This is a genomic window from Parabacteroides sp. 52, from assembly GCF_010500925.1.
Taxonomy (GTDB): Bacteria; Bacteroidota; Bacteroidia; order Bacteroidales; family Tannerellaceae; genus QVMG01.
In genome coordinates, this window is sequence record NZ_QVMG01000004.1 from 1 (window position 1) to 57,671 (window position 57,671).

At 44.7% G+C, this 57,671-nt stretch carries 36 protein-coding genes and 1 pseudogene (1 of these 37 running past the window's edge); 16 read left to right on the top strand and 21 right to left on the bottom strand.

Features of this window, described 5'->3' with window-relative positions:
• Positions 1-383 precede the first annotated feature (383 nt).
• Positions 384-824, bottom strand: coding sequence for a hypothetical protein (locus D0T51_RS04105; RefSeq protein ID WP_163725573.1), 441 nt, complete (start codon positions 822-824; stop codon positions 384-386).
• A 243-nt stretch (positions 825-1,067) separates the two neighbouring features.
• On the opposite strand from D0T51_RS04105, the gene miaB reads away from it, so the two are divergent.
• The 7 genes from miaB (at position 1,068) to folK (ending at position 6,844) form a co-directional block, all read left to right on the top strand.
• On the top strand, positions 1,068-2,441 hold the full coding sequence (gene miaB, locus D0T51_RS04110) for a tRNA (N6-isopentenyl adenosine(37)-C2)-methylthiotransferase MiaB (protein WP_163725576.1): 1,374 nt from the start codon (positions 1,068-1,070) through the stop codon (positions 2,439-2,441).
• A 124-nt stretch (positions 2,442-2,565) separates the two neighbouring features.
• A complete protein-coding gene (locus tag D0T51_RS04115; RefSeq protein ID WP_163725578.1) occupies positions 2,566-3,444 on the top strand; it encodes an ABC transporter permease in 879 nt (292 codons plus the stop codon).
• A gap of 85 nt (positions 3,445-3,529) precedes the next feature.
• Positions 3,530-3,772: a DUF3098 domain-containing protein gene (locus tag D0T51_RS04120; RefSeq protein WP_163725581.1), complete on the top strand. Its 243-nt coding sequence runs from the start codon at positions 3,530-3,532 to the stop codon at positions 3,770-3,772.
• On the top strand, positions 3,769-4,605 hold the full coding sequence (locus D0T51_RS04125) for an undecaprenyl-diphosphate phosphatase (protein WP_163725584.1): 837 nt from the start codon (positions 3,769-3,771) through the stop codon (positions 4,603-4,605). Before D0T51_RS04120 ends, D0T51_RS04125 begins: the two co-directional genes overlap by 4 nt.
• Entirely contained in the window at positions 4,605-5,309 is a 705-nt protein-coding gene (gene truB / locus D0T51_RS04130) for a tRNA pseudouridine(55) synthase TruB (protein ID WP_163725587.1), read from the top strand. Before D0T51_RS04125 ends, truB begins: the two co-directional genes overlap by 1 nt.
• 14 nt (positions 5,310-5,323) lie before the next feature.
• Positions 5,324-6,376, top strand: coding sequence for a tRNA preQ1(34) S-adenosylmethionine ribosyltransferase-isomerase QueA (gene queA, locus D0T51_RS04135; RefSeq protein ID WP_163725590.1), 1,053 nt, complete (start codon positions 5,324-5,326; stop codon positions 6,374-6,376).
• A 3-nt stretch (positions 6,377-6,379) separates the two neighbouring features.
• Positions 6,380-6,844, top strand: a complete 465-nt coding sequence (folK, locus tag D0T51_RS04140; protein ID WP_163725593.1) for a 2-amino-4-hydroxy-6-hydroxymethyldihydropteridine diphosphokinase — start codon at positions 6,380-6,382, stop codon at positions 6,842-6,844.
• Positions 6,845-6,901: 57 nt separating this feature from the next.
• On the opposite strand, the gene D0T51_RS04145 is transcribed toward folK, so the two are convergent.
• The 16 genes and pseudogenes from D0T51_RS04145 to D0T51_RS04215 form a co-directional block, all read right to left on the bottom strand.
• Positions 6,902-7,168, bottom strand: coding sequence for a GNAT family N-acetyltransferase (locus D0T51_RS04145; RefSeq protein WP_163725596.1), 267 nt, complete (start codon positions 7,166-7,168; stop codon positions 6,902-6,904).
• A 141-nt stretch (positions 7,169-7,309) separates the two neighbouring features.
• Positions 7,310-10,213, bottom strand: coding sequence for a glycosyl hydrolase family 28-related protein (locus tag D0T51_RS04150; protein WP_163725599.1), 2,904 nt, complete (start codon positions 10,211-10,213; stop codon positions 7,310-7,312).
• On the bottom strand, positions 10,210-11,262 hold the full coding sequence (locus tag D0T51_RS04155) for a DUF4466 family protein (RefSeq protein WP_163725602.1): 1,053 nt from the start codon (positions 11,260-11,262) through the stop codon (positions 10,210-10,212). The genes D0T51_RS04150 and D0T51_RS04155 overlap by 4 nt, the downstream gene beginning before the upstream one ends.
• 18 nt (positions 11,263-11,280) lie before the next feature.
• On the bottom strand, positions 11,281-11,673 hold the full coding sequence (locus tag D0T51_RS04160; RefSeq protein WP_163725605.1) for a hypothetical protein: 393 nt from the start codon (positions 11,671-11,673) through the stop codon (positions 11,281-11,283).
• Positions 11,674-11,705: 32 nt separating this feature from the next.
• Positions 11,706-13,448 (bottom strand): RagB/SusD family nutrient uptake outer membrane protein, encoded by a 1,743-nt coding sequence (locus D0T51_RS04165; protein WP_163725607.1) that lies wholly within the window; start codon positions 13,446-13,448, stop codon positions 11,706-11,708.
• 21 nt (positions 13,449-13,469) lie between these two features.
• A complete protein-coding gene (locus D0T51_RS04170; protein WP_239056670.1) occupies positions 13,470-16,652 on the bottom strand; it encodes a TonB-dependent receptor in 3,183 nt (1,060 codons plus the stop codon).
• Positions 16,653-17,125: 473 nt separating this feature from the next.
• Positions 17,126-21,244, bottom strand: coding sequence for a hybrid sensor histidine kinase/response regulator transcription factor (locus D0T51_RS04175; RefSeq protein WP_163725610.1), 4,119 nt, complete (start codon positions 21,242-21,244; stop codon positions 17,126-17,128).
• Between the two features lie 239 nt (positions 21,245-21,483).
• Positions 21,484-22,383 (bottom strand): hypothetical protein, encoded by a 900-nt coding sequence (locus D0T51_RS04180; protein WP_163725612.1) that lies wholly within the window; start codon positions 22,381-22,383, stop codon positions 21,484-21,486.
• A gap of 387 nt (positions 22,384-22,770) precedes the next feature.
• Positions 22,771-23,289, bottom strand: a complete 519-nt coding sequence (locus D0T51_RS04185) for a hypothetical protein (RefSeq protein WP_163725614.1) — start codon at positions 23,287-23,289, stop codon at positions 22,771-22,773.
• 324 nt (positions 23,290-23,613) lie between these two features.
• Complete coding sequence (locus D0T51_RS12280; RefSeq protein WP_373457005.1) at positions 23,614-24,777, bottom strand: glycoside hydrolase family 105 protein; 1,164 nt, start codon at positions 24,775-24,777, stop codon at positions 23,614-23,616.
• Positions 24,754-26,391: pseudogene (locus tag D0T51_RS12215) on the bottom strand (glycoside hydrolase 43 family protein); the annotation flags it as partial. The gene D0T51_RS12280 and the pseudogene D0T51_RS12215, both read right to left, overlap by 24 nt.
• Before the next feature lie 15 nt (positions 26,392-26,406).
• Positions 26,407-27,615 (bottom strand): DUF4861 domain-containing protein, encoded by a 1,209-nt coding sequence (locus tag D0T51_RS04195; RefSeq protein ID WP_163725815.1) that lies wholly within the window; start codon positions 27,613-27,615, stop codon positions 26,407-26,409.
• A gap of 57 nt (positions 27,616-27,672) precedes the next feature.
• A complete protein-coding gene (locus D0T51_RS04200) occupies positions 27,673-32,136 on the bottom strand; it encodes a two-component regulator propeller domain-containing protein (RefSeq protein ID WP_373457006.1) in 4,464 nt (1,487 codons plus the stop codon).
• A gap of 72 nt (positions 32,137-32,208) precedes the next feature.
• Positions 32,209-33,867 (bottom strand): pectinesterase family protein, encoded by a 1,659-nt coding sequence (locus D0T51_RS04205; RefSeq protein ID WP_163725623.1) that lies wholly within the window; start codon positions 33,865-33,867, stop codon positions 32,209-32,211.
• A 158-nt stretch (positions 33,868-34,025) separates the two neighbouring features.
• Entirely contained in the window at positions 34,026-35,666 is a 1,641-nt protein-coding gene (locus D0T51_RS04210; protein ID WP_163725625.1) for a RagB/SusD family nutrient uptake outer membrane protein, read from the bottom strand.
• Between the two features lie 19 nt (positions 35,667-35,685).
• Positions 35,686-38,952 (bottom strand): TonB-dependent receptor, encoded by a 3,267-nt coding sequence (locus tag D0T51_RS04215; RefSeq protein ID WP_163725628.1) that lies wholly within the window; start codon positions 38,950-38,952, stop codon positions 35,686-35,688.
• Between the two features lie 187 nt (positions 38,953-39,139).
• Between D0T51_RS04215 and D0T51_RS04220 the strand changes: the two genes are divergently transcribed.
• The 7 genes from D0T51_RS04220 to D0T51_RS04250 all read left to right on the top strand — a co-directional run bounded on the left by D0T51_RS04220 (position 39,140) and on the right by D0T51_RS04250 (position 49,234).
• Positions 39,140-40,465: an acetylxylan esterase gene (locus D0T51_RS04220; RefSeq protein WP_163725631.1), complete on the top strand. Its 1,326-nt coding sequence runs from the start codon at positions 39,140-39,142 to the stop codon at positions 40,463-40,465.
• Positions 40,466-40,572: 107 nt separating this feature from the next.
• Entirely contained in the window at positions 40,573-42,180 is a 1,608-nt protein-coding gene (locus D0T51_RS04225) for a glycoside hydrolase family 28 protein (RefSeq protein WP_163725634.1), read from the top strand.
• A 46-nt stretch (positions 42,181-42,226) separates the two neighbouring features.
• Positions 42,227-43,666 (top strand): tagaturonate reductase, encoded by a 1,440-nt coding sequence (locus D0T51_RS04230; RefSeq protein ID WP_163725817.1) that lies wholly within the window; start codon positions 42,227-42,229, stop codon positions 43,664-43,666.
• Positions 43,663-45,156: a UxaA family hydrolase gene (locus D0T51_RS04235; RefSeq protein ID WP_163725820.1), complete on the top strand. Its 1,494-nt coding sequence runs from the start codon at positions 43,663-43,665 to the stop codon at positions 45,154-45,156. Before D0T51_RS04230 ends, D0T51_RS04235 begins: the two co-directional genes overlap by 4 nt.
• Positions 45,157-45,187: 31 nt before the next feature.
• A complete protein-coding gene (gene uxaC / locus D0T51_RS04240; RefSeq protein WP_163725638.1) occupies positions 45,188-46,594 on the top strand; it encodes a glucuronate isomerase in 1,407 nt (468 codons plus the stop codon).
• A gap of 26 nt (positions 46,595-46,620) precedes the next feature.
• Positions 46,621-47,664, top strand: a complete 1,044-nt coding sequence (locus D0T51_RS04245) for a sugar kinase (protein ID WP_163725641.1) — start codon at positions 46,621-46,623, stop codon at positions 47,662-47,664.
• 130 nt (positions 47,665-47,794) lie between these two features.
• Positions 47,795-49,234 (top strand): MFS transporter, encoded by a 1,440-nt coding sequence (locus D0T51_RS04250; protein WP_163725644.1) that lies wholly within the window; start codon positions 47,795-47,797, stop codon positions 49,232-49,234.
• A 153-nt stretch (positions 49,235-49,387) separates the two neighbouring features.
• Here the strand turns inward: D0T51_RS04250 and D0T51_RS04255 are convergent, their stop codons facing one another.
• The 4 genes from D0T51_RS04255 to D0T51_RS04270 all read right to left on the bottom strand — a co-directional run bounded on the left by D0T51_RS04255 (position 49,388) and on the right by D0T51_RS04270 (position 54,004).
• Positions 49,388-51,046: a Gfo/Idh/MocA family protein gene (locus D0T51_RS04255; RefSeq protein ID WP_163725646.1), complete on the bottom strand. Its 1,659-nt coding sequence runs from the start codon at positions 51,044-51,046 to the stop codon at positions 49,388-49,390.
• A gap of 7 nt (positions 51,047-51,053) precedes the next feature.
• On the bottom strand, positions 51,054-51,560 hold the full coding sequence (locus D0T51_RS04260) for a DoxX family membrane protein (RefSeq protein ID WP_163725648.1): 507 nt from the start codon (positions 51,558-51,560) through the stop codon (positions 51,054-51,056).
• A 136-nt stretch (positions 51,561-51,696) separates the two neighbouring features.
• Positions 51,697-52,488 (bottom strand): DUF1080 domain-containing protein, encoded by a 792-nt coding sequence (locus D0T51_RS04265; protein WP_163725651.1) that lies wholly within the window; start codon positions 52,486-52,488, stop codon positions 51,697-51,699.
• 34 nt (positions 52,489-52,522) lie between these two features.
• Complete coding sequence (locus D0T51_RS04270; RefSeq protein ID WP_163725655.1) at positions 52,523-54,004, bottom strand: Gfo/Idh/MocA family protein; 1,482 nt, start codon at positions 54,002-54,004, stop codon at positions 52,523-52,525.
• A 514-nt stretch (positions 54,005-54,518) separates the two neighbouring features.
• Here D0T51_RS04270 and D0T51_RS04275 point away from each other — a divergent pair.
• Together D0T51_RS04275 and D0T51_RS04280 are read left to right on the top strand one after the other, a co-directional pair.
• Positions 54,519-55,505, top strand: coding sequence for a GSCFA domain-containing protein (locus D0T51_RS04275; RefSeq protein ID WP_163725658.1), 987 nt, complete (start codon positions 54,519-54,521; stop codon positions 55,503-55,505).
• A gap of 9 nt (positions 55,506-55,514) precedes the next feature.
• A protein-coding gene (locus D0T51_RS04280) for a bifunctional UDP-N-acetylmuramoyl-tripeptide:D-alanyl-D-alanine ligase/alanine racemase (protein ID WP_163725661.1) crosses the window boundary here: on the top strand, positions 55,515-57,671 show its 5' portion. 309 nt of this gene lie beyond the right edge of the window; 2,157 of the gene's 2,466 nt are visible here — the first part of the coding sequence; the start codon lies at positions 55,515-55,517; the stop codon falls past the right edge of the window.

Sequence of the window (57,671 nt, forward strand, 5' to 3'; positions counted from 1 at the left end):
CACTGCAAGCAGTGGTCCCCCTCTTCTTATCCAAGAAGAGGAGCCAGGATAGTGCTGGTTGGTGTAAGGGGATGTATTGCGGATCACCCCGAAAAGTTGTGGATCGCTTCATATGAGGTGATGTTTGAAAGTAGTCAAAGTAGTCAGAGTAGTTATCTGTCGCTTTGCTCCATAGTAGTTAAGTAGTATAATATAAACACATTACCCATTCTACTTGACTACTTTAACTACTTGCTACTTTGACTACTTATATTAAATCCCCCTTCAAGTCCACAACTTTCCGGGATGATCCTGTATTGCGGCCGTGGGATGTATCCCACGGTTATTCACATGAAACCCCTCCGGGGTTCATTGGTGACATCTTTTTTCGGGGTGATTTGTGCTTATTCGTATTTGCGATGCAGGATTTCGGAATAGATGAGGGCTTTCTTTAATGCATCCGGATCATGAAAGTCATCGGCGGATACCAGGGGAGGTACTGGTTGGTCGGTTTCTTTTTTATTGAAAATGCCCGAAGAACCTTGCAGGCGGATAGCCCGTTCGATTTCACTTTCGCTCGTAAGGAAAGGAGTAGGGGTTTTCTGTTGTTTGGTGGGTTTTTGTTTTTTTGCCGGTTTGACAAATGCTTTTTCCTCCGGTTCGTAAGGGATTATATCCCAAAAATCCCTGTCGGAAGCGGTTTCTCTACTGACTATGGGTGGGGTAATCGGTGGTTGATTCTTTTGCTCTTGCTCTTGTGTTTTTTTCTTGATAGAGTTATATATACCACTGATTCCGGCAATCACCAGAAAAACAATATAGAGCCAATCCCCTGCGTTATCCATAACTTTGATTATTTTTGTAGTCCAAAAGTACGTATTTTCTTGAGAAAAGCAAGATTAAGAGTCCTATATAAAGTAAATAAGGGTAACTTCACAGCCACCCTTATTTGATTTAACCAAAACCTTAACTATGAAAAAATTTACGTTTTTCACTGCAAATATAAAATGCAGTTTCAAATAATGCAAGTATTTACTTGCTTTTTTTTGATAAAAGTGTTAAATTATGCTTTATTAATAAATGAATAAATGAGAGAAGAAGAAAAAGGCGCTGACTTAAAATCAGTAGCCCATGATCGGGAGAAATTATTGTACATTGAAACGTACGGCTGCCAGATGAATGTGGCAGATAGTGAGGTAGTTGCCTCCATTATGCAGATGGATGGGTATACAGTAACCGAAAAAATAGAAGAGGCGGATGCCATACTCGTGAATACCTGTTCGGTGCGCGACAATGCGGAGCAGAAGGTGTTGGGTCGACTTCAGTATTTCCATTCGTTGAAACGCAAAAGAAAATCGTTGATCGTCGGCGTATTAGGTTGCATGGCAGAGCGGGTGAAAGAGGAACTGATACGTGACCATCAGGTAGACTTGGTCGTTGGCCCGGATGCTTACCTGGACCTGCCGAATCTGATCGGTGCGGTGGAGCATGGGGAGAAAGCCATCAATGTGGAGTTGTCGACGCAGGAAACGTATAAGGATGTGATTCCTTTGAAATTGAGCGGGGTCAATCTTTCCGGATTTATTTCTATTATGCGTGGATGTAATAATTTTTGCACGTATTGTATTGTGCCTTATACCCGGGGGCGGGAGCGTAGCCGTGATCTGGAGAGTATCCTGAATGAGGTGCGGGATATGCGTGATAAAGGCTTTAAAGAAGTGACACTTCTGGGGCAGAATGTGAATTCATACATCTTTCATGCGGGGGATGAGGAGATTACCTTCCCTAAACTCTTGGAAAGAGTGGCTCTGGAGGCTCCGGCTATGCGTATTCGTTTCACGACTTCCCATCCGAAAGATATGAGCGATGATACCTTACATGTGATTGCTTCTTATGCAAATATCTGCAAGCATATTCATCTGCCGGCGCAATCGGGCAGTAGTCGTGTCCTGGAGGTAATGAACCGGAAGTATACCCGGGAATGGTATTTGGATAGGATCGCAGCTATCCGCCGGATAGTACCGGAATGTGCGGTTTCAACGGATCTTTTCTGTGGTTTCCATTCGGAGACGGAAGAGGATTATCAGGAGACTTTATCCCTGATGCGGGAAGTCGGTTATGACAGTGCTTTTATGTTTAAATATTCGGAACGTCCGGGGACTTATGCGTCCAAACATATGGCGGACGACGTGCCCGAAGAAGAAAAGATACGCCGCCTGCAGGGGATGATCGACCTGCAAAACCAGTTGTCTAATGAAAGCAATCAGCGGGATATCGGCAAGACGTTTGATGTATTGATTGAAGGTTTCTCCAAACGTTCACGCGAGCAATTGTTCGGACGTACAGGACAAAATAAAGTGGTTATTTTTGATAAAAAGAATTACCGTGTGGGAGACACTCTTTCGGTAAAGATCACGCATGCCTCTTCTGCAACATTGTTCGGAGAACCTGTAAACGACTAATGGTTAAAGAATTTTAAAAACATAGAGCGTTCCACAAATTATTCGTTCTTTTGCATGGAAATTGGGAGAGTTATGTGTTGTGCATAACTCTCTGATTTTTCTAACTTTAAATGAATAGTGTTTAATGGCTGAAAGTAAAAAGGTTAGCTCTGTCTCTTTTTTTAATTCGCGTCTTACCTCCATCATTAGTATTGCCCTGGTGCTTTTTCTGCTGGGAATGATTCTCCTGATAGGTTTATTAGGGAATAAATTATCCGTATATGTGAAAGAGAACATCTCCTTTTCTATCGTATTGAAAGACAACCCCAAAGAGGGAGATATCAAACAGATGCAGAAACGCTTGAATGCCATGCCTTTTATCAAATCCACAGAATATATTTCAAAAGATCAGGCAGCCCGGGAATTGGAGGAGGAGTTGGGAGAGAATCCGGAGACCTTCCTTGGTTTCAATCCGCTGCAGGCATCCATAGAGGTCAAGCTTCATTCGCACTATGCGAATCCGGATAGTTTGCCTATGATAGAAAAGCAGATCAAGTCTTATGCGACAGTTTCCGACGTATTGTATCGCAAAGATATGATGGAGATGGTGCATACCAATATAACCCGTGTCGGTCTTTTTCTATTGGCTCTGGCTGCCGTATTGATGGTCATCTCTTTTGTTTTAATCGGTAATACGATTCGTTTACTGATTTACTCCAAACGATTTCTTATTCATACGATGAAGCTGGTTGGGGCTACTCCCGGTTTTATCCGGCGTCCTTTTATCCGGTACAATATGATCAGTGGCTTTTTTGCGGCGGTGTTAGCAATATTGTTGTTGACCGCATCGTTATATTATTTACAGACAGAGCTTCAGGGTTTTATTCAGATCCTGGATTTGCATACACTCGTTTTCGTTTATGTAGCCCTCTTGGCTTTGGGAATTCTCCTGTCTGTGTTTGCGACATTATTTGCCGTAAACCGTTACCTGCGTATGGACGGAGATGAAATGTATTATGTTTGATAGGTGATTGTCAGGGGCAAACCGGAGCATAGGTTTGTGTGGCAATATGTTTAGGAATTACAATTACTAATTTAGAATGAAATAAATGGCTAAAAAGGACTTTGCATTTGGGAAAGAAAACTTTATTCTGATCGCGATAGCAATTGCGGTTATTGTGATTGGATTTGTATTGATGAGTGGAGGAGGTTCTGAAGACGGGGTGACTTTCAATCCGGAGATCTTTGGGGCACGCCGTATCATTGTAGCACCTGTAGTAACGATTGTCGGTTTTATCCTGATGGTTGTCGGTATCCTGAAGAATAGCAAAAACGAAGAAGTGGAAGAATGAGTATACTGGAAGTTATCATCATTGCCATTGTAGAAGGACTGACCGAATTTTTACCCGTTTCATCCACCGGACATATGATTATTACCCAACACTTATTGGGGGTGGAGAGTACGGATTTTGTCAAGGCTTTTACTGTAGCCATACAATTGGGGGCTATCCTTTCGGTCGTTTGTCTTTATTGGAAGCGTTTTTTTCGTTTGAATCCGGGCAAGGTAACCGACCTACGAAGTTTTTTGCATGCATATGATTTTTACTGGAAATTGCTTGTCGCTTTTATGCCGGCAGCGGTAATCGGTTTTTTATTGAACGATTTCATTGACACTTTGTTGGAGAATGTCTGGGTGGTAGCCTCTATGTTGATTCTTGGAGGCATCTTCATGCTTTTTGTCGATAAGATATTTAATACCCCCCAGGAAGATCAGAAAATAACGGAGAAGAAAGCTTTTCGTATCGGTCTCTTTCAGTGTATTGCTATGATACCGGGGGTATCCCGTTCGATGGCAACGATTGTAGGCGGTATGACACAGGGGCTTACCCGGAAGGAAGCTGCAGAGTTCTCTTTTTTCCTAGCCGTACCGACCATGTTGGGTGCGACAGGGTATAAGCTGTTAAAGCTTTTCCTGGAACCCGGAGGAAGTGATGTGCTGCAGGCTAATATGACAGCCTTGGTATTAGGCAATGTTGTCGCGTTTATTGTGGCTCTGATGGCCATAAAGTTCTTCATCGGATATATTACTAAATATGGTTTTAAAGCATTCGGTTATTACCGCATCATCATCGGTGGCGGTATATTGGCATTGATGTTAACCGGACATAATTTGCAGATTATTTAATGGATTTTATACAAGGAGAGATACTTTATTTCAATAAACCTTACCAATGGACCTCGTTTGATTTGGTGAATAAGTTCCGTTATAAGTTGTCACGGAAGCTAAAGGTGAAAAAGATAAAAGTAGGTCATGCCGGAACATTGGATCCGCTGGCTACGGGAGTGATGATCGTATGTACCGGGAAAGCGACCAAACGGATCGATGAATTTCAATACCAGGTAAAAGAATATATAGCCACTGTTAAATTGGGAGAAACGACTCCCTCTTTTGATCTGGAGAAAGAAGTGGATGGAGTATATCCGACCGAACATATCACCCGTGAACGCGTCGAAGAGGTACTGCGTACCTTTGTGGGAACGATCCAACAGGTGCCCCCTGTCTTTTCTGCTTGCAAAGTAGATGGAAAGAGGGCCTATGAGATGGCACGCAAAGGGGAAGCGGTAGAACTTAAATCCAAAACATTGGTTATTGATGAAATAGAGTTGTTGACCTGCGATTTGCCTGTGATAAAAATACGGGTGGTCTGTAGTAAAGGCACTTATATCCGTGCATTGGCCCGGGATATAGGGGTCGCACTGGAATCCGGTGCCCATCTGATCGCCTTGGAGCGTACCCGGATAGGAGATGTAACCTTGGATATGTGTATGTCTGCGGAAGATATTGATCTTTTTCTGGAAGAGAACGTAAGTGAAAAAATAGAAGAATAAAAATAAATAGAAGTATGAAGCTTTCAAAATTCAAATTTGACCTGCCGTCGGAACTTATTGCTACGCATCCGGCGAAGAACCGGGATGAGTCTCGTATGATGATTATCCATCGTAAGACGGGGGAAATCGAGCACCGGGTATTTAAGGATATACTGGAGTATTTCGGAGAAGAAGATGTTTTCATTTTTAATAACACGAAAGTTTTTCCTGCCCGTCTTTATGGAAATAAAGAAAAAACAGGGGCACGTATTGAAGTCTTTTTGTTGCGTGAATTAAATGAAGACTTGCGTCTGTGGGATGTATTGGTTGATCCGGCCCGGAAGATTCGTATCGGTAACAAATTGTATTTTGGAGAGGATGATTCCATGGTTGCTGAAGTAATCGATAATACCACTTCCCGGGGACGTACCCTTCGTTTTTTGTATGATGGCAACCATGATGAGTTTAAGCAATCGTTGTATGCCTTGGGAGAGACACCTCTTCCCAAATATATCGACCGCCCGGTAGAACCGGAAGATGAAGAGCGTTATCAGAATATCTTCGCTACGGAAGAAGGGGCTGTGGTGGCTCCGGCAGCCGGTTTGCATTTCAGCCGTGAGCTATTGAAACGGTTGGAGATAAAAGATTGTCATTTTGCTTTCCTGACGGTGCATTCCGGTTTGGGTAACTTCCGTGATATCGATGTGGAAGACCTGACCAAACATAAGATGGACTCGGAACAGATGAATATCAGTGCAGAGGTAGTGAAGACTGTGAATGCGGGCATTGATGGTGGGCGTCGTGTCTGTGCGGTGGGCACTTCTGTGATGCGTGCGGTGGAGACGGCTGTCAGTACAGACGGTCACTTGAAAGAGTTTGAAGGATGGACGAATAAGTTTATCTTTCCTCCTTATGATTTCAGTGTAGCCAATTCTTTGGTAACCAATTTTCATCTGCCTTTATCGACTTTATTGATGTTGACAGCCTCCTTTGGCGGATACGATATGATTATGGATGCTTACAAGGTAGCTGTAAAAGAGAAATATCGCTTTGGTGCTTATGGCGATGCGATGTTGATTATCGATTGATATATGGCTAAGGCTTATCTGAGTATAGGGACAAACTTAGGAGATAAACGCGGAAACCTGTTAACGGCTACCGCTTTGTTAAAAGAAAGGGTGGGGGATATGCTCGCCCTTTCTACTATCTATGAAACAGAACCCTGGGGGTTTGAATCTCAGCATACATTTTTCAATGCGGCTCTTATCCTGGAGACCGCTCTTTCGCCTATGGAATTGCTTGATGTCACCCGCCTGATCGAGACAGAGATGGGGCGTATCAACAAAAGTGATGGATCCTATCAGGATCGCATTATCGATATAGACATTTTACTTTATGACGACCTTATCCTGCAAACCGATCGTCTTACTCTTCCCCATCCCCTGATGCACAAACGGACATTTGTCATGGAGCCTCTTGCCGAAATAGCCCCGGATGTCGTTCATCCCCTGTTGCATAAGCCGATGATACAATTGCGGTCCATATTATCCGAATAAACAGTTGTCCTTTTTTCTTTATTCCTGTTTCTTTATAAGTGCATGAAGCGCATTTGTTTATTCTCGGTATGTGGGATGTCTGTGTAACCACGCATTGGCATAAGAACAGCTCGCCATACAACTCAAACCCTTTTCCCGGGCATAATCGAATGCATTCTTTACCAAAGCGGCAGCCACTCCCTGGCCTTCAATGGGGGAAGGAACAAGGGTATGTGTTATGACCAATATTCCGTTAATTACTTTGTAGGTGACAATTCCGGTAAAGCCATCTACTGTAGTCTCAAATCGTTCTTTCTCCGGATGGTGAATAATAGCATAGTTCATATGTCATTTATTTTATAGGATCGTTTTCTTTTGAATGAGAACATCTTTACTTACCTATTTGTTTTCTGTTTTTTTCTCTAACAACAAAAGGGCCATCCTATCTATATAGGACAGCCCTTTCACTCCATGTGAATAACTAAATTAATCTATTCTGACCCTATATAAAGATGTACGTGCACCTATATAGAGTGTCTTTTTATCTTTCCCTCCGAAAACTATGCTGGAAGGACGTTCAGGTACATTTATGTTTTCCAGGAAGTTCCCGTCAGTATCGTAAACAGCAATCTCTCCTGCAGGAATATACACATTTCCTTTGTTGTCGACAGCCACATCGTTTTCCCCTGTCTCAGCGAATAAACGCGGATTTATCCATTGACCGTTCTTGTCTATTTCGCAACGATAGGTTTGGTTTTCCCCATAGCTACTGATAAAGAAGGTTTCTCCGGCTTTGCCTGGCTTGAGATTAAATGTTTGTCCCAAGTCGGCTGCGTTTGGTAAGATTTCCTTTTTGTTGGCCGTCCTATATCCGGTTTTAACCGGATGACTAATGGCGGTAGGTATCCTGTGTTCGGAACGGTATTTAGCTGTCTGAAAGAGGAAACGCTCAACATCCTGAGATGTATAAGGAACCTCCTCCAGGGGTTGTAATGTGCCGGCAGGATCTTTCGGATCGAAAGTGAACACATGCACCTCTCCGCGTGAGAAGATACTGGGGTGTAACATATAACGTGTGACAACAATCAGATTATCTTTTTCATCGCAGGCCAACGACTGCGGATAGATAGGCAGGTCACTGATTAATTTCAGTTCATCTTCTACCGTCCAGCAATAGATACGTTGCCAATGTGCATCGACAAAATAGATGTTCCCTTTACTGTCTGTGGTCATACCATCGATATCAAAGAAATCTCCGGCCAATTTTTCTATTTGGGAACCCGCAAGCAGTACTTTCGAAGCCTGTGTATCAACCTTTGCAGGCGCATTGCCTGAGATATAAATCAAGGCCGCTTCGCGGGGGCGAATCTGTATATCGTGTGTTGCATCATAGACTGAATTGTCGAAAGGGAACTTTGTCCAACTGTGTGTATGTACCCCTTTAAAGGTGAGCCTTTGTGAGTCTTCTGTCCGTATAGCATACGGAACAGGAGTTGTGACCCGGCTGACCCGGTAAAGGAAGGTGTTGACAAACAGGATATCCTTCGAGTTTCTTATATCGACAGGTAGACAATAGGGCCCTTCCCCGCTTTCTGTTTCCAGCTGCAGACCGAACATTTTCCAATTGGAAACATTGTCGATAATCACTTCGTTGCGTACATGGTGCTCGATGGAGATGAAATAGATACGTCCGGATGCAGATGTGTTTGAAATGAACATACCTGCTGCAGCATAGGGACTGGGGGTCCATATATCTTTGAATGTACCGCCACCTCCGTCGGTGATCCACAAACTCCAATACTGTGTGTCCCATTTGCGGTAAGGAATGCCGTCGGCTGTCCGGTTATCATTGTATACACGCACATCGCGGCCGTTCAGGGCGTAGGTGCCGTGTCCTCCACTGAAACGTACATCATTCATCATGGATCTTTCCCCGGCCATCCATTTGGCTGCTACGGCACGTGGATTGATACCCGATGTATTCAAGCCTATGCCGGATACAATATTTGTCCCTCCCTGAGGGGCCTCCAGTAGAGGAAGTGGACTTCCTATGCCCTGATAAGCCGGTGTGCTGTCTCGCAGTAAAATGACGGTAGCCGAAGGATGTAAACCTACCAGGTTGGTATGCTTCTTCAATACAATCGGTCGTGTCACTCGGTAATGTCCGGAAGGCAGATAAAGGGTCTGATGGTCGGCGATCGCTTTCTCAATGACATCGGTATCATCGGTATATCCATCTCCTTTGGCTCCCAAGGATTTCAGGTTGACCCATGTTTTGTTTTCAGGAAGCAGAAACACATCACTTTCTACCAGAGGGGGGAGTTTGCTTAAGGAAACAATCTCCTGCGAAGTACCCATATGAGCATTTCCTTCTGTTTCTTTTATATGCAGCCCATGTGTGAACTCTTTTACCAGATAATGGCTGCCTTTGGCTTTAATCTGTTTTCCGGAACCATTGAAAAGAAGAAAGTCCGGTACTTTTGTGCAGACGATATTCTCCAGGTTGATCTGTGTCCGGCTGTTGTTTTCATTATTGACAACAATGGCTGGGCCACTGATCTGCTCAAAGCGGGAATCGGATATCCATAGTTCTTCGGAACGATCGTCTTTTGTCCGTACTGCGGTAGGAACCTGTTTGAAGTGATTGCGGATAATCATTAATCCGGCTTCTTCTGTCAGGATGGCCGCTTTCTGTTGTTTTTCAAAATACGAGTCGATCACTAACGATTGCCAGCCCGGGGCTGTTTTGATGGTTTTAATCGCATAATCCCCTCCGAAGAAGCGACAATATTCGATCTCGTTGCATATATCTTCCACCCCGATAGTGCCGGGGCTTAAATGGAAGTCCATATGAGAAAGGAAACAGTGCTGTGCCGCATGAAAACGAATACCGATAGCAGAAGGATTACCTTCTGCTATCTTGATATTTATATTGCGGATACCGGAATAAAAAGTACCGGCATTGGCATCTTGTATCGGACGTTCTCCCCGGGGACGGTCGGAAGTAAAATGAAACATATACTTCTTTTCGCCTTCCTGAAATCCGGGTGTGTTTTTCCCTAACAGTATGGTCGGTCTGTTTTGCCCATATCCGATCAAACGTATGCCTTTCCAGAGGTGAATGGTTTTACTTATCCGGTAGGTCCCTTCCGGAATAAATACCACTCCATACCGCATGTTTTCCTGTACTTTGTTGATTGCCTGTTGCAAAGCATCGGAAACATCGACACTCCCGTCAGCCTTGATGTCAAAGTGTTCCGGTGTAAAGTATACAGCCAGTTCATCTTCCATGCGATCTTTATAGATGGAAGCATGTTCCGGTAAAACACTTTTCCCGTACAAATTGCCCAATAGGCAGAAAAGGAAGCAAAGGATACTATATTTTCTCATAAGGGGTAACGTTTGATACTTACTGTCATTGTACCGGCAGCTATTTTATTTACATAGATATATGCTGCATATTTACCGTCAGCCGTTTTCATGAAAGCACCTCCGTCGGTGTTCAATCCCAGGGTGTAATCTACGGCTTCATTCAGGTTGAGTGTTTGAAAGTCGATGTCATCCAGGTATACAGCCGGCATACTTCCTTTCAACTGAGCATCTCTTACATTGTCTCGGCGGGCTTCCATCGGAGTTTTTGTTTTTGCCCAGTTGGAAGGAATCACCTCAGGAGTCGCAATGTATTTGGAGTCGGTTCCCAGAGAAACGAACGAATGCCCGTAGTTGAAATCGCCTAACTTATCCTTATGAATATAGACAAAATCGATTTTGTCAGACAGATTCAGACTTTCTACCTGCTCTTTGGTATAGGCTGCCATATTGGCGATGGAGAAATAACAAACATCTCCGGAAGTCATTACAATCAAACGTTTCATGTCCATTTTAGAGACAGGATATTCCGGTGTGGAATAAGAAGCCGTTTCTCCCGTTGTCGATTTAGAAGAAAAAGAGAAAGAGATGTTTTTTCCCCGTGCCTCTTCCGGAACTACATAGGCATAACGTACGGTTGCTGCGATCAGATCCACCTTGTTTTTCCCATGTGCTACTGTCGGATTGATATAGATTTCATCAATTTGATCTTCCATCGTTGCCGATGAGATGGCACCGCTTGTATTGGTCTCACGCACCGAACGTACGGGTACCTCATTGCCGGCGGTATAGTTTACACCATCAATCTGGATTGTCGTACGGGTGGTATAATAAGAAAACAATTCAAAGCCGGTACCTTGTGCTCCGGCGATAGAAGCTCTTGCCTCTGCCGTTTGCAATTTGCCGGTCTGTGCTCCCATAGCATAAGCAAATTCTATTTTCTCACCCACAATAGCCGGAGCTGTTGTTTTTTTGATCAAGTCGTTTTTTAAGGAGGAATCATCATCATCGCTACAAGATACGAAACCACAAAAAACGAATAAGATTATTAGATATTGAAATAATTTCATGATTCTACTTTTTTAAAGTTATTGACCCTGAACCGTTACTGTAATCGTATAGGTTTTCTTTACTTCTCTGTTTCCCGAGATAACCGTGTATTGACGAGGTTGTGAAAAGTCTACCCATTCACCCATATTCGGTGTTACGATAGCATCCAGATCCACACTGCAATACGGTTTCACGTGTTTGATATTGGTACCGAATTTTGCTACGGCGGTTACCGTTGCTTTCTCAGTATCTATTGAGTGACTGACTAATACGGTCTGGTTGTCGGGACCCAATAGTTCGAAGCGGGTGATATCGCAGAGTTCGCGGTCTGTGATCAATAAACCGTTGTCATCTATCGGAGAATCTCCACAAGAAAGGAGAGAGAGACCACATAGTAAGATCAATGTTATTGATATAATAATATTCTTCATCTTTAGTCTATTTTAATCGTTTGTAATTCAGATTATAACCACGGTCTGTTCTGTGTCAGATTCGGGTTGCGATCTCTTTCAGTCTGTGGTATTTTATAAATATAATAACGTTGATAATTAAGTTCATTCGCGTTTTTAAACTGGTCATGCACTCTCACATTATGTGTATTATATAATGTCCAGCCATCTCCATTGGGAGCTCCCCAGATATCTTCTACCTTTCTCCAACGACGGATATCAAACGGGCGTTGTCCTTCTGAGATTAACTCCACAATACGTTCTTGTTCGATCGCTTTGAAGAATGCTTCTTTGTTGGCATACATTTCTGCAGTCAACTCAGGCAGATTCCCTCTGTGGCGGATTTTATTGATCAGTCCGATTGTTTCTGCCGTAGGACCTTCCAACTCATTCACTGCTTCACTGTACATCAGATATACATCGGCTAAACGCATCAGATAGAAGTCCTGAGGACCGTCACTGCGTCCGGTGATGCCTGTATTGCGCACCCATTTGCGGTAGATGTAACCGGAACCGGTACCTACATCGTAGTTGATATAATTCACCCCGTCTTTCTGACCGTATTTGAAAGGCAATTTACCGGTTACTTCCAACCCACTTGTGCTTAATGTAACCATTTCTTCACCATCCCATAAAAGGGTTGCTTTCATTCGCCAATCTCGGTTCTCATATGTCTCCCGGTTGATAGAACCATTCTTTAAAGTAGGATCGGTGCTTAGTACCAAAGGATCGACAAAATCACCCGTTGTCAATGATTGGTATCTGTCAACCAGGCGGATGGTAGGCATCAACCAGCATTGTGCATTTCCGGTACTACGGGTGCCGAAGTCACGTTGCATTTCTTCTCCTTGCCCTAGACTCGGGCCGGCATGTTGTACAGAAAATATGATTTCCGAACTATACTCATTATAGTGTTGGAACAAATGCCAGTAAGAAGGATCTTCGTAAGTACCCGGATTTCCTTCACTGAATAGCTTCAATCCATAGTCGTTGATTACTTTGGCAAAATCGTCTGCCGCTTTGCGGAAAGAATTTTGTGCTTCGCTCTGATCCTGGGTGAATCCATCCAGTTCAGGCCATCCGTTCTTTTTCCAGGAAGCCCAGAATAATTCCACTTTGGCTCTGAAGCCATAAGCGGCCGCTTGGGTTGCCCGTCCTTTGTAAGCACCTGAAGGCAATACAGAGATGGCATAGGTAAGATCCTCAATGATGTCTTTTTTGATATCTGCAATAGGGGTACGTGACAAAGAAATGGCTTCGTCATGTCCTTTTAGTACATGTCGGTAATAAGGTACATCTCCCCATAATTGAATCAAGCGGAAATAAGCCAGCGAGCGCAGGAAATAGTTTTCTCCATTTTGCGCCTGCAACTCCTCTTTCTGTTTGCCACTGGTCGACTCGATCATTTTTTCGATGTTCTCGATGGTAAAGTTCGCTCTGTTGATTACCTGATAACAGTTTTTCCACATTTGATCAAAACCAGATGTAGATCCGCCGGATGCACTGAAAGAACCTCCTCCACCGCTTGTTCCGCGTGTCCAGTGAAATTCTCCATGTCCGTCAAAATAGTAATCACGTCTGAAAAGTGTACGTGTTGCATCGTATACGCCATAGGTTGCACTCAAAGCATCCTCGGGACTGTTCCAATAGACATCCGAAGAAACCTCAGTAGTCGGCTGTCTGTCCAATAAATCGGATACGCAAGAAGAAAGTATACTTACCATCCCGATCAACAAGATATATTTTAATTGTTTCATCTTTACAATCTTTATTAGTTATCAAAATTCAACGTTTAGACCCACAGAAACTGTTTTCACAACAGGATATACGTCAAAGTTCGTACCGTTTCTCCAGTCGTATTTGGGTTTTTCAGGATCCACCCCTTTCCAGTTCGTCACAGTGAACACATTTTCAGCAGAGACAAATATACGTGCCCGCTCCAATGTGATCTTTTTCAGTAGAGAAGTAGGGATTGCATATCCCAATTGGAGATTCTTGAGACGCAGATAACTGGTGTTCTGTAACCAATAAGTCGATTCAGTAGTGTTCCAACTGCCTCTGTTTCCCGTGGTAAGACGGGGCATGGATGCCTGTCTATTATCGAGGCTCCAGGTGTCTGTCCAGTGGAATTCCTGGAAGGCAAAACGGTCGGCAGGTAGGTTTACCGTATTGAAATCATCTGCCCAGAAGTCCCATTTACCGAAACTACCCTGAATAAGGGCAGAAAGGTCAAAGCCTTTATATTGCATAGCCAGTGTAAATCCGTATTGAATGGTAGGATCGTCCCGGTATCTGTTTTCAAATGCTTTCCGGTCGAGATCGGTAATCTGTCCGTCTCCGTTCAGGTCTTTCAACATCACATCACCCGGTGCTGCATACGCTCCTGTCTGGTAGGGCGCATTGTAAAAATCATTCCAGGATTGAGCCAAGCCGGGATACGCTTCATAGGAATAGACATAATGGTAAGGCATATCCAAGAAGACCCATCCTCTGGATAGATAATCGTTCCATTGTTCCAGTTTGTTGGTGTTGTATGACGCATTCAGGTTGATGCTGTAATTCAGATCACCTACCTTGGATCTCCAATTCAGGTTGGCTTCGATACCCCGGTTGCGGAGTTTACCGATATTTCGTTGCGGTGCGGAATAACCTTCCAATAACATGGAGTGGTCGGAAGGACGAATCATGTCGCTTGTCAACCGGTCATACCAGTCAATCTCAGCAGTTAACTGATTGTTCAAGAAGCCCAAATCCAATCCGATATTGGTGACAATAGAGGATTCCCAGGAAAGGTTTTCATTGATCATCTTATACGAGCTGAACCCTTTCACCAAACTGCCGTCTACTACATAGTTGGTTGTCTTTAATGTATTTTTCTGTTCGTACCGACCAACTCCGGAGTTATTCCCTAAGGAACCGTAAGAAGCTCTGAATTTGAGATTATTGAATACCTCTTTTAAGTTGGAGAAAAAGGCTTCTTCCGATATACGCCATCCCACGGCAACGGAAGGGAAGAATCCATATTGATGGCCTTTGGCGAATCGGGAAGATCCATCCACGCGGAAGTTGGCTTCTAATAAATAACGATCGAAAAGTGTATAATTCAAACGGCCAATATACGAACGAAGACCTTCCGTGTCGGAATTACCTATGTTCGTTTGAATAGCTGTGGAGGCGGCATCCAATTCCGTCAGTGAAGGATACAATCTGTCTTGCCGGGCTCCCTGCAGTCTTCTGTTCGACCAGTATTCCTGTGTGGCAGCCAACATGATAGCCAGGTTATGCCCTTCCAGAATCTCGCGTTGGAAGTTTATCTTACCTTGTAAAAGCGTTTTATGTCCTTGGCGGATGTCATTGCTTATGTTATCCGTATCGGGCATTTTACGTGCTACTTGTCCGGTCTGGAAGTTATAGGTATTTGTCGGATTGGTATAACTTCTTGTAAACTGATTGTGGTATTTCAATCCATAGCTGACGTCTACGCTTAATCCTTTGATTACCTCCCAGATACCGAAGAGTGTGCCGTTGTAATCCTGCCGTTCTCTTTCGCTTTTGTATAATTCATATTCGGCAAGTGTATTACCGGCAGAGCTATTTTCTCCATAGGCCATTGCTCCTCCGTATTGTCCGGTTTCCGGATGTTTGTTTAAGATACCGGATACGGCATATTTCAAACCGGCATTTTCCAATCCATTTCCCCGAGGATAGTCGGTAATAGCCCAGGCTCCGTCTGTTTTTACTCCTACGGTGATATTGTCACGGATCTTATAATCCAGGTTGATACGCATATTATAGCGTTTGTAGTCGTTGTGGATTTGCAATCCTTTTTCATCCATGATACCGGCTGAAACAAAGAAGTTTACTTTATCCGTACTCCCTGATGCAGAGATGGTATGATTCATGGCTCCTCCTGTCCGGAACATTTCGTCGAACTGGTTGGTGTTAGGGAATAAAATCGGATCGACCATGCTCAGTGCCATCCATTGTTCGGCAGAGGCCTGGCGGAAACCGGAGGAATTGTTGCCTGAACTTGCCGCACGCATTTGCATCGTCATGGCCCGGGCATAGTCATCCAGATACGGATAGAAGTCCGCCGCTTTGGACCAGGCGTAAGAGCCTGTATAATTGATCTTTGCTTTGCCCTGTCCTTTTCCTGACTTTGTCGTGATCAGTATGACACCGTTTGCCGCACGAGAACCGTATACAGCAGAAGAGGCTGCATCTTTCAATACGGAAATACTTTCGATGTCATTCATGTTCAGACTGTTGATATCTACATCCGGCATGCCGTCGACAACGACCAAGGGGTTGGTGTTGTTTACCGTTCCCAGTCCACGTACCTGAAGCGCTGCCCCACTGAACCCGGCAAATCCGGATCTTTGTTGTACGTTTAAGCCGGGGATTAATCCGGAAAGCCCGGAAGAAACATTACTTACTGAGCGGCTGGCAATTGTCTCGTCCATTTTGACGGCGGCAACAGCACCGGTCAGGTTTACTTTTTTCTGTGTACCGTATCCGACAACCACCACCTCGTCGAGTGCCAATGTGTCTTCTTTGAGTACAATGTTAATATGGGATTGATTACCTACATTTATCGACTGAGGGATATAACCGATATAAGAGACAACCAAAACAGCCCCTTCGGGAACGTTCAATGTGTAGTCTCCGTCAATGCCGGTAATGGTTCCGATGGTGGTACCTTTTACTGATATACTGGCGCCAATAACCGTTTCGCCGGTTTCGTCTGTTATTATACCTTTGATGGTCCGTGTGTTTTGTTGAGGCTGAGCTACCATTTTCCCTGTGACAGAGAAAAGCTGTGAAGTCGTTTTGTCCGACTCGGATTTAATAGGCGATACAGCTACCAGTAAGAACACGATCACAAGCCAACTGGCCAGAGGTATTTTACTTACTAAGTAAGTGATAGACAGAATGTCTTTGTGGTTTACTTTTTTGTTCATAATTTCACATTGTCTTACAATAATTTGATAATTAGATACTTTTTATTCACCAGGTCTTATGCCCGGTAGGGAAAGAATGCAGAGGTTTTTCTCTGGTTTACTGTCAGGTTTTCATCATAAATCATTTTTTAGTTATACTTGTTTTTAACTCATTCGTACATGCTACCAGGAAGAATATGTGCGTTTCCTGTAAATTGTGTTTTTTCTATTAGGGTATGGGAAATGTGATGCGCAAACAATCAAACACGGGTTTTCATTAGGGGTTTCATTCGGGTTTTTACTTGTACAGCGATACATGTGATTTAATTGTTTGCGCACACATTTCTTTCTCTCACATAAGATAGTATGTACTAAGACCCATATCACACCTTGCAAAGGTAGAGAAGGCAGGCAGAAGCAGGATTAAAAATCATCTCTAATCCTTTCAAAATTATCTCATTGGATATTTCTGTGTAATTGTAAGTTGGTGATGTTCAGGTGGTTTCGGTGTTATTCGTTGCCGGTTTGTGTTGTAGGCTGTATTCGGAAGCTGAAATTCCATACATATTTTTAAAGCAGGTGGAGAAGTAGGTCGTGGAGTTGAACCCGACCAAAAAAGATATTTCCGAAATGTTTTTAGTTGTTTCCACCAACATCTTTGCTGCTATTTCCAATCGTTTGTTGCGGATCAGGTCTACGGGCGATAAATCGGTGAGGGCTTTTAGTTTGCGGTAGAAAGTGGCACGTCCCATGCCGATCTCTTTACAAATCAGGTCTACGTTCAGATCCGGATTATCCAGGTATTGCTCGATCACTTCAAAGAAACGTTGCATAAAGCGGTCATCGGCCGAGCTGGTCTCAATGCCCAGAGATTCAAGGGAAAACTTCCTGCCATATAACTCTCTCAGTCGCTCCCGTGCCGCCAGGATATTGTGAATACGAAAGAGCAGTACTTCCATATTAAAAGGCTTGACAATATAATCGTCCGCACCGCTTTGGTATCCTTCTTTTATATGCATCACCATCGATTTGGCTGTCATGATAATAACCGGGATATGTCCGGTGCGCATATCTTCTTTGATCCGTGAACAGAGTTGCAATCCGTCCATTTCCGGCATCATGATGTCACTGACTACCAGATCGGGAATGGATTCGGTGATTCGGTCGAAAGCGATTTTGCCATTTTCCGCCTCTAATACATCGAAATAAGGCTCCAGCCGTTGTTTGACATAAGTGCGTACCTCCTCATTGTCTTCGGCAAGCAGGATCTGGTAACGTTGTTTCAGTACCGGCATATCCTGCAGCTGGGCAAGAGTCGTTTCCGTATAATCGGCAGGAATAGGTTCTGCTGCAATAATCTGCTCTTCGGTATATACCGCCCGATCCACCGGCAGAAGCAGGCAGAAAGCCGAACCTTTGGGTTGATTATCCTCGATCCATATTTTCCCCTGATGCAATTTGATAATAGACAAGACGAGGCTGAGTCCGATACCTGTACCTGCCATATTCCGGTTGATCTCATTCTGCCCCTGAAAAAACGGGGTGAAGACAAACTGTTTTTCCGCATCGGGTATACCCTTGCCGGTATCTTTCACCGAGAGATATACATACCGGTTCGACTGAAGGTTAACCTCCGTCAGGTCGTCCGGGCTAAAACGTTCGCACACTGCCTCCCGGGGCAGTTGTTCCAGGCAGATTGTTACTGTATCTCCTTGGGAGGTGTGCTTAAAGGCATTGGATAAAAGGTTGAAGATGACCTTTTCCAATAGGGAGCGATCGAACCAGGCATGCATTTGTACCGTATCCGACTCCAGCTTAAATCGAATCTGATTCTGGGCAGCGATCTGGTTGAATGCAACAAATATTTCTTGAGTAAACAGGTAGAGGTTGTTTTGTGATACGCGTATTTGCATATTGCCGGACTCGTTTTTCCGCAGATCCATCAATTGATTGACTAATAACAACAGCCGTTGTGTATTATTAAATACCATTTGCAACGTACTTTTTAAATGTCCTGCCAGATCCACCCGCTGCAGGATTTCTTCCAATGGGGGGATGACAAGCATCAAAGGGGTACGCAGCTCATGCGAGAAGTTTGTGAACATGCGGATCTTGGATTGATGAAACTCTTCCTGTCTTTGTTGTTCTTTTTGTTTTTCTATCAGGTCGTGCTCCAGCTTCCGTTTCATGTGAAAATAATAATAGAGGGTGAAAGTGATGCCACAAACGACCAGCGTATAGAAGAGATAGGCATACCAGGTGGCCCATACAGGGGGAATGATCTGTATAGAGATGCTTTCCCCTGTATTATTCCATAACCCGTCGTTGTTGGAACCCCTGACATGAAAGATATACCGGCCGGGCTTGAGATTGGTATAAAAGGCCTCTTTCCGATTTTCTACATAGTTCCATTCTTTATCGTATCCCTCCAATTTATAGGCATATTTGTTTTGGTTGGGGAAAATATAATTTAAAGCGGCATATTTTATTGAAAAATTATTCTGATTATGTTTCAGCCGGATTTCGTTATTGATAAAACCGGTCTGTAAAATATTAGAGGTGTCTTTGACTTGAATATCCTGATTATTCACTGTAAGAGCCGTTAGTACCACCGGTGGGAAGAAATCGTTTTTCCGTATATAATCGGGAAGAAAGGAGATTATACCTTCGTTTCCGCTGAAGTAAATCCGGTTGTTGGGTAAACGGATGCCTCCTTTCATGGTGAACTCATATACCTGTATTTCGTTCCGGTCGGTGTAATTGACAAACTCTTTCTTTTGTGGGTTAAAAGAAGAGATTCCTTTTCCCGTACTCAACCATAACTTTTGGTCCTCTCCACAGATGATGGAATAAATATTGTCATCCGGAAGTCCCTCGGCTGTTGTATACGATTCACGTATGCCCTGCTCTTTGTCAAAGAGATAAAAACCGCCCCCAATGGTAGCAATCCATATGTTCCCATTGGCATCTCGGACGATATCACTGATATAGTCACTAAGAAGTTTGAAAGGCTCTTCTTGTTGAATATTATACCGTATAACCGTTTGTGTGTGACTGTTGTAATGCGTGATGCCCCCGTTATGCGTGCCGGAAAGGTAAACACCGGGTTCTATTTCAAAAAAACAACGGTTGCTGCCAAAAGCCAGATGGGAGGAGTCGGAGAGGGGGAAGCTGTGTTGGATATGGCCATCGGGAGAAAAACGATACAGCCCGATAGCGCCGGCTGTTCCTACCCATAAGGCTCCGTCACTCGTGCGGGTGATGGTATAAATGCTGATGTCTTTGCCAAAAGAGTGAAAGAGAGAGAACTTTTTTGTGCGTGTATCGAAACGGTATACTGTCCCTTTATTGGTGCCGCACCAAACGATATCGTTTTCAATCAGAAGCGATTTCAGAATGTTTTGGTTATTTCGATTCTCCGGTTGTGCATCCAGGAGGTAATGATGGAATGTATTCTTTTCCGTATCCAGGGAAAGAAGACCACCCCCTTCGGTGGCAATCCATAGTTTTTTTTCTTTCTCCTGATAGGCCATGGCCCCGAATATACCGAAGGCGGTGTTCGAAGCCCTGCCCGGTTCATGAAAAAGGAACCGGCTGTTCAACGGATTACTGAAACTGACTCCCCCGGCATAGGTCCCCACCCAGAAAGTATTTGCATTATCCACGTAGGAGGAATATACCGAGAAATGTCCCAGCCCTCCCTGGTTGCTCTCAAAATGCGTGAAACGATCGACCGTATTCCCTGTATAATCCAGTATGCTCAGTCCGTCAAATGTGCCAATAATCAGTTGATTTTCATATTCGAGAATACTGCGGATATGGTTATTCCCGATCCCGCTGTTTTGCGTATGATAATGGCTTACGGTATGGCTGAAAGGATCGATTTTATTTAATCCGGATTGTTTGGTCCCTACCCATATCTGTTGCCGGGAGTCTTCATAGATTACGCTGATATGATTTTCAGTGACAGCATCAGAACCTTCTGAGTGGCTGTAGTGATGTATGAAGTGCAGGTCTCTGTCGTATAGATACAAACCATTCCCTTGTGTGCCTACCCATATATTGTCCCGGCTATCCTGATAGAGTGAGATCGTGTGATGATTTTCGTCTGCAAGGGGGAAAGCGTGGAAGGTTTCGGTTGTTGTATGGAAATAGAAAAGTCCGATATTGGTGGCAATCCACAAACGCGACTGCCGGTCCAGGTAAATACTGTTGATCCACTCCTTGATAGAGATGAGCTGGTTGGTTTTTTCGCGATCGAATACCGTAATCCGGTTGGTCGTTAGATCCAGCCGGTTTAATCCGCTTATGGTGCCGATCCACAGGTTGCCGGATCCATCTTCCAATAAGTCTGTGATATGGTTATGAGAAAGGCTGCCGGTCTCTTGTGTCTGATGTTTATAGAGGGTAAAAGAGTTGCCGTCGTATTTGTTTAACCCGTTGCGGGTAGCAAACCACATAAACCCTTTGGAATCCTGATATATTTTTACGACCGTCAATTGAGACAAACCATCCTTTAAGTTTAGGGTATAAAAATGATAAGGCAGTTGATTTGCGTTCAATGCCCCTATCAAACAAAAAAGGAAAATAATCAGCCAACGGTTTTTACTCATGACTTCATAGTGGATATTTTGCAAATATAGTGAAAGCCGAATGCAGAGCCAAACTTGTTTGAGCTATGTTGAGGCGCATCCTATATTCTGCAAAAATACAGAATAAAAAAGTTAAAAAGAACAGAATGTAGTAAGTTGATTGTAAATCAGGCTGTTTTGATGAAATTCGGTTTTTGTATAGGCCCAATTGTGCTTATTTTTCGAGTTGTGCAACAGCCACGCTTGTTGTGCGTTCGGCCTTATTTGTTTTCCACGTTTATTTCCATTTCAGACTTATGTTCTAAATAATACTCAAGTACTTTTTGTGCAAAATCATATTTGCTGGCAAGACGTGTTTCTCCGAAATGGTTTGACACGGTTAACTCTACAACATCTTTACCTCCGTTGGTATATGTTTTTGCTGAATTGAGTTTCTCTTCTACATAATATTCTATGTTTTCTGGAAAATATTGATTTCTCCTTTGTCCAAATAAAAATGTATGAGTAGAAATCGAATATTTAACTAATTCACCATTGATTAAAACATTTGAGATAGCCAAAAGCGTACAATCAATTTCAAACTGCCTTGTATTCGGCCACACTTTAGTTAAAGTTAGTTCTAACACATGTGCTTGGTTACTGGAATTCTCGTATACCGTAAAGAGCGGGTTCCATTGTGAAACATCAATATTTTTCGTATACACAGGTATTATTTCTTGATGTGAGAGATAGTGGTTCAGAATAGATTCACTCAATTTATCGTCGGTGTACCATTCTCCTGTAGGATCAGCATGTCCCATATCTACTCCATCCTCATAGAACGTCAAAGACTCCATGCGAAGTTGCATTCTGTAATTATCATCAATTTTATTTACTTGCATCATATAGCTACTGCCGGTCCCCGATGTTGTTGATTTGGAATGATTAAAGACATTGAACATAAGATAGAAGATTTCTCCAATTGACTCTGTAGCTGTTCCATATTTTAAGTAGTCATATTTACAAATATTACCTAAATATAGGATATTATCATTTGTTTCTGAAATTACAATACGTGATTCATTCATGGTACTACTATTTGGACGTTTCTGACCACTACAAACTGTTGTAATGGTCAATGTAAAAATAATCAATGTAAAATATTTCATTATTTTCTTCATTTACTTTTTGCAAATCACTATCGCCTGCTGACATTTTTATGTTTTTTTATATTTCACTATAACCCGACTTTGGATATGCTATGAATTATTGCACAAATCGAATAAATAACAAAAATAGCAACTAAATTCAATAGTAAAAATAGAATTCTTTTTGGTGCATGATTTATTGTTATCACATAATAGACAGAGTACAACAAATTTACCCCCATCCATACTGTAAAAAAGATATTTCCATATTTTTTACCTAACATTCCTCCTTCATGTCCTAATGGTGTGGAATGATAAATCAAAATCATTGACAAAATAAGGGTAATGGTGTTTATTAATAGTAATTTACAAATACTAATTTTCATAATTCATTTCTGTTGTTTTACTCTGTTTATGTCCTCATCGATTGAATCTTTTATCCAATTCTTTGATGGCGATTTCTACTTCCAACGGATCGCCCAGGCGTAAGGTGTCGACCAGGGCCAGAAATTCATAGAGGGCAGGGTCTTGTTCGATGAAATGGGGGATTTTATCATACAAAGGGACTACCGAACTGCCTCGCCTTGTGCCTTTGTAATGTGGCCATACATAGACCTCTTTTCCTTCCATGATATATAAACGCATGGGGTTGGCGGAATGTGCCGTGCCTATTCCCCGGGTGGGACAACCCAACTGGGGAGGGAATACATACCTTAATCCATGTATGAGGAAGTTGCGCAAGGCGGTTTTTTGTACGATGCGTTTGTGCTCATCTACCAGGCCGGCGATGCGATTTCTTTCCATGGCGCCTGTTACTTCACTTGCGCTGAGTGAAAGGGCAGAAGCAATGCCTGCGAATGTCCAGGGTGTATCGTGGTAGGTGATGATTTTCAAGAGGATCACGATGTCCTGTGGGCGCATTCCGTTGTGTTTATGCATAATTTGTGTGTATTTGCAATTTGTGAATTGCAAATATACGTATTTTATGTATTAATATACAAATAATTAACTATGCTTTTGTGAAATTGTTTATTCCCGGATATACGGCTTGGGGAAAGGCCGTTTATGAGATGAATACCTCGCTTATTGAAGCTTTTCTCTCTATTGTTTGGGGAATTGATAAGGGGGATTTGGGGGGAGAAATCTATTGCCGAAGGGCATCAACAGTATTGCCGATGCGCATCGGCAACATTGCTGAAGGGCATCGACAATATTGCCGATGCGCATCGGCAACAAAATACTCCTTCTTAAAAGGAGCGAAATTCAGGGTACGAGACCTAGTTTATCCATTTCCAATACGGCCATGATAAATGGGCCGATCACTTTAGGATCATTGGCTCGGATCATTTCGTTGATATAGTAGTTATAATCTCCCGAACGGTTATCTTTGCCCCCTAAGCCGGCTACTCCACAAGCGCGGGTGATGTGCATGAGACCATTCGTATCGAACTCTACAAATTCTTTGATAAAACCTTTGTAAGCTTTTTCGGCCACCTGGCGATAGGAGGCATCGATATATCCCATACGCACGGCTTTCAACAGGGAATAGATAAACATGGCCGAGCAGGAAGACTCGACATAATTGCCTTTGTCTCCGCTCCGGTCCAACACCTGATACCAGAGTCCTGTTTTTTTATCTTGTATTTCTTTCAACTTACCGGCTATATGGTTGAGGATCTCCAGAACCTCTGTCCGTCCTTCCTGGTCGACAGGCACAAAATCAAGGGCGTCGACAATGGCCATAGCGTACCACCCTAAGGCGCGGCCCCAGGTATGTTTGGATTGTCCGGTTACTTTGTCGGCCCAGAACATTTCCCGGCTGAGATCGCAGGCGTGCCGGTACAAACCGTTTGCCGGGTCATAGGTATGGCGGGCGGCCATGCGGATCTGGTTGATTACATCGGCAAAGTCTTGTGGGCGGTTGAAGCGGGCGGCATATTCAGCCATAAAAGGAGTACCCATATAAACCCCATCCAACCATACCTGATGGGGGTAAATCTTTTTATGCCAGAAGCCTCCATCTTCATTCCGGGGGTGTGTGTCCAATTGGCTGCGCAACAGATCGATGGCCTTTTTGATTTTGGGATCCTTTGTATAATCGTAGAGCCGGAATAATATCTTTCCTGAATTGACACGGTCGATATTGTAATCGGATAATTTATAAGCTGTGATACTTCCGTCCGCCTGGATCATGGTATCGGCATACGCCAGGGCGTAATCGAAATACTTCTCGTCTCCATTCTTTTCATATAGTTGGAGGAAGGCCTGCAGTTCCAGACCATGGCAATAATCCCATTTGAGAGTAGGCTGAAAATCGAGTTGCCAGGATTCGGGACAACGGATCATCTCCGCGTCGGCAATCTTCACGGCATAAGAGAGCGGCTCTTTCGTTTGTTTTTCCGGCTTACTGATGCGGAACCAGTCCACCTCGGCCCAGCCTCCATCGTTTGTCTGCATCGCCGGCCGGGTACAAAAGGTACCTATCTTAGCCCCGATCCATTTGCCTTCTTTTGCCTGGAAACGATGGCCCAGGGGATGAAATGTTTTGCCGTCCGTGCTATACGAGAAATGGCAGACAGCCTGTGCGTCGAAGGATGCTTGCAGATACACCCATGTCGTCTCTAAAGGAATGGATGCATTTACTGTTTCCGTCTTTCCTTCGTCTGCCTTTTCACAAACCACCTGGGAGAGAAGGAGACCTTTCTCTGTATTTTCCAATAAGAGTCCGCTATAATCCCGGCCCATGACTACGAGTCCGGTGCGTTCGCCTGTATACTTGGGTGAAGGGGAAAAGCGCAGTTTCATTGTCGCTGTAAAAACATCGGCGGGTGTTTTCTGTAATAAGAGGTTGGGGACATCCCAAAGGCTCCGGTAGGAGTCCGTTACCGGATAGGAATATAAACGGATACATCCTTTGGCGGCATCGTTGAATATCCACTTCGGGTTATAGTTGGCATGCCATTGCCATTGCAGGCCCAGTTCGTTTGTTGTAAACTCATCACTTTCGTGCGGGCTGCATATGGGATAGGTTTTACCCACGTTGGGCTTTTTATATTGTAGTACGGGTTCGCCGCAACCGTCCTGGTCTTTATCCGCACCAATCACCGGCCAGTCATTCACCCATTGCATGGGTTGCAGGTGTACAATACGTCCGTAGGCACCCACGTCCTGGAAGTGTAAGAACCAGTCTTCGCCTGTTGTCGTATCTACCCAGGCTCCTTGATGCGGTCCGTTTATCCGGCTCTTTCCTTGAGCGAGTACAATCTTTTCTTCGTAAGGTCCATAGGGATGGGTGGCACGCAAGGCAAGCTGCCATCCGGTAGCTACCCCGCCGGCAGGGGCGAACAGGTAATAAAAACCGTTTCGTTTATAGAACTTAGGCCCTTCGATAGTCTCCTGTTTGTCATGCCCGTCAAAGATGATACGGCTTTCTGTGATTGCTTCTGTGGCTTCTGCATTCAACTCACACAGGGCCAATACACTCTTCAGTCCTGCACGGCTTCCGGCATAGGCATGGACCAGGTAGACTCTTCCGTCGTCATCCCATAAGGGGGAGGTGTCGATAATGCCTTTGCCTGTTTTTACCAGAACCGGTTCGCTCCAGGGACCTTGTATATCTTTTGTTTTTGTCATAAAGACTCCCTGATCCGGATCGCCCCAGAATATATAAAATACCCCTTTGTGGTGACGGATACACGGTGCCCACACCCGGTTGCCATGTTCCGGTATTTCCGGCTCGGATACCGGTGGCAGGGCATAAGGAATGGCAGCACTGATAATATTCCAGTTCACCAGGTCTTTCGAATGTAATATCTGCAATCCAGGTATGCACTGAAAGCTGGAGGAGGTCATATAATAATCCTCTCCCACCCGGATGGCGTCCGGATCTGAATAGTCGGCATACAGGATGGGGTTGCGATAACTGCCGTCTCCTTTGTCTGCCACCCATACGGGAGAGATATAATTTGTTTGTCCTATGACCGGATAAATTTTTAGGAATAAGGAGGATACGATACTAAAAAACAGGATGTAATTCTTCATGGTATGTTTTTTCTTTTATTTCTTAATCAGTAGACGGGCTGGCTGTTGCAGTTCGTTTTTCCATTGTTGCACATAGGCAAACCATTCCTTCTCATCGGCATAACCGAATGTCTCTTTCCGGGAGGTGAAGGTGATGTAATAGGTAAAGGAAGAACGCCCTTCGGCAGCGAGAGTATAGAGGTAATTCACCTTGTCGTGTACTTCTTCTTTTACAATCTGCGGAGGGATGCAGACGGCCAGTCCGACTGTTTCTTTCGCGTAGGTGAGGGTGTCGTTTACGGGCCAGTCCGTGCCCCAGCAGGCGATCAATCCCTTTTGGTCGGAGAAAGAAGTAGAGCCTTGGATATTCATCACCCCGCTGCTGAAAACCTCTTTTCCTAACGGACGGTCAAACTGAACCTGTACCTGGCAATCCCGGTGACCGGCATAGAGGATATAACGTATTTTCATAGACAAGAGAGACTCCTGGTATTGCCAACCGTTGACGTCCACGTCAACTACGGTGCGGACAGGACCTGTAGCCAATACCGATTCGGTTCGGCTCTCTACCGGTTCGATATGCAGTGCTTTTTCTCCATTCCACCCTTTCAGGGTGCCCAAGCCGCAACTGCCGCTGACCCGCAATACATCGTCGCCAAAACCACGTGCCAATTGCTCGTTTGTCGGATAAAATTGAGATTCTTCGATCTCCAGACCTTTGTTGAATTTACCGTATATATCGACTGTTTGTTTTTTATCGAAATAAATGCGATAGGCAACCAGCTCCGATTCGAATGCCGGTCCGTGGTGATGTAATAAGTTATAAACAGAACTATGACCTGGTATGCTCAGAGAATGGATTATCTGGTGTTCCCCCTTGTCTGCCCGCAACAACATTTCAGCAAATACCCGGGAGGGATATATACGTTTTTCCTCTTGCGAAGAGAAGGTGAGGTGTAATACACGGGAAGAGAGTGCAGGCAGATCGGCTACGAATACCAACTCATCCGCCTGGCCGTCCCGGTCCAGGTCATCCAACTGGCAAGGGATCTCGGTGGATCCGTCGAAGAGGATAGCCGATCGGATAGGGAAGGGAGCCGGAATGTCTTTGAGGGAAATGACAAAGGGTTCATCTGTTTTGTCGATATTCCACTCATTGGAGATCGTGACCTGCTGTTTGTACACTTCCGCATGAAGCCCGGGAACAGAAAGAAGAACAGCCGCCGTTAGGAAGACCGATCGCATCCTGGGGTATAAGGTTATTTTCATATCAGGGTATTTTTGAATGATACAAAAATAGGCTTATGTCTCGTCGGGGGTGTGTATATTCTGACTATTTAGGTGTATTTTTTGTTCTTTGTATTCGGTGGGAGTCATTCCGTACTTCTGTTTAAAACATTTGCTGAAGTAACGGGGATCATTGATTCCTACCATATACGATACCTGCGACATATTGTATTGGCCTGTCTCGATCAGTTCGGCCGCTCGTTTTACGCGCATCTCTTTGATGAACTCAATCGGTGCCAGTCCGGTCAGGGCTTTCAGTTTCTTGAAAAATACGGACCGGCTTACTGCCAGTTCTTTTACCAGATCGTCCACTACCAGGTCGCCGTTGTCCATATTGCTTTCCATCATCTCTACCAGTTTGTTGATAAACTTCTGGTCGTTGACAGACATCTCACCGTTGATAGAGAGTTGTTCCTTCTTTGTGCGGGAGGTAGTCATCAGGTTGGAGCGATACAATTCCTGTATTTTCTGATGTTGCATCAATAAATTCTCCACGCGTGCCTTGAGATAGGCTGAACTGAATGGCTTGGTGATATAATCATTGGCTCCGTATTCCATCCCTTCGAGTTTGCTTTCCAAGGTGGATTTAGCGGTTAGTAGGATAATCGGAATATGGCTTGTGGCGAGGTTTTCCCGCAATTCTTTTGTCAGTTCGATCCCGTCTTTATCCGGCATCATAATATCACTGATGATGATGTCGGGAATAAGTGAGACGGCTTTCTCGACTCCTTCTTGCCCATTTTTAGCTTCAGCAATGCGGAAGGAAGAAGCAAATATAGCCCGCAGGAAACAACGCAGTTCGTCATTGTCCTCTACCAATAACATCAGGTCACGGGTCGTATTCTCGTCTTCTTCCGGATTGTCGACAGCAAGCGGGAGGGCATATATTGTTTTTTCTTCTGCCTCCTGTCCGGCTTTTGCCGGGCTCATATAGTCGTTCAGGATAAATTCCACCGTGTCTTCGAAATGTTCTTTTCCTTTGACGAACGTGATGATGAAGGTACTGCCTTCTCCCAAAGCCGTATTCACGGCAATAGAGGCTTTATGCATTTCTGCCAGTTCTTTTACCAGAGACAGGCCAATGCCTGAGCTGGATTGGTTGAATAAGTTCTTATCCACCAGATTTTCGAAACGGATGAAGAGGGAATCCTTTTTGTTGGCGGCAATCCCTATGCCCTGATCCTGTACCCCGAAGGTGATCGTCTTTTCATCTTCCTGGATATATACTTTAATCATTTTACCTACGGGGGTAAACTTAAACGCATTGGAAAGCAGGTTGAATATGATCTTTTCCAGATGATCGGCATCGGCCCACATATAAAGCACATTCTTCTCCGGTTCGAAGATAAAATCGATCTTGTGTTCATCAGCCAAGGCTTCGAAATTATCCATGATATTACGGACAAAAGAGATGAGTTCTATCCGTTGTACTTTCATTTTCATCTTCTTATTCTGGATCTTACGGAAGTCAAGGATTTGGTTGACCAGGCGCAACATCCTGTCCGTATTCCGTTCGACCAATTGCAACTGTTCACGTGCTTCCGCAGTTAAAGGTGTATTCTTTATTACATATTCTACCGGTCCGGCAATCAATGTAAGCGGGGTACGCAATTCGTGGGATATATTGGTGAAGAAGCGTAGTTTGATATCTGAGATTTGTTGTTCTACCGTTACCTCATGTTTGAGACGGTAAATGGTGAACAGGATATATACCGCAACCAGGATAATGCCCAAGATGAATAAGATGTATAAAATAAAGGCCAAAGGGGTCTCCCAAAAAGAAGGGGAAATCGTGATCGGTAGTCCACGGACATTATCTACCCATACCCCGTCGTTATTGGTAGACTTGACCTTGAATATATAATCTCCCTTCGGCAGATTGGTATAGGTCACTACCCGTTGTTTGTCCACATGCGACCATTCTTTGTCGAACCCCTCCAGGATATAGGCATATTGGATATTCTCCGGTGCTTTCATATCCATGGCGGCGTATTGAATAGTCACGGTATTTTCTTTGTGTGAAAGGATTAGTTGGCTGGTCTCATCCAGAATCTCTTTCAATGCCTTCTGCTTTCCCGGTCGTACTTCGTCATTGTTTATCTGTAGCCGGGAGAAGGTCACCGGAGGGATAAAGGAGCTTTTAGAGATGGAATCGGGGAAGAAGGACAAGAGACCGTTGCTTGTGCCGAAGAGTATGCGTCCGTCAAGTGTTCGTGTGGAAGAGCCTTCGTTGAAGCCTGCCTTGATATCCAGGCTTTTATCGTTGTAATTGTCGGCTCTTGCTTCGGAGGGTATAAATTTGCAGAGTCCGTTTTCCGTGCTTATCCACAAGTTTTTCTGTGCATCTTCCTGCATGGAAAGAAGAATATCATTGGGAAGTCCGTTTTCAATGGTGTAGGTCGTGAACTGCGCATTCCCCTCTGCATCCATGGCCCCGAGCTTGTTTAACCCCCCGCCAAAGGTAGCCAGGTAGATTTCTCTGTCGCTTGTTTCCGTTATCCAGTATACATCGTTATTGCTCAGGCTGTTTTTATCTCCAGGTACTCTGGAGTAATGGTGGAAACGAATGGATTCGGGGTTGGTGAAATCTTTAGGGAAAGCGATGGCTCCCGAGGTGGTCCCCACCCAGATCTTCCCCCGCGAATCGGAAGTGACAAAGCGTACCCGGTAGCAATGATCGATAGGGTATCCTTTCAGGTTGTTCTGGTGGTTGACAAAGATAACCGAACCATCCGGCTGTTCTTCCATATAATTGAGCCCGCCTCCAAAGGTGGCAATCCACATCCGTCCGTTATCGTCTTCATGCACACAATAGATGTTGTCATCGCTTAGGCTGTACAGGTTGTTGGGATCGGATGTATACTGTGTCATCCGGAACCGTCCGTTTGCTTCTTCCACCCGAAATAATCCATTGCCTTTGGTGGCCAGCCAGATCCGCCCGCGTGAATCTTGCATGATATGATAGGCAACTCCCAAAATATGTTCCCCTGTGTGAGAGATATTACCTTCTCGCGTCAGGCATCCCAGGAAATCGCCTTGTTTGTTGTATATACGCACTTTCCCGTCACGCAATCCTAACCATAAGCGCTGCTGATTGTCTTCATAGACCGAACGAACATCATTGCTGAGCGATTCATAGTTCAACCGATTCGGCGCTTGCAGGTGAAAGCGGCTTTGCTGGAAGGATATCTTTTCCAGTCCTTTGGAATGCGTACACATCCACAGGTTTCCCTGCTTGTCGGACATCACCGCATGTACCTTGTTGGAAAACCGCCAATCGGCCGTTCCCGGTTCATTGAAGAAAGGCCGTAACCTGTTTTCTGTCCTGTCGAAGAAGGAGAAGCCTCCGTTGAATGGATGTACCCATAAATATCCATTCACATCTTCGTGGATAAAGAAAGCCGGCTGTGAGCGATAGGCGCTTCCGACTTCCACCGGCAGGACCTCCTGTTTGAGGGTCTTCGTCGTCGGATTGAAATGGGTAACACCTTTGGCATCTGCCAGGTCAAACCATATCTCTTTGTGGCTGTCTACATAGACTGATAAGATCTTATCACCCGGCATAGAGCGATGAGTGGCTGTTGTATAATGAATTGTCTCCTGATTTTCCGTATGAAAGGTAAAGAAACCATCTTCCCGGGTGGCCACGATCAACTCTTTGTCCGAATAGGGATGGATAAAAAGAATATCGGAGGGCGTATGGAATTCCAATAAACGGAAGCTCTGATTCTTTTTGTTATAAAGCCATACCCGTCCTTTGGAGGAACCGAAATAAAGGTTTTCTTTCCCTTCCAGCATGCAATAGAATGATTGTTTCTGCCGGTTTTTGGACGATTGGGTATCTACAAAATAGAGTACGGGTTTGGATGCCCCATAAGGGATCATACCTATCCCGTTATCGGTCAATAGCCATTCATTACCCGCCTTGTCCTGTTCAACTCCATGAATAACCATCGATGGATATAAACCCGACTGCAACGAATAGACCATCGTTTTTATATCATGTGTCTCTTTGTCGGTACTTACCCGGATGGCTCCGTCGTTATCGGTCAATAACCAGACATGTTCTTCATTCAATATCCGGATGGCCGTGATCGCCAGGTTACTCTCTTTGCCCGAAGCTGGCACTTGCAGGAAGTTCTCCGTGCGTGGGTTAAAACGATAAACGCGGCTGTCGTAAGCCAGTACCCATATGTATCCCAACGAGTCTTCCGCAATATAATCCACCCGGTTGTTGGTCAGGTCTATGCTGTTATCTTCACTCGCTTTATAGGTTTTAAATGTATATCCGTCGAATTTATTGATGCCGTCCCAGGTGGCAAACCACATGAATCCTTTCCGGTCTTCCAGGATACTCATTACGGAGTTTTGCGAAAGCCCTTCGTCGGAAGAATAGTGTGTAAAAGTACATTGCAGCTGGGCATATGAACTTAGGGCGATGCATGTAAATAAGAGAATAGCGTATAACTTTCTCATGATGTGTCTTTATGATATAAGAGTAAATATCACAAAATTAAGGTAAAAATCCGGTTCGTCAAATACAATTGTCTATTACCTTTTCTCCAACAGGAGTGTTTGCGGATCTGTCAGCGGGTTCCAATTGTCTTTTCCTGCCAGGATTTGTTCGATCGTATACCCGTGCAGGTCGGATAACTGCCGCGCGTAGGGAACCCTTGTTTCCGGGCTTGCTCCTTCTCCTGTGTTCAGGTATTCGGCATATACTATTGTTTGTTCCGCCTCCTTTTTGTTCCAGTTATGCCATCCGGCAGGCAGGATATGTTTGCCGAGGTGGCACCGGATAAATACGGCCTGGGCATGGTTGCGCCAGGGACGCGACAGGTAGACCTTGTCTATGCCTTCGGCCGCTGTCAGTGTACAATCAAAGAATACGTAGCCGTAGGAATGTCCTTGCGGAGTGCCCGGAGCAGTGATATACCCATTCCCGTTACTGTGAATCGTACAGCGATGAAAGACGGCGGTAGACCATCCAAAGATAAAATCGACCGATCCTTCCACATAACAATCCTCATAATACTGGCGGCTGTATATGCTGTAGGTATAGAGTGTATCCTGGAATCCCAGAAACCGACACTTTCTGAATACGGATCGGTCGCCGGCCACGAGAACGGCTACTGCTTGTCCGACGGGACCGGAGGTGTTTTGGAAAGTGATTTGCTCTGCATACAGGTTGTCGGCATAGAAATAACAGGTAGCCGATCCGGAGGTCGATTTGTTTTCTCCAAACCGGTTTTTCTTCTGTGCGTAATCATCAAATGTGAGGATGGTTCCTTTTTCTCCGAATAAAGAGAGATTGATCTTGCTTTCCGGGATAATCAGTTTTTCTTTATAAACTCCTTTTCGGATCAGGATACGTGTACGCCCTTCTTTGCGGTAGTCGGGAACGGCAGCGAGGGCTTCTTGTACAGTAAAGAAATCACCCGAACCGTCTTGTGCTACCACCCAGTCGTAGGTGCGCAGATAAGGACGGAAGGCGGGAAAACCTTCCTCCAGTGCAGCCGCTACTATTCCGGCAACCTGGCGTGCACCGTTTATGTTCAGATGGGTGTTGTCTTCTTTCCCTTCCGGCAGGGCAGGTATTGTGTTGGCTGCCACCCACATGAAATAATCCCGTGAAGGAATATCCCCGCATGCCTCGATCCAGGTATGGGTCAGTCTGTTCAGGTCGATCAAAGGAACGTGCAGGGAATCTGCCACCTTCCGGGTTGCCTCCGGATAAAGACCGTGACTGTCTATCAATTTCCCCTTTTCATCGAAATGGCGGCGTACAATGGAGGTAAATAATACCGGGTATCCTCCTTTGTCCCGGGTCTCTTGTACGAAACGTTTCAGGTTGGCTTTGAAGGTGGTTTCCGGGTCCGTATGCCGAGCTGCATCTGTTTTCTGGTCGTTATGTCCGAACTGGATAAAAACGTAATCTCCCGGTTTTATGTTTGTTACCACTGTCTCCCAGCGTCCTTCATCGATGAAACTTTTCGTGCTCCGCCCATTGACAGCATGGTTTTCTACACGCACCTCTTCGGTAAAGAAAGCGGGTAACATCTGTCCCCATCCTCTTTCGGGGTTTTGTCCTTCCCATTTTTTATCGGCCATGGTGGAATCGCCTATCGTATGAATGGTCAGTGTCTTTTTTTGGCCCCATGCCAGTAGGGGGAGGAGCAGGAGGATATATATTCCTATTTTGGTATGCATCTGTATTTATTTTTAGGATATGAAGAAAAATGAGGTCTTTTTCGGTGTGAAACAAAGGTTTACGGAGGGAGAAATAGAAAATCCCGAAACTTCATTTGAGTCAATAAAGTTCGGGATTTTACTTACTAATACCTACCTGTTAAACGATGAAATTCTTTTTACCAACCCGTATTTTGGCTTCCTTCCAAAGCCGGATTTAATTCCATAGCTGCCAATGGGATCGGACGCAACAAGAATTTGTCAGTGATCTGTCCGGCTGATATATCCGGATTGTTGGCTTCTACGTACTCTGCCAGTTTACCGGTACGCGAGAGGTCTGCCCAACGGTGGTTCTCACCGGCCAGTTCCCGTGCCCGTTCATTCAATAGATAATCGATATTTATTTCTGATACAGTGGCCGGTGTTGCTTTTGCACGGTTGCGCACGATGTTTACATAGGTCAGAGCCGATGCATTGTCATTCAATTTGACACAAGCTTCCGCTGCGATCAGATTCGTTTCACCCAAACGAGCCAGGTAGATATCGCGCATGGATGAAGTATTGGAGAAGATGGTTTTCCCATTTTCCATATCATCGAATTTGCGGAAAGAAGCCACACCGTACACATCTTCTTTCATCTTGGCTTCGTAGGTAGTGGTGATATTGTTGATGTTATTTCCTACGGGTAACATTTCTACTACAATCGCCTGGGCGCGGCTGGGATATGCGGCACGCCATGCTTCTACATTGGCTATCTCCCAGGAAGGACAGTAGTAATACGTGACAGCACTGGTATGTATATTCTCTGCACTATAAAAATCCCAATAACTTTTCCGCAATTCAGTCATGAAGGTAGCTTCGTACCGTTCGTCCTGTTTGGCGTTCGTGGTGTTTGTGTTGAACACTTCGTGCATCCACAAGGTGGGTGTCAGGGTAGAAGAGGTATACTTATGTCCTTTCTCCTGTCCGTCCAGGTAGGCACAGAAATGAGCCTGTTGTTTGTTTCCGCTGGTATTGTTTTCTACACTCTTCAGGTCATATCCGACAGATAACAATACTTCTTCGTTTCCTTCTCCTGCATTACTGAACAGGGTAGCAAAAGGGGTTGCCAGGGCATTGCCTGCTCCGGCAGCTTTGGCTGCGTTCAATGCTTCGGTGAAGTCACTTTTGTTATTGGTTCTATATCCTTTAGATAGGTAGGCTTTGGCCAGGTAGTGATTGGCAGCGCGTTTGTTGAAACGTCCGTCGGTGCGCTGGTTGTCCAATCCGGAACCGGCAACCAGCTCTTTCAGTTCGCTGATAACGAAATCGTATATTGCTTCGGCCGATGCCCGTTCAACACTTTCTATCGGAGAGGCCGAACGTTCCTTCACCAAGGGTACGCCCCCAAATTGTTGCACCAGGTTCAGATAATAGAGAGCACGAAGTCCTCTTGCTTCCATCACCCGGTTGTTCCTTGCGGCTGCATCGCCTCCCCAATAAATGACTTCGTTGGCGAGGGAAATAGCTTTGTAATGATCGGTATAGAAGGTTGCCACAGCGCTATTGGCACTGGTGAAGGCGGCTCCATAAAGGTTGGTTACGTCCACACTGGTACGTCCGGAAGCAAAGAGGTCGGTACCTCCTTCAAACAACCAGGGATCGCCCCCATAAATGGTTCGTAAGGAACTGTAAGCTGCATTTGTCAGGCTTTCAAAGCCGGCATCCGTTCCATAATATTCGGCACCGGGAACATCCGATTTGAGGTCCTGGTCCAGGAAGTCGGAACAACTACTTAACGCAACGATGCACATTGCTACTAATACATATATCTTTTTCATGATCTTGTTCTTTTTTGAATTAGAATTTAACGTTCAAACCGATTTGGTAAGTAATCGAACTGGGACCACCTGTACCGTCATTGATCTTCGCATCTGCCCATTCCGGATCGAATCCTTTATAGTCGGTGAATGTAAACGGATTCAATACGTTCGCATAAACTCTCAATGTTTCGAGTCCGATACGGTTTGCCAGGATGCGGGGGAAAGTATATCCCACGGTGATGTTTTTGATCTTCCAGTAAGAAGCATCTACATAGTTTTTTGAACCGAATTCGGTATTCTTTCCGGTATGCCATCCGGTTCCTCCTCCGTGATTGTAATTGACATCATTGAACGGATACGGATAAGAGCCTACGATGGTTTGTCCGGCTACCTGTGTGCGATCCGAAGTCAAAGATGAAGAATTGGTACCATCCCATGTATAGTTAAACATCGGAGCTCCCTGCGGTATGTAGAAGTCCATATCCAGTTTCGTACGTCCACGGTCAGAGTAGTCTGTAAACTCTTCCATGAAGTAGCTGTATACGGTATGTCCTTGTTTGGTGTTGATGCTCATTGAGAAATCGAAGTTCTTATAAGCGAATGAAGTCGAAATCGTACCTGTCCATTTCGGCATACCCTGTCCGATGATCTGGCGGTCGGCATCGTTTATCTTTCCGTCTTTGTTGATATCTTCATAGGTCATGCATCCTTCAAACCATCCATACCATTCGGCTTTGCTTTTGGTCACTCCGTTGACAGTCATCATCTCGTTGGCTGTCTCCTGGGTACATATACCTGTTGATTGTAGGTCGTAAGCTACATCGATAGGCTGTCCGATGAACCATCTCTGGGCACGCATATCTTCTTTTTTGCCTTGTAATTCGAGGATCTGGTTTTTGTTTTTGGCAAAGGTAGCCGTCACATCCCAGTATACATTTTTGTTTTGTACGAGTATACCTTTCAACATCAACTCAATCCCGCTATTACGTACTTTGCCCACGTTGGCAGTCATGCTTCCTGAGTTAGATCCTTGTTCGAGTAATAGTTTCTGATCCATCAGAAGGTCTTTGGAGTCTTTGGAGTACCAGTCGAAAGATCCTGAAAGACGTCCTTGTAAGAAAGAGAAGTCCAGACCCAGGTTCACTTCCGATGTTTTCTCCCAACTCAATAGTTCGTTGATTGTTTCCGGACCAAATCCTTTGCCATAATTGGAATAATAGAGCTGGTTAGCCAGGAAGAGCGTCTCGTAATTGCCTACAGATGCATTATTACCGGTCAAACCGTAGCTGGCACGCAGTTTCAGGTAAGAGATCCAATCTACTTTCTCACGGATGAAATCTTCTTCTCCTATATTCCAAGCCAGTGCCGCAGAAGGGAAAGCACCCCATTTGTTGCCGTCAAGGAATTTGGAAGATCCGTCCCAACGGGAAGAAAGGGTTGCCAGGTATTTGCCTTTATAGCTGTAATTCAGACGTACGGCATAAGACAACATGGTGTTTTTGCTGAAAGCACTATTTACATTGCTGTAGCTGCTGGCCGATCCCAGGTTGTACCATAAGGTATTCGGTGTAACACCTGTACCTGTCAGTCCGTATTTCTCATTCTGCCAACTGTATACACTGGCTAATCCCATCAAGTTGATGTTGTGATCTTGATTGAATGTCTTGATATAGTTCACCTGTGTATCCCAGGTATAAGAGAACATCTGATTCTTGGTTACCGTAGCCAAAGCGGTACCTTCCGGGTTGGAAGAGGCATTGTAAGTAGACGACTGCATAGAAGAGAGTCCTCCGTAGTATTCACCCTGACGGCTGATTGAAAGTGTCGGAGCAAAAGATGTTTTGATAAATACCTCCTGGATCGGTTGGTATTGGGCATACAATGTGCTCAGGAATCGGTATGATTTAGTCTTGTCACTTGAATTCATGGCGTCGATTAAAGGAGAGACGGAAGAAGAGAATCCCGCTGGGAATGTCAAGCTAGAAGCTTGTCCTGGAGCCAGGTCTTTGCCGGGTTGATAGTTCACTTCGCCTGTTTCCGTATTATAAGGTAACCAATATCCATTGGCACGGAATGCTTCCTGTACCCCTCTTTTGGAACCGTAGTCCGAATCGGTGGCAGCCATGTTTGCAGAAGCACCGACAGTGAATTTATCATGGAGTTTACCATCTACGGCAACTTTGATGTTGTAACGTTGCATCTTGTCACCCATCACACCGTCTTCCTGTTGATAACCGGCGCCTATTCGATAGGATACTTTATTGCCGGCACCCGCTACCTGTATGAAGTGGTTCTGTTGGGTACCGTCACTCAACATCAAGTCTCTCCAGTCGGTAAAGTCGCGGTTGATAAATTGGTCACGCATTTTATAAGAAAGGTTACTTCCTTTATCGTTCCAAACAGAAAGTAAATTACCGGAAGTCATTTCCAAAGGGAGACGGCCGTTTGTAATTGTAGCATTCTTGACAGGAGTGGCATATTTCATATAACGGAAATCCATCCATTTCACATCATCCATAAACTCAGGCATACGGGCTTCTGTTTTATATCCCACATATCCGTCATAGGTAACACTTACGCGCGACTCGCCTCCTGTCTTTGCTTGTTTCGTTGTCACAATCACTACCCCGTTGGTTGCGCGTGAACCATAGATAGCCGTAGATGAAGCATCTTTTAAGATGTCGATCTTCTCTATATCCGAAGGGTTCAGGAAGTTAATGTCGTCAGATACAATCCCATCCACGACAAACAAAGGAGAGGTTGACCCTCCTAAGGTACTCTTACCACGGATAGACATATTGAAACTCTCACCCACGCGGCTGGATGCTTGTGAAATGTCCACGCCCGGTACCTGACCTTGCAACGATTCCATCACCGTAGTAGCACCTTTGGCTACCAACTTGGTGTTGTCCACACTGCTGATCGCTCCGGTCAGGTCCGATTTCTTCTGCACACCATAACCTACTACCACTACTTCTTCTAAAGCCTGGGCATCTTCTTTTAATGTTACATTTACAATGGATTGATTTCCTACAGAAACCTCTTGAGACAGATAACCGATATAAGAAACGACCAAAATGGCATTGTCTCCTACATTCGCAATGGCATAGTTACCATCAATATCCGTAATGGCACCGTTGGTGGTACCTTTTACCAGTACATTTGCTCCGATCACAGCTTCACCTGTGATATCGGAAACAACACCTGTCACCTGGCGCCCTTGTGCGAAAGTCACCACGCTGACAAAACACATAAGCAATGATAAGAAAACTTTGTGTACTTTGTTTACTTTTTGTTTATTCATGATAAAAGATTTAATTTAACCTTTAGTTGATTTGATGCAAATGTATGGGGTCTGTACCAAGCCGATGTATACAGATTGTTCATTTATGTGAAAAAATTGATCGAAACCAAAAATTACCATAAATCGTCGGTATTCCTCCCTAATATTGTAATCAGGACGCTATTCACAGCTCAAATCAAATACAAAGATGAGAATAAAACACACACAAACATGCATGATTTTATTGGCTCTGTTCTTGGCTTCGGCAAGTGCTTACGGGCAAAAGAGTAACGCAAAAGACTATGTGCGGATAGAGATTGTTCCTGACCGGCAGGACTGGACATATGCAACCGGTGAAAAGGTCTTTTTTACAGTCCGGGTGATTCGCCGGCATATTCCGCTCTCCAATGTATCCCTTCAGTACGAGATCGGACCGGAAAAGATGCAACCGGTAATCCGGGGAAAGAACTCGTTGGAAAAAGGAGAAATCATTATTGATGGTGGTACGATGCGGGAGCCCGGATTTCTGACCTGCCGCTGTATGGTGCAAGTCGATGGAGTGCTCTATTCCAATTTCCTGAATGTAGGATTTGCCCCGGAAAAGATAGAGCCTACAACGACATTGCCCGATGATTTCAAACTCTTTTGGGAAAAAGCGATCCGAGAGGCACGTGATATACCCTTGGATCCTGTTGTTCGTTTTTTGCCGGAAGAATCGACCTCTTCCTATAATATGTACCATGTGCGGTTACAGCATCATAAAAAAGGAGCTTATTTATATGGCAAATTATGCCTGCCGGTAAAACCGGGAAAGTATCCGGCGGTCTTACGCGTGCCGGGTGCAGGAGTGAAGAAGAATGCTCCGGAGACTGTTTTGGCAGAAATGGGATTGATAACTTTTTCCATTGGCATTCATGGGATTCCGCAGACCTTAGAACCGGAGGTTTACAAAGATTTGCATGAGAGCGCTCTCTCGAACTACGCTTTTTATCACCTGGATAATAAAGACACTTATTACTATCGGAGGGTGTATACGGGTTGCTTGCGGGCTTTGGATTTTCTCTGTACTTTGCCTATGTACGATGGAGAGAATATGGGCGTGATCGGAGGGAGCCAGGGTGGTGCCCTGGCGATGGTGACGGCCGGTCTGGATGCGCGTGTCAAAGCTTTGGTTGCTTTTTACCCGGCATTGTGTGACCTGACAGGGTATCTGTATGATCGTGCCGGCGGATGGCCGCATATGTTTGCCGATCCTTGGAAAGAGCAGCATGTTAAACCGGATAAGATAGAGACTTCCCGGTATTATGACGTGGTCAATTTTGCCCGTTTTATTCAGGCACCCGGGTTTTATTCCTGGGGGTATAATGATCCGACCTGTCCGCCTACTTCTTATTATGCGGCATATAACGTCATTCAAGCTCCCCGCAAATTGTTTGTAGTCCATGAAGCCGGGCATTGGAGATTTCCGGAACAGGATATTATAACGAACCAATGGTTGTATGATAGGCTCACAAAAGGGGAAGTCGATTTTTGATGGTGGCTGACCAATTTGTCTAGGTAAAAAAACAATTATTCATACCCCTTGCCGGTCATTATCTATAATATTGCAACGTAGAAAATAGTATAAAATAGTATATATCCATGAAAAGAAACATTGTAAAACAATCTGCCCTTATCCTGATAGCAGGATTGTTTGTTACCGCTTGTCAAACGAATGTGAAGCAGCCTATTGCTGATACATTACCATCATATGCGTCCTATTACGAAGGTCTGCCCTTTGAGATGGATGTGATAAACCGTCCTCAATTTCCGGATCGGACATTTAATATTGTAGATTATGGAGCCGTAGGCGACGGTATAACAGATAATACGGAGGCTATTCGTAAAACGATACAAGAAATAGCGGCGCAGGGAGGCGGTAAGGTCGTTATCCCTGCCGGTATATGGAAAACAGGACCTATCTGTTTGGTGGATAACATCAACCTGCATACAGAAGCAAATGCTCTGATCGTGTTTGACCCGAATCCAGCATTGTATCCGATCATAGAAACTTCTTTTGAGGGGCTGAATACACGCCGCTCGACTTCGCCTATACATGCCCGGAATGTGCAAAACATAGCAATTACAGGAGCCGGGGTTTTTGACGGATCGGGAGATGCCTGGCGGTTTGTGAAAAAAGGAAAGCTAACCGACAGTCAGTGGCGGTCCTTAGTCGCCTCCGGTGGTGTGTTGGATGAAAGCGGTAATACCTGGTATCCCAGTGAACAATCGCTGAAAGGGCATATTGTCTGTGACGCTTTCAATAACCCGCAAAACCTGAATACGGATGCCGAGTGGGAAGCTATACATCATTGGTTACGTCCCGTACTGGTGAGTATTATCAACTGTAAGGATGTTTTACTGGAAGGGGTCACTTTCCGAAATTCTCCTGCCTGGGGGATTCATCCGCTCTCTTGTGTGAATTTTATCATGTCCGGTGTCAAAGTCTTTAACCCCTGGTATTCGCAGAATGGAGATGGTCTGGATCTGGAATCCTGTACAAACGCTTTAATTGTGGATAATCTGTTTGATGTGGGGGATGATGCCATGTGTATCAAATCGGGAAAAGACAAGGATGGGCGCGAGCGGAATGAACCCTGTCAGAACGTGATTATACGCAATAATACGGTTTTGCACGGCCACGGAGGATTTGTTGTCGGAAGTGAAATGTCGGGAGGAGTGAAAAATATCTATGTGGCAGATTGCCTGTTTACCGGAACCGATGTCGGCCTTCGTTTCAAAAGTACCCGGGGGCGGGGAGGAGTCGTAGAGAATATATGGATAGAGAATATCCATATGTCTGATATACCTACCGAACCTTTGCTGTTTGATCTTTTTTATAGTGGAAAATCGGCTATAGAAGATCTGGAAGAAGGAAGAGTTATCAATAATGATCTTCCTCCTGTAACGGAGGAGACTCCCTCTTTCCGAAATATATCTATCCGAAAAATAAAATGTAATGGCGCTCGTCGAGCTATGTTCTTTAATGGACTTCCAGAAATGAAAATTAAGGATATAAATGTGGAAGATATTATTATTACCTCTAAGTTCGGAGCGGAATTGGTACAGACTGAAGGAGCGACCTTTAGAAATATACAGATATTTCCCGAGCAAGGTCCTCGATTAAGCCTTCAATATACCCAAAAGATACGTGTAGATGGCAAAGAATTACCGGATACCGGTAAAGAGGTTTATCACTTCAATGACTAACTATACGCAATACCTCTTACGAATCAAACGAATAAATACATACACCATGAAAGAATTAAACAAAGAAACAGCTCCTAAAACCTCTTACCCGGAACGCATCATTCAATTTGGAGAAGGTAATTTCCTGCGGGCATTTGCCGATTGGATGATTCAGGTAATGAATGAAAAAACAGATTTCAACAGCAGCGTTGTTGTTGTTCAGCCCATTGAGAATGGTATGGTGGATATGTTAAACAAACAAGATTGTTTGTATCATGTCAACCTCCAGGGATTAGATAAAGGAGAAAAAGTAAACAGCCTGACCCGGGTGGATGTGATCAGCCGGGCTTTGAATCCATATAAAGAATATGAGGCCTTTATCAAACTGGCTGAACAGCCGGAGATACGGTTTGTGATTTCCAACACGACAGAAGCCGGTATCGTTTTCGATCCTTCCTGTAAACTGACAGACGCTCCTGCTTCTTCCTATCCCGGCAAACTGACACAGTTGCTTTATCACCGTTTTCAAACTTTCCATGCAGATAAAGATAAGGGATTGATAATCTTCCCTTGTGAGTTAATCTTCCTGAATGGACACAAACTGAAAGAAACAATTTATCAGTATATCGCTCATTGGAACCTGGGCAAAGAGTTCGAAACATGGTTTACAGAGGCTTGTGGTGTATATGCCACCTTGGTAGACCGGATTGTACCCGGATTCCCCCGAAAAGAGATCGATGTCATCAAAGAAAAACTGCAATACAATGACAATCTGGTCGTACAGGCTGAGATATTCCACCTCTGGGTGATCGAAGCACCTCAGTCCGTGGCTAAGGAATTCCCGGCTGACAAAGCTGGATTAAATGTCCTGTTTGTGCCGAGTGAAGAGCCTTATCATCAGCGAAAAGTGACTTTGTTGAATGGTCCGCATACCGTATTGGCTCCTGTTACCTATCTTTCCGGAGTCGACATCGTAAGGGATGCCTGCCAGCATGAGGTGTTGGGCAAATATATTCACAAGGTGATGTTCGACGAATTATTGGAGACACTGGATTTACCAAAAGAAGAGCTTGTGCAATTCGGACAGGATGTATTGGAGCGTTTCAATAATCCATTCGTCGATCATTCGGTGGTATCCATCATGTTGAATTCTTTCCCGAAATATGCCACTCGTGATCTTCCGGGTCTGAAGGTATACCTCGAACGAAAAGGAAAATTGCCGGAAGGATTGGTGTTGGGATTAGCGGCTATCATGACCTATTATAAAGGAGGCTACCGTGCCGACGGAGCCGCCTGCGAACCCAATGATGCGCCGGAAATACTACAGTTATTTAAAGAACTATGGGCAACAGGGTCTAATTGCAAAGTTGCCGAAGGAGGACTTGGTGCTTCTTTTATCTGGGGAGAAGATCTGAACCTGATTACTGGTTTAACGGATAAGCTTACTTCTTATCTGGATATCATACAGGAAAAAGGAATGCTTAACGTGGTCAAAGAAATTATCTGATGCTTAAATATATTCAAATAAATCCTATTGATAATGTGGCAGTGGCGGTTGAAAACTTAACCGCCGGTGAATTGTTACATGTCGGTGGTAAAATCATTGCCCTGCAGCAAGATATTCCGGCAGGACATAAAGTAGCCTTGCAGGATTTCAAAAAAGGGGATTTTATTATTAAATACGGAGCGCCTATTGGGCATGCACGCGCACAGATTGTCTCCGGTGACTGGGTCAATGAGACAAATATCCGGACGAACCTGGAAGGCTTGCAGGAGTATGTCTTTCATCCGCAGCCTGCTCCTGCCCTGTCACAAGCGAAACAGGATATAACCTTCAAAGGCTACCGTCGTAAAAACGGAGAGGTCGGTATCCGCAATGAGATATGGATTATCCCGACAGTGGGTTGTGTCAATGGTATCACCACCCAGTTGATGGATATGCTCCGCAAAGAAACACAAGGGATTGGAGTAGATGCTATCGTTGCTTATCCGCATAATTACGGATGTTCCCAATTGGGAGATGACCACGAGAATACCCGAAAGATCTTACGTGATATGGTACTTCATCCCAATGCCGGAGCAGTATTGGTGCTTGGCCTGGGTTGTGAGAACAACCAGATAGAAGCTTTCCGTAATTTCCTGGGTGAGTATGATTCCGAGCGTATCCGTTTCATGGAGACGCAGAAGGTAGACGATGAACTGGAAACAGGCATGGAGATACTTCGTGCACTGTATGACCTTGCCTCTAAAGACGAACGAACGGATATCCCTCTCGCTGAATTGCGTGTAGGACTCAAATGTGGTGGCTCAGATGGCTTTTCGGGTATCACAGCCAATCCGCTTCTGGGGGTCTTTTCCGATTTTCTGGTGGCAGAGGGAGGAACTACCGTATTGACAGAGGTGCCGGAAATGTTTGGAGCAGAGACTATACTCATGAATCGGAGTGAATCGGAAGAGGTATTCCATAAAACAGTACACCTGATCAATAATTTTAAATCCTATTTCATAGAGAACAAACAACCGATTTACGAAAATCCCTCTCCAGGGAATAAGGCGGGAGGTATATCCACCTTGGAAGAAAAATCTCTGGGATGTACCCAAAAAGCAGGTACATCTACGGTGAGAAACGTATTATTATATGGAGAACGATTGGATACGACGGGGCTGAACCTGCTCAGTGCTCCGGGCAATGACCTGGTAGCCAGTACCGCTCTTGCGGCTTCGGGTTGTCATATTGTGTTATTTACCACGGGAAGGGGAACGCCTTTCGGCACCTTTGTGCCAACTGTAAAGATAGCCACCAACAGCAATCTTTATATCCGTAAACCCAATTGGATCGACTTCAATGCGGGCTCTTTATTGGAAGGTGAAACCATGGATACTCTCTGTCAGCGTTTCATTCATTTCCTTGTCGAGACAGCCAATGGAGCCTATACGAACAATGAAAAAAGTGGCTACCGGGAGATTGCCATTTTCAAAACGGGGGTAACCTTGTAAGATTAATAAGCGAATAAAAAAAATGAACTCTATGAAACCCTTTATGGATAAAGACTTCCTGTTGACTACGGCTGCCGCACAGGAATTGTATCACAATCATGCGGCCAAGATGCCGATTATCGATTACCATTGTCATCTGATTCCGCAGATGGTGGCCGACGATCATCAATTTCGTTCACTGACAGAGATTTGGTTGGGAGGTGATCATTATAAATGGCGGGCGATGCGTACCAACGGTATCGATGAGAAGTATTGTACCGGAGAAGATACCTCCGACTGGGAGAAGTTTGAGAAGTGGGCGGAGACAGTCCCTTATACCATGCGTAACCCTCTTTATCACTGGACACACCTGGAGTTAAAGACTGCCTTTGGTATAGATAAGATTGTAAGTCCGAAAACAGCCCGTGAGATATTCGACGAATGTAACGAGAAACTCCGTCAACCCGCATATTCGGCTCGGGGTATGATGCGTCGTTACAATGTGGAAACAGTATGTACCACCGACGATCCTATTGATACGCTTGAATATCATAAAAAGACTCGTGAATCCGGTTTTGAAATCAAGATGCTTCCTACATGGAGGCCGGATAAAGCGATGGCTGTTGAAAGTCCTTCTTCCTTCCGTTTGTATGTGGAAAAGCTAGCGGAGGTAAGTGGTGTTACAATCAGTTCCTTTAACGATCTGGTCAGCGCTCTGCAAAACCGTCACGACTTCTTCGCCGCTAACGGTTGCCGTCTCTCCGATCATGGTATCGAAGAGTTTTACGCGGAAGACTATACCGACGCGGAGATCAAAGCCATCTTCAACAAAGTCTACGGTGGCAGCGAGCTGAATAAAGAAGATATATTGAAGTTTAAATCCGCCATGTTAATCCTTTTCGGTGAAATGGATTATGAAAAAGGCTGGACACAACAGTTCCATTACGGAGCGATACGGAATAACAATACCCGTATGTTTAAATTGTTAGGCCCGGATACTGGTTTCGACTCTATCGGCGAATTTAATACCGCCAAAGCCATGTCGAAATTCCTGGATCGCCTGAACACTGAAGGCAAACTGGCTAAGACCATATTGTATAACCTGAACCCCTGTGCCAATGAAGTCATTGCTACGATGTTAGGAAACTTCCAGGATGGCAGCGTACCGGGTAAGATACAGTTTGGTTCGGGATGGTGGTTCCTGGATCAGAAAGACGGTATGCAGAAACAGATGAATGCCTTATCCGTTTTAGGACTCTTAAGTCGTTTTGTCGGTATGCTGACCGATTCACGTAGCTTCCTCTCTTATCCGCGTCATGAATATTTCCGTCGTACCTTATGCGAACTCTTAGGTACGGATATCGAAAACGGTGAACTGCCGGTAAGTGAAATGGCATTTATCGGTAAGATGGTGGAAAACATCAGTTATTATAATGCGAAAGAATTCTTTAAATTTTAAATAAGACCTATTATTACTATTCAGATATGAAAAATAAGATTGTATCATTCGGTGAGATTATGTTACGTCTGGCAACACCGGACTATCTCCGTTTCAACCAGACTTCACAGTTAAACGCCACCTTTGGCGGCGGAGAAGCGAATGTGGCCGTATCACTGGCAAACTACGGACTGGCAACCGAGTTTATAACCCGCCTGCCTAAAAACGATATAGCTCGTGCCTGTGTAATGGACCTGCGCAAATATGGAGTGGGTACCGACCGGATAGTATACGGTGGTGACCGCCTGGGTATCTATTTCCTGGAGACAGGAGCAGTGGCACGTGCCAGTAAGGTCGTTTACGACCGGGCACACTCCTCTATCGCAGAAGTCAAGCCCGGTATGATTAACTGGGAAGAGGTATTGAAAGACGCTCAATGGTTTCATTGGACAGGTATCACCCCTGCCCTTTCACAGGGAGCAGCCGACGCTTGCCTGGAAGCGATCCGTACAGCTAATAAGATGGGAGTGACCGTTTCATGTGACCTGAATTATCGTAAGAATCTATGGAAATACGGTAAATCGGCGGATGAAGTAATGCCTGCCCTGGTAGAAGGTTGCGATATCGTCTTGGGAAATGAAGAAGATTGCGAAAAAGTGTTCGGCATTAAACCGGAAGGATTCGATGTAACGGCAACTCATGGGGAAGTGAATGCCGCCGAATTCGAATCCGTATGCCGTCAGATGCAGGCACGCTTCCCAAGGGCAAAGAAAGTTATTATCACCTTACGCGGAGCAATCAATGCCAACCATAATACATGGGGTGGCGTTTTATTTGCCAACGGCACCTTGTTTCAATCAGCCCGTTATGATATTACCCATATAGTAGACCGCGTAGGTGGCGGCGACTCTTTTATGGGAGGATTGATCTATGGACTTGTCTCTTATCCTGATAATGACCAGAAAGCGCTTGATTTCGCTGTGGCTGCCTCCTGTCTGAAGCATACGATTTACGGAGACTATAATCAGGTCACAGTCGAAGAAGTGGAAAAGTTAATGAGCGGTGACGCTTCGGGACGAGTATCCCGATAAAGGAAAAAGCCTGATATATGGGTGGTGTGTGCGCGTACTTTTTCTCTAAAAAGCATCTGATATTGGAAAAATAACCTATATTTGCCCGCACATATGGAGAATTTTCATCAAATAAACATAATTCTATATCATGAGTAATTTAAAAAACACACAGGGCAAGATGACGAATTACCGTTGGGTAATTTGCGCCATGCTCTTTTTTGCTACAACGATTAACTATTTGGACCGTCAGGTATTATCCCTTACCTGGGATGAATTTATCAAGCCGGAATTCCATTGGGATGAATCACATTATGGAGATATTACAGCTATCTTTTCCATTGTATATGCGATCGGTATGTTATTTGCCGGCCGTTTTATTGACTGGATGGGAACAAAAAAAGGATTTCTCTGGGCTATTGGTGTATGGTCGGCAGGAGCCTGTATGCATGCTCTCTGTGGTATTGTCACAGAGCAATATGTAGGTCTTAGCTCTGCAGCGGAATTGGCTCAGGCAACAGGAGATGTAGCTGTTGTGATAGCGACAGTAAGTATGTATAGCTTTGTGGCTGCCCGTACTGTATTGGCTATTGGTGAAGCGGGGAACTTCCCTGCGGCCATTAAGGTAACAGCCGAATATTTCCCTAAGAAAGACCGTGCCTATGCAACAAGTATATTTAATGCGGGAGCCTCTATCGGAGCTTTGATCGCTCCCCTTTCTATTCCTTTGTTGGCCAAAGCGATGGGTTGGGAGATGGCATTCATTCTTATCGGGGCGTTAGGTTTTATCTGGATGGCATTCTGGGTATTTATGTATAAAAAACCGGAAGAGAATCCTCTTGTGAATGCGGCTGAATTAGATTATATCCTTTCCGATCGCGATAATGAAGAAGAGAAAGAAGAAAAGAAAGAAGAAGGCAGAAAACTATCTTTTGTTGAATGTTTCAAATTTAAACAAACCTGGGCGTTTGCATTTGGTAAGTTTATGACGGATGGTGTTTGGTGGTTCTTCCTTTTCTGGACTCCTTCTTATTTGAATACGCAATTTGGTATTAAGACATCTGAAGGCTTGGGTATTGCCCTTATCTTCACGCTTTATGCAATTACCATGTTATCTATTTACGGAGGTAAACTGCCTACCATCATTATCAATAAAACCGGAAAGAATCCGTATGCTGCTCGTATGCAGGCGATGCTGATGTTTGCATTCGTTCCGTTGGTTGTTCTTTTGGCTCAACCCTTAGGTACTATTTCACCCTGGTTCCCTATTATCATGATTGGTTTGGGAGGTGCTGCACATCAATCCTGGTCTGCTAATATCTTCTCTACAGTAGGAGATATGTTCCCCAAAACAGCGATTGCGACGGTAACCGGTATCGGTGGTATGGCCGGTGGTATTGGTTCGATGCTTTTGCAAAAAGTAGCGGGCGAGTTGTTCGTTTATGCTGGAGATACGAATATGACCTTTTTAGGATTTGAAGGTAAACCTGCAGGATACTTTATTATCTTCTGTTTCTGTGCCGTGGCTTATTTAATAGGCTGGACGGTTATGAAAACCTTGGTTCCGAAATACAAACCAATAACTGCGTAATAAAAAAGAGAGGCGAACTTATTCAAGTTCGCCTCTCTTTTTTTAATTGAAAATTGAAAATGGAGAATTGAAAATGTTTTGCAAAGCCTTAATTGATTAATTTATGCTTCGCGATCTTCAATACGTTAATCACTAATCACTAATCACTAATCACTAATCGTTAATCGTCCCCCGTACAATCTCTTCCTTGTCATTATCCCAATACATCGTTCGTCCTTCCAGGAATGCGCGTGTACCCATATGGGCTGTCATTGCTTCTTCGAAGGCTTGATCGATATTACAGCTCGGGGTTTTACCCTGACGGATACATTCCAACCATTCACGTATATGCAAGTGGGTGGTGTCGTATCGTTTACCATTCACATACGTATATAACAATCCGCGTTTGGCAAAATATAATTCAGTAGGTGAAGTCACCGTATCCGAGCTGTTCTGCCCCGGCACATAAGTATAGAAAGGAGCATCGGTAGGGATTACTCCCTCCTGGATCTTTTGTTTATACCGTTCGGAGTTTCTGTCGACGCTGATCTCCAGAATGTTGGATACCTGCATGGAGGCATCGCTACCCATAAACACCTTTCCCCGGCTCCGGGAACTGGCCAGGGTCGCGCTATAAAGCATGGTCATATTGTTCTTCGGAAACTCAAACGTGGTCTGTAACACATCCGGTACGGTACGTCCGTCTTTAAAGAAATAGACACCTCCCGAAGAAGTTGCCGAATGCGGAATGCCGACATGCATAATCTGATTAACGGCATCATATTCATGCGTTAATAAGTCGCCCGACAACCCTGTGCTATAATCCCACCAACAACGCCAGCGGAAGAAGCGTTCGAGACTGAATTTACTCCGTTCTTCGGGTCCGACATAACGTTCCAAACCATAGGTCTTCATATAATCCATGTATTCTTTGATCCGTTCTTCCGGTCCGTCGAACTGCTTCCAGTCGATCGTTGTCGGATTCGCTCCTTCAATAAGGTCGTATACCCAGGCGCCGTTCGGCGAGTTCCGGTTGGTACACACCTCTATGAGGTTCACATTCCCCAGTAATCCGTTGCCGATAATTTCTGCTGCTTTCTGATAACAATCCGTCTGTCTTCCCTGGTGTCCCAACTGGAAAACAACCCCTGTCTCTCTGATTGCCTCCCGTACCATATACGTCTCAGGCACAGTCCAGGATAAAGGTTTCTCTACGTATACGTGTTTTCCGGCACGTGCTGCATCCATTGCCATCGTGCTATGCCAATGGTCGGGAGAGGCAATGATTACGGCATCGATATCATCGGCTGCCAATAATTCTTTATAATGACGGTATCTCTTCGGCATCGGACCGAACTTGCCATTACTTCCTTCCCGGTTTATATTGGCACCAGCCAGTACAGCTGCATCTCCGTATACATCAAAGATATCACATACACCATTGACTACCACATTCAGGCTGTCCTGCTCCAGGTATTGCTGATGGCGTGTATCGTTTTTATTATTCTTATGTCCTTCAATCATGGAATCGATCCAGGAAGGTTCGGCGAAACCCGCCGCGCGAAGCAGTTGTTTGCCGCGGATACCGAAACCGATAATGCCCAGGCGGATCTGTTTGCCGTCTGCCTGGGGTTCCAGGAAGGAGGCTTGTTGGTTACTTAATTTAAATACATCGGATATATTCCGGTCTTTCAAGGCGTCTTTTCTTTTCTGATAGACACCGTAGGCCATGGCTCCCAATACGGGGACGGTAGCCAATGCCTTCAACGCATCCCGCCGTCCTTTGTCCGGCTGTTGGGGGGCGTTCGTTTGTTTGTTTGTCTCTTCTGCCATGATCGTATCAAATCAGTTTAAATTTTTGTAATACGGGACACTTCTTCTTCAATATCCGGTCGATACCATAAATATGTGAGGTACGAAAGACACAGAGTAATCCCAGAGCGGCAAATTCCACCATATTCTTATCTATCCAAAGATAGGAGCCTTCGAAAGGCATCATATAATCGGCACCGATAAAAGAAGGATGGGAAAGGGTATACATCAACAATAAGATCATTCCTCCGACAGAAGAAAGGCGATAGAATACGCCCAAGGTAAGGCCTAAGCCTACCAGTAGCAATGTCCATTCGTTGGCCAGATTGATAAAATTCATCAGGGCAGAATGTTGCGTCAGTTCAATAAAAAAAGAAGCGGCCGGTCCTTTCGAATCTAATAAGTAAGGCAGGGATGTCCAATGTGGATTCATTAATTTAACAAGCCCTTCATACATAAAATGCCAGCCGATAAAAAGCCGCAGCAACATCAGCCAGAAGAGCTGCGCTTGGGTATAATACGGATCTGTTTTCATTTGATTATGTCTAAATAAATTGAGTGTGAATAAAACAAAGTCAAGGTGTGGGGGTTGAAAAAAATAAAAACCCGAAGCCAAACACGATCATTCGGCTCCGGGTATATGTTTATTTAAATGTTATCTTCATAACATATTAGTCCAATACTTTTACTTTGATGTTACGGAACCATACATCATCTCCATGATCCTGTAAACCGATAAGACCTTCTCTGTTCGGGCCACCACATTCCAATAACAGGTCATAGGCTGCCGGCCAGTTTTCTTTGCTGAATTTGCTGTTGTCCAAAAGCGTTTTCCATTGGTCGGTCCACAAATGATATTCCACAACGGCTTTGTCGTTTTGGTAGTGAACAACAGTACCTTTGTAACAAAGGATCTTTGATTTGTTCCATTCACCAAAAGGTTTCGAATTCTGCGGTTTCGCCGGAATCATATCATACAAAGAAGCAGACATACGATTGCCATCGACACCTAGTTTAGCATCCGGATGGTTTACGTTATCCAATATCTGGTATTCAGGAGAAGAGACGTAAATAGGTTGTCCTTCTATCTCTTGTGCCAGGATGAATACACCTGAGTTGGATCCTTTGGCTACTTTCCATTCGAATTCCAGTTCGAAGTTTTTGAACTTATGATCGAAGATAAGGTCACCGCCATCTCCATCTTGGGCTTCACCACCGCCTGATCCGTTGAACTTTATTGCATTTTCATCAACGGTCCACTTTCCGGGAACCTTTGTTTTGTTGTACCCTCTCCAGCCTTTGAATGTTTCTCCATCGAAGATGGTGATCCATCCTTCACTGTCTTTCATGAAGGTGTTGTTTCCCAAAGTAACCGGCTCTTCTTTAGCCTTTTTAGACGAATTACAAGAAGCAAAAGCACACATCATAACGGCTGCACTTAGTAATAAAATTGACTTTTTCATTTCTCTGATATTATTTTAATTTTTGTACATGAGTTTATCTGGGCATGTCTACTAATTTCCAGCCTGCACGATAATTATGCTTAATCATCTCAGCTGCAAAAGCATTGGCGTTGATCGGATCGGTTTTGTCTTTGTCGAATGTCGGATGACCTTCTTTGATCTTGAAACCGTCTTTGATCACAATCTGAAGCTCTTCGTTGTCACCAATGTTGGTGAAGCGCATATTCGGTCCGTCCCAATGCAGCTCTTTGTTCAATTCCTGCAAGCGAACAGCCAATACACCCATGACAACCATTTCGTTGAAAGGACCTGCTTCGGAGAAATCCGATTTGGTCAGGATACGGTTGGCCGCACTTTCTTTACAAGCACGGATCCAGTCTTGTTCATGGCCTCCTCCCATCGCATTTTTCACCCGACGGCATTGTTGAGGAGCATTGGGAGTACGTCCGGAAAGCAACCAGGGGTTCACACCGTAGCAACCACAAATCAAGGTGTCTTTTGTGCCGTGGAAAATCACTGCACCACCGCTGTCGTTCATCTGACGACCTGCCGGCCAGCCTTTGGGTAGATCCGGACGCAAACCGCCGTCATACCAATGAACTTCCACTTCCGGCAAAGCAATCTTGGCCATATTATCCCGTGCAGGGAATACCAATTTGACATGTTGTGCCTGTGGTGCGCAATCTCTTAATAATAAAGTAGAAGAACCTTGTACCTTGGTAGGATAACCTAATTTCAGTCCTTTGAATACCGGATGTAAGATATGACAAGCCATATCTCCTAACGCACCGGTACCATAGGCCCACCAGCCGCGCCAGTTCCAAGGATGATAGATATTGTTGAACGGACGTAATTCAGCCGGGCCGGTGAATAGATCCCAATTCAATGTAGAAGGTATTTTGTCTGCTTTTTCCGGTGTCATCAAACCTTGTGGCCAGATAGGACGGTCGGTAAAGGCTTCTACCTTGGTTACTTCACCGATCTCTCCGTTCCAAAGCCATTCGCATACCAAATCCACTCCTTCTGCCGAAGATCCTTGGTTACCCATTTGAGTAGCAACCTGATGCTTGGCGGCCAATTTGGTTAACAAACGAGATTCGTACACAGAGTGTGTCAGTGGTTTTTGTGTAAAGGCATGTTTGCCCATTGCAATGGCATCGGCTGTGATAATCGCATGCGTATGGTCTGCCGTAGCTACCATAACGGCATCTATCGATTTGCCCATTTCATCGTACATTTTCCGGTAATCCCAGTACTTTTTAGCCTGTGCATACTTCGTGAAAACATCTTTTGAATATTTCCAGTCTACATCACACAGAGCGACGATGTTTTCTGTTTCCATGTTACGCAGGTTGGCTTTTCCCATACCTCCGATACCAATACCGGCAATATTCAACTTGTCTGTTGGCGCTGTGTGTCCGTGGCTTTTACCCAGAACTGCATTGGGTACAATAGTCAAAGCCGCAGCTGCTACAGACCCCTTTTGAAGAAAAGATCTTCTTGAAATGTTAGTCATTGTAATAATAATTAATAGATTAGCATTAAATAATGATACATTTGGTCTAAATTTATCTTGTATCAAAACATTGTGTCGCAAATATAACCAATGCCCTGTTAACAACAAATCAGGGATTCTGCTTTCTTGTTTAAAATAATTATTTTTAACAGATGGGTCTCTTCTTCTCCTTTCAACCGGCTTGAAAGGGGAAGATACCTGTTTTTTGCGGGATGATTCTAGTGTTGATAGCTATCGTTACTACTGACGATAGCTATCATCAGTAGTAACGATAGTTATCGTCAGTAGTAACGATAGCTATCAACACTAAAATAATCTCTTGTTTTTGACATAAATATCCTTGTTCATTCTGAAAAACAGGAGGGCATCTATTCTCTTTTTTGCTGTAAAAGCGGCCACAAGAAAGAAGGCTTAGCTGACAAGCTTCTCCTATGGGTGGCTCTTTTATTTACCGGCCTTTATAGTTGGCAGAATCAAGGGAAACTTGTAATATTGTATGCAAATAACTTATCCTATGGATTTATATACACCTATACATATACCTCCGGCTTCTTTTCCTTTTTCGTATGCAGACAGGATACTCTTATTGGGTTCCTGTTTTGCGGAGAATATAGGCGAGCGGTTGAATGAAAATAAGTTTCCTGTCGACGTGAATCCTTTGGGTATCGTCTATAATCCAGCTTCGGTAGCCCAGGCATTGCAACGCTTGATCCGGCCGGAAGAGTTTGTTGCAGCGGATTTGTTTGCCTACCAGGGAGGATATCATAGTTTCATGCATCACAGCCGTTTCTCCGCCCCCTCGCAAGAGGAAGCCCTGGAGCAGATGAATAAGAGATTGACGGATTCGGCTCAGGAATTGCTGCAGATAAACCGTTTGGTGGTGACCTGGGGTACTGCCTGTGTTTATCGGTTGAAAGAGAACGGTCGCATTGTCTCTAATTGTCATAAACTGCCGGAGAAGATGTTCGACCGGCAGATGTTGACAGTCGATGAGATTGTTGCCCAATGGAAAGAGTTGCTTCTTTCTCTGTGGGCATATAATGGGCGGATCAAACTGGTTTTTACGGTTAGTCCTATCCGGCATTGGAAAGATGGAGCGCATGGAAATCAATTGAGTAAGGCTACATTGTTGTTGGCTATCCATCATTTACAACAAGCATTTCCCGAGCGGGTGGCTTATTTTCCGGCCTATGAGATCTTATTGGATGAGTTGCGCGATTACCGGTATTATGCCGATGATATGTTGCATCCCTCTCCTCTGGCCATCGACTATATATGGGAACGTTTTGCGGAAGTCTATTTCTCGGCAGAAACCCAAAAGGGGATGAAAGACTGGCAGGAGATACGAAAAGCGGTGAACCACAAACCTTTTCAGGTAGAGAGCGAAGGTCATCAGCAGTTTATCCGCCAAACTTTGTTAAAGTTGGAACAACTTCACCGGAAAATGCCTTCCTTTGATATAGAAAAAGAAAAGAGACTGTTGCAGTCGAAGTTGCTCTAAGGAAATCATATGGAATACACTATAAAAGAGATTGCCCGCATCATTGAGGCACAAACAAACAACATACAGGACGACAGTATCCGTATCTTGCTGACCGACAGCCGGCGGTTGTCTTTTCCTGAACAAAGCCTGTTCTTTGCCCTGGCGACAAAAACAAATGACGGACATAAATATATAGAAGAGCTTTATAAATTAAGGGTGCGCAACTTTGTGGTCAGTGAGATACGCCCGGCCTATGCCGCCTTGACCGGTGCGAACTTCCTCCTGGTGAAAGATACGATAAAGGCTTTGCAGAAGCTGGCGGCCTATCATCGGCAACGTTTTCAGATTCCGGTTGTCGGCATCACCGGCAGCAACGGAAAAACGGTCGTGAAGGAGTTCCTTTATCAACTGTTGCATCATGAATTTAACATCGTGCGTTCGCCTCGTAGCTATAATTCCCAACTCGGAGTGCCTCTTTCCGTGTGGGAGATGAACGAGAAACATACGTTGGGTATTTTTGAAGCCGGTATCTCTCAACCGGATGAGATGGAAAAGTTGCAACCCATCATTGCACCCACCGTCGGCATACTGACGAATATAGGAGAGGCGCATCAGGAAAACTTTTTGTCTGCCAAGCAAAAATGCCAGGAGAAACTCATGCTTTTTGCCGAGGCGGATGCAATTATTTATGATGGAGACAATCAGTTTCTGACCGATTGCATCGAGTCGTCTCTGCTTTCTCACAAAGCCTTGGGCTGGAGCCGCGTCGATTCGGATGCCCCTCTTTTTATCGATTCGATACAGAAAAAAGAAGGAAAAACGATCCTTTCTTATACGTTGTTGGGTATCGATCGGCAGATCGTGATACCGTTTACCGATGATGCTTCCATCGAAAATGTGATTCATTGCCTGGCGTTGATGCTTTACCTCAAACCAACCTGTATCGGGGATACCGACAAGTTTGCACAATTGGAACCGGTGGATATGCGGCTGGATATAAAACAGGGGGTAAATAACTGCATGTTAATCAATGATACCTATAACTCGGATATAAACTCCCTCGATATAGCCCTTAGCTTTCAACAAAGCCGGAAGATGGACAAGACCATGAAGACTACCTTGATCTTGTCGGATATCCTGCAGTCGGGCACCTTGCCGAAGTCGCTGTATAAAAAGGTGGCCGACCTGGTGCACCGCAAGAAGGTGGACCGTTTGATCGGTATCGGCCGGGATTTGATGGATTATGGTGCCTTCTTTGATATAGAGAAGGCGTTTTACCGTACCACCGAGGAATTTATCCAATCCGGGGCATACCGTCATTTGCAGGATGAACTTATCCTGATCAAAGGATCCCGTCATTTTCACTTTGAGCGGATCACGGAACTGTTGGAGAAGAAGGTGCATGAAACCATCCTGGAGGTGAACCTGGATGCGGTCATTCATAACTTCAATTATTACCGTTCCCGGTTGCAGCCGCAGACGAAGATGATCTGTATGGTGAAAGCTTTTGGTTACGGAGCGGGGTCTCATGAGATCGCTAAGACCTTGCAGGAACAACGTTGCGACTATCTGGCAGTGGCAGTGGCCGACGAAGGAGCGGAACTACGCCAGGTGGGAATCTCGATCCCGGTTATCGTGATGAATCCCGAATTCAATAGTTTTAATGTGCTTTTTGAAAATCATCTGGAGCCGGAAGTATATAGTTTCCGCCTCCTGGATGCGCTCATCCATGAAACGGAACGGCGCGGAATCATTTCTTACCCTATACATATAAAGGTGGATACGGGTATGCACCGCCTGGGCTTTCAACCGGAAGATATGCCACGTATCGTATCCCGCCTGAAGGAACAAAGCGGGGTGACGGCCCGTTCTTTGTTTTCTCACCTGGCAGCAGCAGATACAAGTACACAGGATGCGTTTACCCGCAAGCAGATCTCCTTGTTTCAGCAGGCGGCAGCTGTGTTGGAGGAAGGCCTGGGACAGCAGGTGATAAAACATATCTTAAACTCCGCAGGCATAGAGCGTTTTGTCGATTATCAGATGGATATGGTCCGGCTGGGAATTGGTTTGTATGGCGTGAGTGCGTCCGGGCAGAGAGGGCTACAGCCTGTGAGTACATTGCGCACGACCATCCTGCAAATACAGGAGGTGGCTGCCGGTGATTCGATCGGGTACAACCGGATG

What these genes read in the sequence shown, in the direction of transcription:
- D0T51_RS04105 (WP_163725573.1), bottom strand. Translation starts at nt 824, where the DNA reads ATGGATAACGCAGGGGATTGGCTCTATATTGTTTTTCTGGTGATTGCC.
- miaB (WP_163725576.1), top strand. Translation starts at nt 1,068, where the DNA reads ATGAGAGAAGAAGAAAAAGGCGCTGACTTAAAATCAGTAGCCCATGAT.
- D0T51_RS04115 (WP_163725578.1), top strand. Translation starts at nt 2,566, where the DNA reads ATGGCTGAAAGTAAAAAGGTTAGCTCTGTCTCTTTTTTTAATTCGCGT.
- D0T51_RS04120 (WP_163725581.1), top strand. Translation starts at nt 3,530, where the DNA reads ATGGCTAAAAAGGACTTTGCATTTGGGAAAGAAAACTTTATTCTGATC.
- D0T51_RS04125 (WP_163725584.1), top strand. Translation starts at nt 3,769, where the DNA reads ATGAGTATACTGGAAGTTATCATCATTGCCATTGTAGAAGGACTGACC.
- truB (WP_163725587.1), top strand. Translation starts at nt 4,605, where the DNA reads ATGGATTTTATACAAGGAGAGATACTTTATTTCAATAAACCTTACCAA.
- queA (WP_163725590.1), top strand. Translation starts at nt 5,324, where the DNA reads ATGAAGCTTTCAAAATTCAAATTTGACCTGCCGTCGGAACTTATTGCT.
- folK (WP_163725593.1), top strand. Translation starts at nt 6,380, where the DNA reads ATGGCTAAGGCTTATCTGAGTATAGGGACAAACTTAGGAGATAAACGC.
- D0T51_RS04145 (WP_163725596.1), bottom strand. Translation starts at nt 7,168, where the DNA reads ATGAACTATGCTATTATTCACCATCCGGAGAAAGAACGATTTGAGACT.
- D0T51_RS04150 (WP_163725599.1), bottom strand. Translation starts at nt 10,213, where the DNA reads ATGAGAAAATATAGTATCCTTTGCTTCCTTTTCTGCCTATTGGGCAAT.
- D0T51_RS04155 (WP_163725602.1), bottom strand. Translation starts at nt 11,262, where the DNA reads ATGAAATTATTTCAATATCTAATAATCTTATTCGTTTTTTGTGGTTTC.
- D0T51_RS04160 (WP_163725605.1), bottom strand. Translation starts at nt 11,673, where the DNA reads ATGAAGAATATTATTATATCAATAACATTGATCTTACTATGTGGTCTC.
- D0T51_RS04165 (WP_163725607.1), bottom strand. Translation starts at nt 13,448, where the DNA reads ATGAAACAATTAAAATATATCTTGTTGATCGGGATGGTAAGTATACTT.
- D0T51_RS04170 (WP_239056670.1), bottom strand. Translation starts at nt 16,652, where the DNA reads ATGAACAAAAAAGTAAACCACAAAGACATTCTGTCTATCACTTACTTA.
- D0T51_RS04175 (WP_163725610.1), bottom strand. Translation starts at nt 21,244, where the DNA reads ATGAGTAAAAACCGTTGGCTGATTATTTTCCTTTTTTGTTTGATAGGG.
- D0T51_RS04180 (WP_163725612.1), bottom strand. Translation starts at nt 22,383, where the DNA reads ATGAAGAAAATAATGAAATATTTTACATTGATTATTTTTACATTGACC.
- D0T51_RS04185 (WP_163725614.1), bottom strand. Translation starts at nt 23,289, where the DNA reads ATGCATAAACACAACGGAATGCGCCCACAGGACATCGTGATCCTCTTG.
- D0T51_RS04195 (WP_163725815.1), bottom strand. Translation starts at nt 27,615, where the DNA reads ATGCGATCGGTCTTCCTAACGGCGGCTGTTCTTCTTTCTGTTCCCGGG.
- D0T51_RS04205 (WP_163725623.1), bottom strand. Translation starts at nt 33,867, where the DNA reads ATGCATACCAAAATAGGAATATATATCCTCCTGCTCCTCCCCCTACTG.
- D0T51_RS04210 (WP_163725625.1), bottom strand. Translation starts at nt 35,666, where the DNA reads ATGAAAAAGATATATGTATTAGTAGCAATGTGCATCGTTGCGTTAAGT.
- D0T51_RS04215 (WP_163725628.1), bottom strand. Translation starts at nt 38,952, where the DNA reads ATGAATAAACAAAAAGTAAACAAAGTACACAAAGTTTTCTTATCATTG.
- D0T51_RS04220 (WP_163725631.1), top strand. Translation starts at nt 39,140, where the DNA reads ATGAGAATAAAACACACACAAACATGCATGATTTTATTGGCTCTGTTC.
- D0T51_RS04225 (WP_163725634.1), top strand. Translation starts at nt 40,573, where the DNA reads ATGAAAAGAAACATTGTAAAACAATCTGCCCTTATCCTGATAGCAGGA.
- D0T51_RS04230 (WP_163725817.1), top strand. Translation starts at nt 42,227, where the DNA reads ATGAAAGAATTAAACAAAGAAACAGCTCCTAAAACCTCTTACCCGGAA.
- uxaC (WP_163725638.1), top strand. Translation starts at nt 45,188, where the DNA reads ATGAAACCCTTTATGGATAAAGACTTCCTGTTGACTACGGCTGCCGCA.
- D0T51_RS04245 (WP_163725641.1), top strand. Translation starts at nt 46,621, where the DNA reads ATGAAAAATAAGATTGTATCATTCGGTGAGATTATGTTACGTCTGGCA.
- D0T51_RS04250 (WP_163725644.1), top strand. Translation starts at nt 47,795, where the DNA reads ATGAGTAATTTAAAAAACACACAGGGCAAGATGACGAATTACCGTTGG.
- D0T51_RS04255 (WP_163725646.1), bottom strand. Translation starts at nt 51,046, where the DNA reads ATGGCAGAAGAGACAAACAAACAAACGAACGCCCCCCAACAGCCGGAC.
- D0T51_RS04260 (WP_163725648.1), bottom strand. Translation starts at nt 51,560, where the DNA reads ATGAAAACAGATCCGTATTATACCCAAGCGCAGCTCTTCTGGCTGATG.
- D0T51_RS04265 (WP_163725651.1), bottom strand. Translation starts at nt 52,488, where the DNA reads ATGAAAAAGTCAATTTTATTACTAAGTGCAGCCGTTATGATGTGTGCT.
- D0T51_RS04270 (WP_163725655.1), bottom strand. Translation starts at nt 54,004, where the DNA reads ATGACTAACATTTCAAGAAGATCTTTTCTTCAAAAGGGGTCTGTAGCA.
- D0T51_RS04275 (WP_163725658.1), top strand. Translation starts at nt 54,519, where the DNA reads ATGGATTTATATACACCTATACATATACCTCCGGCTTCTTTTCCTTTT.